General features: G+C 63.3%; 58 protein-coding genes (2 of these 58 only partly in view). 31 read left to right on the top strand and 27 right to left on the bottom strand.

Annotated features, from left to right (window positions below):
- From E0E41_RS17140 to E0E41_RS17080, 13 genes are all read right to left on the bottom strand, one after another.
- Positions 1-746, bottom strand: partial view of an ABC transporter ATP-binding protein gene (locus E0E41_RS17140; protein ID WP_130871107.1) — the 5' portion only. Its footprint begins 364 nt before the window's first position; only the first 746 of its 1,110 coding nucleotides appear in the window; the start codon lies at positions 744-746; its stop codon lies off the left edge, out of view.
- Between the two features lie 97 nt (positions 747-843).
- Positions 844-1,908 carry an extracellular solute-binding protein gene (locus E0E41_RS17135; protein ID WP_130871106.1) on the bottom strand — a complete coding sequence of 355 codons (1,065 nt, stop codon included), beginning with the start codon at positions 1,906-1,908 and terminating at the stop codon, positions 844-846.
- 242 nt (positions 1,909-2,150) lie between these two features.
- Entirely contained in the window at positions 2,151-3,440 is a 1,290-nt protein-coding gene (gene guaA / locus E0E41_RS17130; protein WP_130871105.1) for a glutamine-hydrolyzing GMP synthase, read from the bottom strand.
- A 67-nt stretch (positions 3,441-3,507) separates the two neighbouring features.
- Positions 3,508-3,735 carry a helix-turn-helix domain-containing protein gene (locus E0E41_RS17125; RefSeq protein ID WP_130871104.1) on the bottom strand — a complete coding sequence of 76 codons (228 nt, stop codon included), beginning with the start codon at positions 3,733-3,735 and terminating at the stop codon, positions 3,508-3,510.
- Positions 3,736-3,747: 12 nt separating this feature from the next.
- Positions 3,748-4,296, bottom strand: a complete 549-nt coding sequence (locus tag E0E41_RS17120) for a DUF2975 domain-containing protein (RefSeq protein ID WP_130871103.1) — start codon at positions 4,294-4,296, stop codon at positions 3,748-3,750.
- Positions 4,297-4,381: 85 nt separating this feature from the next.
- Complete coding sequence (locus E0E41_RS17115) at positions 4,382-5,107, bottom strand: NAD-dependent protein deacylase (protein WP_130871102.1); 726 nt, start codon at positions 5,105-5,107, stop codon at positions 4,382-4,384.
- A gap of 16 nt (positions 5,108-5,123) precedes the next feature.
- The gene (locus E0E41_RS17110) at positions 5,124-5,288 is read right to left on the bottom strand and encodes a FeoB-associated Cys-rich membrane protein (RefSeq protein WP_130871101.1); all 165 of its coding nucleotides are present in this window, start codon (positions 5,286-5,288) and stop codon (positions 5,124-5,126) included.
- 4 nt (positions 5,289-5,292) lie between these two features.
- Positions 5,293-7,743, bottom strand: coding sequence for a ferrous iron transport protein B (feoB, locus tag E0E41_RS17105; RefSeq protein ID WP_130871100.1), 2,451 nt, complete (start codon positions 7,741-7,743; stop codon positions 5,293-5,295).
- 168 nt (positions 7,744-7,911) lie between these two features.
- Positions 7,912-8,373: a CD1247 N-terminal domain-containing protein gene (locus tag E0E41_RS17100; protein WP_130871099.1), complete on the bottom strand. Its 462-nt coding sequence runs from the start codon at positions 8,371-8,373 to the stop codon at positions 7,912-7,914.
- 31 nt (positions 8,374-8,404) lie between these two features.
- On the bottom strand, positions 8,405-8,974 hold the full coding sequence (gene efp / locus E0E41_RS17095; RefSeq protein ID WP_130871098.1) for an elongation factor P: 570 nt from the start codon (positions 8,972-8,974) through the stop codon (positions 8,405-8,407).
- A 79-nt stretch (positions 8,975-9,053) separates the two neighbouring features.
- Positions 9,054-10,118 carry a M24 family metallopeptidase gene (locus E0E41_RS17090; protein WP_130871097.1) on the bottom strand — a complete coding sequence of 355 codons (1,065 nt, stop codon included), beginning with the start codon at positions 10,116-10,118 and terminating at the stop codon, positions 9,054-9,056.
- Positions 10,119-10,149: 31 nt separating this feature from the next.
- A complete protein-coding gene (locus E0E41_RS17085) occupies positions 10,150-10,995 on the bottom strand; it encodes a TIM barrel protein (RefSeq protein WP_130871096.1) in 846 nt (281 codons plus the stop codon).
- A complete protein-coding gene (locus E0E41_RS17080; RefSeq protein WP_130871095.1) occupies positions 10,992-11,501 on the bottom strand; it encodes a YqeG family HAD IIIA-type phosphatase in 510 nt (169 codons plus the stop codon). Before E0E41_RS17080 ends, E0E41_RS17085 begins: the two co-directional genes overlap by 4 nt.
- Before the next feature lie 82 nt (positions 11,502-11,583).
- Between E0E41_RS17080 and E0E41_RS17075 the strand changes: the two genes are divergently transcribed.
- On the top strand, positions 11,584-12,366 hold the full coding sequence (locus tag E0E41_RS17075; protein ID WP_130871094.1) for a hypothetical protein: 783 nt from the start codon (positions 11,584-11,586) through the stop codon (positions 12,364-12,366).
- A 29-nt stretch (positions 12,367-12,395) separates the two neighbouring features.
- Here E0E41_RS17075 and E0E41_RS17070 read toward each other — a convergent pair whose 3' ends face one another.
- The 4 genes from E0E41_RS17070 to E0E41_RS17055 form a co-directional block, all read right to left on the bottom strand.
- Positions 12,396-13,055, bottom strand: coding sequence for a TIGR03936 family radical SAM-associated protein (locus tag E0E41_RS17070; RefSeq protein ID WP_130871093.1), 660 nt, complete (start codon positions 13,053-13,055; stop codon positions 12,396-12,398).
- On the bottom strand, positions 13,048-14,883 hold the full coding sequence (locus E0E41_RS17065) for a TIGR03960 family B12-binding radical SAM protein (RefSeq protein ID WP_130871092.1): 1,836 nt from the start codon (positions 14,881-14,883) through the stop codon (positions 13,048-13,050). The genes E0E41_RS17070 and E0E41_RS17065 overlap by 8 nt, the downstream gene beginning before the upstream one ends.
- Before the next feature lie 97 nt (positions 14,884-14,980).
- Positions 14,981-16,105, bottom strand: a complete 1,125-nt coding sequence (locus E0E41_RS17060; protein ID WP_130871091.1) for an SLC13 family permease — start codon at positions 16,103-16,105, stop codon at positions 14,981-14,983.
- Positions 16,106-16,249: 144 nt separating this feature from the next.
- Positions 16,250-16,456, bottom strand: coding sequence for a DUF6514 family protein (locus tag E0E41_RS17055; protein ID WP_130871090.1), 207 nt, complete (start codon positions 16,454-16,456; stop codon positions 16,250-16,252).
- A 296-nt stretch (positions 16,457-16,752) separates the two neighbouring features.
- Here E0E41_RS17055 and E0E41_RS17050 point away from each other — a divergent pair, with 296 nt between their 5' ends.
- The 4 genes from E0E41_RS17050 (at position 16,753) to E0E41_RS17035 (ending at position 20,832) form a co-directional block, all read left to right on the top strand.
- Positions 16,753-17,508, top strand: coding sequence for a helix-turn-helix domain-containing protein (locus E0E41_RS17050; protein WP_130871089.1), 756 nt, complete (start codon positions 16,753-16,755; stop codon positions 17,506-17,508).
- 161 nt (positions 17,509-17,669) lie between these two features.
- The gene (locus tag E0E41_RS17045; protein ID WP_130871088.1) at positions 17,670-19,346 is read left to right on the top strand and encodes a formate--tetrahydrofolate ligase; all 1,677 of its coding nucleotides are present in this window, start codon (positions 17,670-17,672) and stop codon (positions 19,344-19,346) included.
- 17 nt (positions 19,347-19,363) lie between these two features.
- Positions 19,364-19,981, top strand: a complete 618-nt coding sequence (locus tag E0E41_RS17040) for a cyclodeaminase/cyclohydrolase family protein (RefSeq protein WP_130871087.1) — start codon at positions 19,364-19,366, stop codon at positions 19,979-19,981.
- Positions 19,981-20,832 carry a bifunctional 5,10-methylenetetrahydrofolate dehydrogenase/5,10-methenyltetrahydrofolate cyclohydrolase gene (locus E0E41_RS17035; protein WP_130871086.1) on the top strand — a complete coding sequence of 284 codons (852 nt, stop codon included), beginning with the start codon at positions 19,981-19,983 and terminating at the stop codon, positions 20,830-20,832. The genes E0E41_RS17040 and E0E41_RS17035 overlap by 1 nt, the downstream gene beginning before the upstream one ends.
- A 58-nt stretch (positions 20,833-20,890) precedes the next feature.
- Here the strand turns inward: E0E41_RS17035 and E0E41_RS17030 are convergent, their stop codons facing one another.
- The 4 genes from E0E41_RS17030 to E0E41_RS17015 form a co-directional block, all read right to left on the bottom strand.
- Positions 20,891-22,783 carry a M56 family metallopeptidase gene (locus E0E41_RS17030; protein ID WP_130871085.1) on the bottom strand — a complete coding sequence of 631 codons (1,893 nt, stop codon included), beginning with the start codon at positions 22,781-22,783 and terminating at the stop codon, positions 20,891-20,893.
- Position 22,784: 1 nt separating this feature from the next.
- Entirely contained in the window at positions 22,785-23,144 is a 360-nt protein-coding gene (locus E0E41_RS17025) for a BlaI/MecI/CopY family transcriptional regulator (RefSeq protein ID WP_130871084.1), read from the bottom strand.
- An 82-nt stretch (positions 23,145-23,226) separates the two neighbouring features.
- Positions 23,227-24,588: a DUF2812 domain-containing protein gene (locus E0E41_RS17020; protein WP_130871083.1), complete on the bottom strand. Its 1,362-nt coding sequence runs from the start codon at positions 24,586-24,588 to the stop codon at positions 23,227-23,229.
- Complete coding sequence (locus E0E41_RS17015) at positions 24,585-24,908, bottom strand: PadR family transcriptional regulator (RefSeq protein ID WP_130871082.1); 324 nt, start codon at positions 24,906-24,908, stop codon at positions 24,585-24,587. The genes E0E41_RS17020 and E0E41_RS17015 overlap by 4 nt, the downstream gene beginning before the upstream one ends.
- 154 nt (positions 24,909-25,062) lie before the next feature.
- On the opposite strand from E0E41_RS17015, the gene E0E41_RS17010 reads away from it, so the two are divergent.
- From E0E41_RS17010 to E0E41_RS16990, 5 genes are all read left to right on the top strand, one after another.
- Positions 25,063-26,427, top strand: coding sequence for an MATE family efflux transporter (locus tag E0E41_RS17010; protein ID WP_130871081.1), 1,365 nt, complete (start codon positions 25,063-25,065; stop codon positions 26,425-26,427).
- A gap of 20 nt (positions 26,428-26,447) precedes the next feature.
- Positions 26,448-27,308, top strand: a complete 861-nt coding sequence (gene metF / locus E0E41_RS17005; protein WP_130871080.1) for a methylenetetrahydrofolate reductase [NAD(P)H] — start codon at positions 26,448-26,450, stop codon at positions 27,306-27,308.
- Positions 27,305-27,964, top strand: a complete 660-nt coding sequence (locus E0E41_RS17000; protein WP_130871079.1) for a vitamin B12 dependent-methionine synthase activation domain-containing protein — start codon at positions 27,305-27,307, stop codon at positions 27,962-27,964. Before metF ends, E0E41_RS17000 begins: the two co-directional genes overlap by 4 nt.
- A complete protein-coding gene (locus E0E41_RS16995; RefSeq protein ID WP_130871078.1) occupies positions 27,961-30,354 on the top strand; it encodes a homocysteine S-methyltransferase family protein in 2,394 nt (797 codons plus the stop codon). Before E0E41_RS17000 ends, E0E41_RS16995 begins: the two co-directional genes overlap by 4 nt.
- A 115-nt stretch (positions 30,355-30,469) precedes the next feature.
- Positions 30,470-31,663: a coenzyme F420-0:L-glutamate ligase gene (locus tag E0E41_RS16990; RefSeq protein WP_130871077.1), complete on the top strand. Its 1,194-nt coding sequence runs from the start codon at positions 30,470-30,472 to the stop codon at positions 31,661-31,663.
- A gap of 41 nt (positions 31,664-31,704) precedes the next feature.
- Here E0E41_RS16990 and E0E41_RS16985 read toward each other — a convergent pair whose 3' ends face one another.
- Positions 31,705-33,201, bottom strand: a complete 1,497-nt coding sequence (locus E0E41_RS16985; protein ID WP_130871076.1) for an ArnT family glycosyltransferase — start codon at positions 33,199-33,201, stop codon at positions 31,705-31,707.
- 95 nt (positions 33,202-33,296) lie between these two features.
- Complete coding sequence (locus E0E41_RS16980; protein ID WP_130871075.1) at positions 33,297-34,667, bottom strand: radical SAM protein; 1,371 nt, start codon at positions 34,665-34,667, stop codon at positions 33,297-33,299.
- Positions 34,668-34,930: 263 nt separating this feature from the next.
- On the opposite strand from E0E41_RS16980, the gene E0E41_RS16975 reads away from it, so the two are divergent.
- The 4 genes from E0E41_RS16975 (at position 34,931) to E0E41_RS16960 (ending at position 39,681) form a co-directional block, all read left to right on the top strand.
- Complete coding sequence (locus E0E41_RS16975) at positions 34,931-36,277, top strand: sigma-54 interaction domain-containing protein (RefSeq protein WP_130871074.1); 1,347 nt, start codon at positions 34,931-34,933, stop codon at positions 36,275-36,277.
- Positions 36,278-36,563: 286 nt separating this feature from the next.
- Positions 36,564-37,958: a CitMHS family transporter gene (locus tag E0E41_RS16970; protein ID WP_130871073.1), complete on the top strand. Its 1,395-nt coding sequence runs from the start codon at positions 36,564-36,566 to the stop codon at positions 37,956-37,958.
- Positions 37,959-38,007: 49 nt separating this feature from the next.
- Positions 38,008-39,354, top strand: a complete 1,347-nt coding sequence (locus E0E41_RS16965; RefSeq protein WP_130871072.1) for an acyclic terpene utilization AtuA family protein — start codon at positions 38,008-38,010, stop codon at positions 39,352-39,354.
- Positions 39,355-39,381: 27 nt separating this feature from the next.
- The gene (locus E0E41_RS16960; protein WP_130871071.1) at positions 39,382-39,681 is read left to right on the top strand and encodes an AtuA-related protein; all 300 of its coding nucleotides are present in this window, start codon (positions 39,382-39,384) and stop codon (positions 39,679-39,681) included.
- Between the two features lie 73 nt (positions 39,682-39,754).
- Here E0E41_RS16960 and E0E41_RS16955 read toward each other — a convergent pair whose 3' ends face one another.
- A complete protein-coding gene (locus E0E41_RS16955) occupies positions 39,755-39,937 on the bottom strand; it encodes a hypothetical protein (protein WP_130871070.1) in 183 nt (60 codons plus the stop codon).
- Positions 39,938-40,065: 128 nt separating this feature from the next.
- Between E0E41_RS16955 and E0E41_RS16950 the strand changes: the two genes are divergently transcribed.
- The 17 genes from E0E41_RS16950 (at position 40,066) to E0E41_RS16870 (ending at position 53,403) form a co-directional block, all read left to right on the top strand.
- On the top strand, positions 40,066-40,731 hold the full coding sequence (locus tag E0E41_RS16950) for a Crp/Fnr family transcriptional regulator (RefSeq protein ID WP_130871069.1): 666 nt from the start codon (positions 40,066-40,068) through the stop codon (positions 40,729-40,731).
- Positions 40,732-40,801: 70 nt separating this feature from the next.
- Positions 40,802-42,286 (top strand): glycerol kinase GlpK, encoded by a 1,485-nt coding sequence (glpK, locus tag E0E41_RS16945; RefSeq protein WP_130871068.1) that lies wholly within the window; start codon positions 40,802-40,804, stop codon positions 42,284-42,286.
- A 104-nt stretch (positions 42,287-42,390) separates the two neighbouring features.
- Complete coding sequence (locus E0E41_RS16940; protein WP_130871067.1) at positions 42,391-42,828, top strand: hypothetical protein; 438 nt, start codon at positions 42,391-42,393, stop codon at positions 42,826-42,828.
- A gap of 167 nt (positions 42,829-42,995) precedes the next feature.
- Entirely contained in the window at positions 42,996-43,208 is a 213-nt protein-coding gene (locus tag E0E41_RS16935; protein WP_009259878.1) for a cold-shock protein, read from the top strand.
- A 135-nt stretch (positions 43,209-43,343) separates the two neighbouring features.
- Positions 43,344-43,586, top strand: a complete 243-nt coding sequence (locus tag E0E41_RS16930; RefSeq protein WP_130871066.1) for a hypothetical protein — start codon at positions 43,344-43,346, stop codon at positions 43,584-43,586.
- 253 nt (positions 43,587-43,839) lie between these two features.
- Positions 43,840-44,070, top strand: coding sequence for an acyl carrier protein (gene acpP / locus E0E41_RS16925; protein WP_130871065.1), 231 nt, complete (start codon positions 43,840-43,842; stop codon positions 44,068-44,070).
- Positions 44,071-44,138: 68 nt separating this feature from the next.
- Complete coding sequence (gene accB / locus E0E41_RS16920) at positions 44,139-44,561, top strand: acetyl-CoA carboxylase biotin carboxyl carrier protein (RefSeq protein ID WP_130871064.1); 423 nt, start codon at positions 44,139-44,141, stop codon at positions 44,559-44,561.
- 4 nt (positions 44,562-44,565) lie between these two features.
- A complete protein-coding gene (gene accC / locus E0E41_RS16915) occupies positions 44,566-45,951 on the top strand; it encodes an acetyl-CoA carboxylase biotin carboxylase subunit (RefSeq protein ID WP_130871063.1) in 1,386 nt (461 codons plus the stop codon).
- Positions 45,948-46,814 (top strand): acetyl-CoA carboxylase, carboxyltransferase subunit beta, encoded by an 867-nt coding sequence (accD, locus tag E0E41_RS16910; RefSeq protein WP_130871062.1) that lies wholly within the window; start codon positions 45,948-45,950, stop codon positions 46,812-46,814. Before accC ends, accD begins: the two co-directional genes overlap by 4 nt.
- Entirely contained in the window at positions 46,804-47,625 is an 822-nt protein-coding gene (locus E0E41_RS16905) for an acetyl-CoA carboxylase carboxyltransferase subunit alpha (RefSeq protein ID WP_130871061.1), read from the top strand. The genes accD and E0E41_RS16905 overlap by 11 nt, the downstream gene beginning before the upstream one ends.
- Complete coding sequence (locus E0E41_RS16900; RefSeq protein ID WP_130871060.1) at positions 47,622-48,572, top strand: beta-ketoacyl-ACP synthase III; 951 nt, start codon at positions 47,622-47,624, stop codon at positions 48,570-48,572. Before E0E41_RS16905 ends, E0E41_RS16900 begins: the two co-directional genes overlap by 4 nt.
- Before the next feature lie 20 nt (positions 48,573-48,592).
- Positions 48,593-49,519: a DUF561 domain-containing protein gene (locus tag E0E41_RS16895; RefSeq protein ID WP_130871059.1), complete on the top strand. Its 927-nt coding sequence runs from the start codon at positions 48,593-48,595 to the stop codon at positions 49,517-49,519.
- Complete coding sequence (gene fabD, locus E0E41_RS16890; RefSeq protein ID WP_130871058.1) at positions 49,516-50,442, top strand: ACP S-malonyltransferase; 927 nt, start codon at positions 49,516-49,518, stop codon at positions 50,440-50,442. The genes E0E41_RS16895 and fabD overlap by 4 nt, the downstream gene beginning before the upstream one ends.
- Positions 50,443-50,446: 4 nt before the next feature.
- The gene (gene fabG / locus E0E41_RS16885; RefSeq protein ID WP_130871057.1) at positions 50,447-51,190 is read left to right on the top strand and encodes a 3-oxoacyl-[acyl-carrier-protein] reductase; all 744 of its coding nucleotides are present in this window, start codon (positions 50,447-50,449) and stop codon (positions 51,188-51,190) included.
- Positions 51,191-51,202: 12 nt separating this feature from the next.
- Positions 51,203-52,444 (top strand): beta-ketoacyl-ACP synthase II, encoded by a 1,242-nt coding sequence (fabF, locus tag E0E41_RS16880; RefSeq protein ID WP_130871056.1) that lies wholly within the window; start codon positions 51,203-51,205, stop codon positions 52,442-52,444.
- 6 nt (positions 52,445-52,450) lie between these two features.
- Positions 52,451-52,885, top strand: coding sequence for a 3-hydroxyacyl-ACP dehydratase FabZ (fabZ, locus tag E0E41_RS16875; protein ID WP_165450612.1), 435 nt, complete (start codon positions 52,451-52,453; stop codon positions 52,883-52,885).
- A 62-nt stretch (positions 52,886-52,947) separates the two neighbouring features.
- Positions 52,948-53,403, top strand: coding sequence for a MarR family transcriptional regulator (locus tag E0E41_RS16870; protein ID WP_130871054.1), 456 nt, complete (start codon positions 52,948-52,950; stop codon positions 53,401-53,403).
- 46 nt (positions 53,404-53,449) lie between these two features.
- On the opposite strand, the gene E0E41_RS16865 is transcribed toward E0E41_RS16870, so the two are convergent.
- The 3 genes from E0E41_RS16865 to E0E41_RS16855 all read right to left on the bottom strand — a co-directional run.
- Positions 53,450-53,653: a PTS ascorbate transporter subunit IIC gene (locus E0E41_RS16865; protein ID WP_130871053.1), complete on the bottom strand. Its 204-nt coding sequence runs from the start codon at positions 53,651-53,653 to the stop codon at positions 53,450-53,452.
- Positions 53,653-54,666 carry an SPFH domain-containing protein gene (locus E0E41_RS16860; protein WP_130871052.1) on the bottom strand — a complete coding sequence of 338 codons (1,014 nt, stop codon included), beginning with the start codon at positions 54,664-54,666 and terminating at the stop codon, positions 53,653-53,655. Before E0E41_RS16860 ends, E0E41_RS16865 begins: the two co-directional genes overlap by 1 nt.
- Before the next feature lie 113 nt (positions 54,667-54,779).
- Positions 54,780-54,957, bottom strand: the final stretch of a protein-coding gene (locus E0E41_RS16855; protein ID WP_130871051.1) for an anti-sigma-I factor RsgI family protein. It continues 1,115 nt past the right edge of the window; only the last 178 of its 1,293 coding nucleotides appear in the window; the start codon falls outside the window, past its right edge — the gene reads right to left on this strand; it ends in the stop codon at positions 54,780-54,782.

The raw sequence follows: 54,957 nt of genomic DNA, 5'->3' as shown, positions 1-54,957 counted from the left end.
CCTTCCGCTTTGACCTTCGCCTTCAGGAAGTTGGACAGGCCGATAAAATTGGAGACAAACTGATTGACCGGGCGCTGATAGATCCGGGAGGGCACGTCGATCTGCTGGATCACACCGTTGTTCATGACGGCGATCCGGTCGGAGACCGCCAGGGCCTCCTCCTGATCGTGGGTGACGTAGACGGTGGTGATTCCGAACTGCTGCTGGATCCGCTTGATGGCGTTGCGCATCTCCACCCGCAGCTTGGCGTCCAGGTTGGAGAGGGGCTCATCCATCAGCAGCACCTCCGGCTCGATGACGATGGCCCGGGCCAGCGCCACCCGCTGCTGCTGTCCGCCTGACAGCTTGGCAGGCATCCGGTCCTTCAGATGGTCGATCTTGACCACCTTCAGGATCCGGTCCACCTTCTCCTGGATCTCATTCTTGGGGAGCTTGCGGTTTTTCAGGCCAAAGGCCACGTTGTCAAAAACCGACATGTGGGGGAACACCGCGTAGTTCTGAAAGACCATACCGATGTTCCGCTTGTTTGTGGGGATATCGTTGATCACCCGGTCATTGATCCGGAAAGTCCCGCCTTCAATGGAGTTGAAGCCGATAATCATACGCAGCAGCGTGGTCTTGCCGCATCCGGAGGGACCGAGCAGCGTGAAGAATTCTCCCGGCCTGACTTCCAGAGAAAGTCCGTTGATGATGGTATCATTTCCATACCGTTTGACGGCATTTTCAATCGTGATCGTGGCACCCATAGCGGGATCACCCTCCTCTTTCCCTCGGTTGTGAATAAGGGGGGCCTGCGATGTAAGACCGCAGGCCCGCTCGTTGCTTGTTGTTCGGCTGATCGGATCAGGTAGCGTTCTCCAGGCACTCGCTGTACCGCTCGGTGATGGTGCTCTTGTTCTCCGCCACCCAAACGCCGTCATAGCTCTCCAGCGGGGTGATGGAATCCCAGGGGATCAGGCTGTCGTTCAGGGTGGCGCCTTCCCGCAGGGGGCGCACCGTCAGGTTCTGACCCACATAGTTCTGACAGGCTTCGCTCAGCATGTAGTCCACAAACTTCTTGGCGTTGTCCATGTGGGGCGCGCCCTTGATGATGGAGACGCACTGGCCGGACATGAGGGCGCCCTCCTCAGGGAATACCACCTTCACCGCCACGCCGTCCCGCACATAGGCGGCGGCGGGATCCTCCCAGGTCAGGCCCACGACGTACTCCCCTTCGGCCACGCCCTTGTAGACCTGCGAAGAGCTGTTCAGGCTGACGCCGTCCAGGTTGTTCACCAGAGCCTGGGCCCACTCCCATGCCGCGTCGGACAGGGGATCGCCGTTGCCCATGTCATACAGGCCGGCGATCAGGCACTGGAACGCAGAGCTGGAGTTGACGGGGTCGCCGGCGGCGATCTTGCCCTTCAGCTCGGGATTCAGCAGGTCCTCAAAGCCGTTGATCTCGATATCGCCCGCCAGATCCGTATTTACGATAAAGACCGTGGGATCGCAGAAGGCCGGAGAGGAATAGCCGCTGGTGTTCTTGTAGCCCTCCATCATGTTGGCGTCCTCAGGGGAGACATAGGGCTCGAAGCAGTCGGCATAGTCCTTGAGCATGGCCTCGTCAGCCGCCCAGCAGATGTCGCCCTGGGGGTTGGCCGCCTCATTCTGCACCCGCTTGAGCACCTCGCCGGTGCCGCCGGTGACCACTTCCACGTGGATCCCGGTATCCGCCTCAAAGTTTCCGATGACCGCGTTGTTCAGACTTTCACTTCTGGCGGTATACACCACCAGGGTCTCCTCGCCGTCGGAGCCGGACGGCTGTCCGGAGTTGCCTGTGTCTGCGGTGCCGCCTCCGCCGCCTCCGCAGCCGGAACAGATGCCCAAGGTAAGCGCGATGACTGTGGCAAGAGCAAGCTTCTTTTTCATGGTAAAACCTCCTAAAATTCTAGTCCTAATCCCTGGTTTCATTATATACTTTTCACTTTTTAAGTAAATCCTAAAAAAAGAACGTTTAGTTGTAATATTTGAAACTGTCAGTTTTCTTTTTTCTCCCACCGGCATATGTACAGCCACCCCGGTACCCGGCGAATGCAGGCATAAAGTGCACATGGCAAATAAAAAAGCCGCAAAGTCTTGCATGGCAAGGCTTTGCGGCTTTTTTCAAAGATTTACTCCCATTCGATGGTGCCGGTGGGCTTGGGCGTCAGGTCATAGAGGACCCGGTTGACCCCCTTCACCTCGTGGGTGATGCGGTCTGTAATATGCTGGAGCAGCTCGAAGGGCACGTTCTCCACCGTGGCGGTCATGGCGTCCACGGTATTGACGGCACGGATGACGACCGGCCACTCGTCGGCCCGCTTGCCGTCCCGGACACCTACGCTCTTCACGTCGGGGATGATGGTAAAGTACTGCCACACCTTGCCCTCCAGGCCGTTCTTGGCAAACTCCTCCCGGAGGATGGCGTCGGATTCCCGCACCGCCTCCAGCCGGTCCCGGGTGATAGCCCCCAGGCAGCGCACCCCCAGGCCGGGGCCGGGGAAGGGCTGGCGGTACACCATGTTGTCGGGCAGGCCCAGGGCCTTGCCGCAGGCCCGCACCTCGTCCTTGAAGAGCATCTTCAGGGGCTCCACCAGCTCGAAGTCCAGGTCCTCCGGCAGGCCGCCCACGTTGTGGTGGCTCTTCACCGCCTTCACGGTCTTGGTGCCGCTCTCGATAATGTCAGGGTAGATGGTGCCCTGGCCCAGGAAGGAGATCCCCTCCAGCTTGCGGGCCTCCTCGTCAAAGACCCGGATGAACTCCTCGCCGATGATCTTCCGCTTGCGCTCCGGGTCGGATACCCCGGCCAGCTTGTCCAGGAACCGGTCCACCGCATCCACATAGATCAGGTTGGCGTCCATCTCGTGGCGGAACACCTGCACCACCTGCTCCGGCTCACCCTTGCGGAGCAGGCCGTGGTTGACGTGGACGCAGGTCAGCTGCTTGCCGATGGCCCGGATCAGAAGGGCGGCCACTACAGAGGAATCCACACCGCCGGACAGGGCCAGCAGCACCTTCTTGTCCCCCACCTGGCGGCGGATCAGCTCGATCTGGTCGGCGATGAAGTTGTCCATGTTCCAGTTGGCCTGGGCGCCGCACACGCCGAAAATGAAGTTGGACAGGGCCTGTTTGCGCGCCTCCGGGTCCTCCGGCCAGGGTGCATCCCCCTTGTGGTCGGCCAGCAGCACCGGCACCTCGCAGTTATAGATATCCTTGGAGACGTCGATCCCCACCCCATCCACCACACGGTTGGGGCCGCCGTTGAGAATGATACCCTTCACGTTGGGCAGAGCGTGGAGCTCCTCCAGGGTAATATCATGGGGATGGATCTCACTGTATACCCCCAGCGCCCGGATCTCTCGGGCCAGCTGCGCGTTCTGGGCGCTGCCCAGGTCCAAAATAAGGATCATATCCTGCTTCATCCCGGTTCCTCCCTGTCAAAAATTTGGGTAACTGGATTATACCATACCGGGCAGGCAGATGCATCCCCTAAGTTCCGGAATCCGACGATTCCTCCGGTACATACTCCAATAAATCCCCGGGCTGGCAGTCCAGGGCCTTGCAGATGGCCTCCAGGGTGGTGAAGCGCACCGCCTTGGCGTGGTTGTTCTTTAAAATGGACAGATTGGCCAGGGTGATGTCCACCTTGGCGGACAGCTCGTTGAGGCTCATCTTCCGCTTGGCCATCATCACATCCAGGTTGACAATGATCGGCATAGCTCCACCCCCCTAAATGGTGAGATCGTTCTCCGCCTTCAGCTCCGCCGCCTGGCGGAACAGGGCGGACATCACCAGGCAGAGCAGCCCCGCCATGAAGAACACGGGAATGAACAGGGCGTTGTAGGTCAGCAGGGGCCCGATGCCGCCGTAATAGGCCAGCCCCCAGATCAGCCGCACCAGGGCGGCAGCGGAAATGAGGAAGCTGCACACCGCCGAGCAGCGCAGGCTTTTGCTGTTGACCATCTGAAAGGGGTTGCCCGCTAAAACGGTGTCCAGTACCCGCCGGGACTGCCACAGCACCACCGCGGTGCACATCCCGCAGAACAGAAGGAACAGGGTCAAAACCGTCTCATAGGCCCCTGCCCGCCACACCCGGCCCCAGCTTGCTGCAAAGAAGCTCAGTGGATTCCCATGGAGCATCAGGGACAGCAGCCCCTCCGCGCCCTTCAGCAGGCTCATGCCCGGCACCAGCAGCAGGGCGATCAGGTTGCACACAAGTGTAATGGTCACCAGTACCTTCAGCGTCGCCGCCAGCTTCTGCACGCCGGTCCGCTCCATGGCGATCCCCTCCTTTTCCGGTATCATACCACAGTTTTTATCGTCTTTCAATAAGTGAAGGGCGTCCACAGAGGACGCCCTTCACTTATATCTGAATGGCACCCAGCACTTCCCCGATGGGCCGGTTGATGACCAAATCGGCCTCCATATCGTAGGGAGTGGGGCTTTTGTTGATGAGGGTCAGCTTGTTCCCCCGGTAGTAGCGGATGAGGCCCGCCGCCGGGTACACTGCCAGGGAGGTGCCGCCGATGATGAGCATATCCGCCCGGGAGATGGCCAGCACGGCGGCCTCGATGGTCTCCTGGTCCAGGGACTCCTCGTAGAGCACCACGTCGGGCTTGATGACCCCGCCGCACACCGGGCAATGGGGCACGCCCTGGCTTTTCATCATGAAGTCCAGGTCATAGAACTGATGGCACTTCATGCAGTAGTTCCGGTGGACCGAGCCGTGGAGCTCATACACGGTGACGCTGCCCGCCGCCTGATGGAGGCCGTCGATGTTCTGGGTCACCACCGCCTTCAGCTTCCCCGCCCGCTCCAGCTCCGCCAGCTTCAGATGGGCGGCGTTGGGTTTGGCGTCGGGAAAGAGCATCTTGTTGCGGTAGAAGCGATAGAATTCCTCCGGATTGCGTTCAAAGAAAGTATGGCTCAGGATGGTCTCCGGGGGGTACTTGTACTGCTGGTTGTACAGGCCGTCCACGCTGCGGAAGTCTGGGATGCCGCTCTCGGTGGACACCCCGGCCCCGCCGAAAAAGACGATGTTGGAGCTTTCGCTGATCCAGTCCTGGAGCTGTTTGCGTTGGTCGTCCATGAGAGAGTTCCTCCTTTTACTTCGTTTTCCGGTGGCGGCAGTAGGTGTGGGGGCAGCTGGAGCAGCCGCCGCAGTCACAGCCCCGCTTGCCCTTCAGGCTCTGATGGAACCGGTAGATGAGGTAGACCGCCGCCCAGATGATAAGGGCGGCCACCCCGATGTAGATCAAAATCTTGAGCATCGTATTACCTCAGAAACAGGGAGCCGATCTGGTACACCAGGAAGGAGCCGATCCAGGCGGCGCACAGCTGCCAGCCGATGGAGGCCAGGGTCCACTTCATGGAGTTCATCTCCTTGCGGATGGTGGACACCGCCGCCACACAGGGGACGTAGAGCAGCACGAACACCAGGAAGGAGTAGGCGGCCAGAGGGCTCTGGAAGGTGCCGCCCAGGGCGGCGGCGATGGTGGCGCCGCTGGCGGTCATGGAGAAGCCGTAGAACATGCTCATGGAGGACACCACCATCTCCTTGGCGATGAGGCCGGAGAGGAGGGCCACCGCGGCCTGCCAGGTGCCGAAGCCCATGGGGATAAAGGCGGGGGCCAGGAAGGAGCCGATATGGCCCAGGATGGAGTGCTGGGCGTTGGACACCATGCAGAAGGCGCCGTTCTCCACACCGAAGGTCTTGAGGAACCACAGCAGCACGCTCATGGCCAGGATCAGGGTGCCTGCCTTGATGAGGAAGCCCTTCACCTTCTCCCACACGTGGAGGGTGATGTTCTTCAGGGTGGGCAGGCGGTAGGGAGGCAGCTCCAGCACGAAGGCGGCAGGCTCTCCCTTGAACACCAGCTTCTTCAGCAGGATGCCGGAGATGATGGCGAAGATCAGGCCCAGCAGGTACAGGGAGAACACCACCAGTCCGCCATACCTGGGGAAGAAGGCGGCAGTGAGCAGGCCGTACACCGGCAGCCGGGCGGAGCAGGACATGAAGGGCACCAGCATGATGGTCATACGGCGGTCCCGCTCATTTTCCATGGTACGGGCGCCCATGACGGCGGGCACGGTGCAGCCGAAGCCCATCAGCATGGGGATAAATGCCTTGCCGGACAGGCCAAACCGGCGGAGCAGCCGGTCCATGATGAAGGCCGCCCGGGACATGTAGCCGGAGTCCTCCAGGAAGGACAGGAAGATAAACAGGATCGCGATCTGGGGCAGGAAAGTGAGTACGCCGCCCACGCCTGCGATGACGCCGTCCACCAGCAGGGCCTCCACCCAGGGTGCGGTACCGGCGGCGGCCAGAAGGCCCCGGACCCACTGGGCAAAGCAGTTGCTGATGAGGAAATCCACCCCGTCGGCCAGTACCTGGCCGGGGCCGAAGGTGAGGGCGAACATGGCCAGCATCATCAGCAGAAATACCGGGACGGCCAGGAATTTGTGGGTAACGATGGCGTCCACCCGGTCGGACAGGGTGGGGGTGCCCAGAGGCCGGCCCCGTTTGACGCAGACCCCCACCACCTTCTGGATGAACTGATACCGGGCGTCGGCGATGAGGGTCTCCCGGTCGCCCAGCTCATAGGCGCTCTCGTACTCCCGGCACACCGCCTCCAGCTTGGCCTTGGTGTCCTCATCCAGGCCCAGGGCCTTCTCCACCAGGGAATCCCCCTCAATGAGCTTGATGGAGGCCCAGTGGGCGGGGATGTTGGCGGCGTAGGCCTTGTCGTGGATCAGCTCGCCCACCTTGTGGTGGATCTGGTGGGTGAAGTCGTCGTACAGGTCGTCGGGCTCCACAGTGACGCCCACGTGCATCTGCTTGTGGGCCACCTCCAGCAGCTCGTGGATGTTCTGGCCCGACCGGGCGGTGATGGGGATGACAGGCACCCCCAGGGACCGGGACAGGCCCTCCACGTCGATCTTGTCTCCGTGCTTCTCCACCTCGTCCATGAAGTTCAGGGCGATGACCATGGGCCGCTCCAGCTCCAGCAGCTGGGCGGTGAGGTACAGGTTGCGCTCGATGTTGGTGGCGTCGATGATGTCGATGATGGCATCGGGCCGCTCCCCCACGATGAAGTCCCGGGCCACAATCTCCTCCATGGAGTAGGGGGACAGGGAGTAGATACCGGGCAGGTCCACCACCGTCACCGGCTTGCCGTCCACCTCGGCCTTGCCCTCCTTCTTCTCCACCGTCACGCCGGGCCAGTTGCCCACGTACTGGTTGGAGCCGGTGAGGGCGTTGAAGAGGGTGGTCTTGCCGCAGTTGGGGTTGCCCACCAGGGCCAGCTTCATCTCCCGGGTGTCGTGGCTGGCGTAGTCCGGCTCGCCGCCGTGCTCGGAGGCCTCATGGGCGTGGTCGGCGTCCATCCGGCGGAGGGTCTCCTCGTCGGGGATGTGCTGCACCATACCCATGCGCTGCTTGCGCACCTTGGCCCGGCGCTCCCCTTCCTCTCCGGTGGCAATGAGGATCTGAGCCGCGTCCGCCTTGCGCAGGGACAGCTCATACCCTCTCAGATTCAGCTCCAGCGGGTCGCCGAAGGGGGCCACCTTCCGCACGGTGACCACCGTGCCGGGGGTCAGGCCCATATCCACCAGCCGGCGCTTCACCGGTCCGCTCTCGTTGCCCACCTGAAGAATGGTACCGTGCTCTCCGGGCTGTAGCTCCTCCAGGGTCCGTTGGCTTGTTTTCGTTTTTTCCGTGTTCATGCTTCTCCCATCCGCTCTAAATCCGTAAGGTTAAACTTGTCTAATTCAGCCGCCTTATTATACTACGGCATACGGCAAACACGCAAGGGATGGGCTTTGCCATTTTTCACAAATATACGCAAAAAGGGGATGGCTCACGCCATCCCCTCTTTCTTACAGCTCGGAAACTTACTCCTCGTGATGATCCTCACAGCCGCAGCCGCAGTCACAGCCGTCATCCTCATCCTCGCAGCAGCAGTCATCGGACAGGTCCAGAGCGAACTTCTGCTTGCAGCCGGGGCACTGGATCACGCCCTCCTCCAGCACGGACTCGTCGATCATCAGGGTCTCCCCGCAGTTGGGGCACTCCACCTCGAAGAAATCGTCGTCGTCGCAGCAGCACTCGTCGTCGTCGTCCTCGTCCTCGTCGTCATACACGACCTTCTCCACGTCGGACAGATCGTCGGAAATGGCGTCGATCTCCTCGCCCAGAGCCTCGGTGTTCTCCTCCAGGTCCTCGATGGACATCCCGATCTCCTCCAGGATGCCGATCATCACGGAGATCAGCTTGCCCTCCTTGGACTTCTCGGTGTCGATGTTCAGGCCCTCAGCCAGGCCCTTCAGGTACGCGACCTTCTCAGAAATCGTCATGATAAGCTCTCCTTTTCGTCAGCAGGCGCTCTTATGCCTTACAACGCTCCAGATATTCACCAGTTCTCGTGTCGATCTTGATCTTGTCGCCGGGGTTGATGAACAGGGGCACCTTGATCTCGGCGCCGGTCTCCAGAGTGGCGGGCTTGGTCACGTTGGTGGCGGTGTCGCCCTTGAAGCCGGGATCGGTCTCGGTGACCTCCAGCTCCACGAAGGTGGGAGGCTCAACGGCGAAGATCTTGCCCTTGTAGGAGTTGATCTTGCACACCATGTTCTCCTTCACGAAGCGGAAGTTGTCGCCCAGCAGCTCGGCGCCGATGGGCACCAGGTCGTAGGTCTCGGGGTCCATGAAGTAGTACAGGTCGCCGTCGTTGTAGCTGTACTCCATGTCCTTGCGCTCCACATAGGCCTGCTCGAACTTGGCGGTGGGGTTGAAGGAGGTCTCGGTCACGCCGCCGGTGATGACGTTCTTCATCTTGGTGCGGACGAAGGCGGCACCCTTACCGGGCTTGACGTGCTGGAACTCCACCACCTGCATGACCTGACCGTCCATCTCGAAGGTCACACCGTTGCGGAAATCACTGGCAGTAATCGTAGGCATTACTATTCATCCTCCAAAAAGGTATTCAAAAATTCAGCTAAGCTATTTTACCCTATTATTCCTCTGTTTGCAAGGCTTTTTACAGAATAATCAGTTCTTTGGGCGATTTGGTGATATCCACATTGCCCTCGGCGGAATAAATGATCACATCTTCAATGCGCACGCCGAATTTGCCGGGCAGATAGATGCCGGGCTCGGCGGACACCACGGCGCCCACGGGCATGGGGGTCTCGTCCCGGCCGTTGGCGTTGGGGGCCTCGTGGATCTCGATGCCCACGCTGTGGCCGAAGCCGTGGCCGAAGTAGGGGCCGTAGCCCGCCTCCTCGATGACCTTGGCGGCGGTCTGGTGGACCTCCTTGCCGGGCACGCCCGCCTTTGCCTTGGCGATGCCAGCCAGCTGGGCCTTCAGCACGATGTCATACACCTTGCGCATCTCCTCGGTGGGCTCGCCCAGAGCGACGGTGCGGGTCATGTCGGAGCAGTAGCCCCCCACCTTGCAGCCGAAGTCCATGGTGATGAACTCGCCCTTCTGCACCTTCTTCTCGCTGGGGATGGCGTGGGGCTTGCTCCCGTTGGGGCCGGAGGCCACGATGGGGTCGAAGCTCATCTTCTCCGCCCCCCGGCACAGCATCTCGTACTGGAGCCGGGCGGCGATCTCCTGCTCGGTCATGCCGGGCTGGATGAACTTCAGGATGGCGTCGAAGGCCTGGTCGGTGATCTCCTGGGCCTTCTTCATCAGGGCGATCTCCTCCTCGTCCTTGGCGGCCCGGAGGGTGTTCAGCAGCTTCTGGGCGGGCACCAGCTCACAGGGCAGGGCGGCCTCATAGTCCCGGAAGGCGGCCACGGTGAGATAGCCGTCCTCGAAGCCCAGCTTCTTGATTCCCAGCTCCTCCACCGCCCGGATGATCAGGGGCTTCTGGGCGGCGGAGGCGGAGGTCATGGTGATCCTGGCGCCGGTGACCAGCTTCTCAGCCGCCTCGATGTAGCGGGAATCGGTGAAGTAGCGGCACTCCGCCTTGGTGACCACCACGGCGCCCTCGCCGTGGAAGCCGATGGCATAGTATTCCCCGGGATCGCTCATGATAAGCATTCCGTCCAGGCCGTACTCGTCCAGCTTGGCTGCGATTTGTTTCAGATGATTCATGACAAAGACTTCCTTTCTCATCAAAAGAGCCTTATAAGGCCCCTTGATATAACTGTTTCATGGTCACCGCATCCTCGGCCTGGGTGCCCGCGCTCTCGCAGATGAAGGTGGGGCTCCAGCCCCGGCGGGCCACCTCCGCCATCAGCGGCTCCGGGTCCGGCCCGAAGTCGGTCTGGTCAAAGGTCAGGTGCATCTTCTCGCCCCCGTTGGGGGTGAACTGGATCTTGGAAAAGTGGCTGTGGAAGCGGCTGGCCCGCTCCTCCCCCAGCACCGCTGCGATGCGGTCCAGCATCCGCACACAGGCCTCCCGGCCCTCCAGCTCCCCCAGGGAGCGGGCGTACAGGTGGCCGAAGTCCACGCAGGGGGTGAGGCGCTCATCCAGAGTACACAGCTCCAGCACCTCGTCCAGATCCCCCAGCTGATTGATCTTGCCCATGGTCTCCGGGCACAGGGTGATGTGGCCGAAGCCGGCGCCGTCGCAGGCGGCCACCACCTCTTTCAGGGATTTTAAGGCGATGTCCTGGGCCTCTCTCCTGGTGCGCTTCATCAGGGCCCCGGAGTGGATGACCACCCGGGTGGCTCCCATCCAGTCCGCCGCCTGGCAGGCTGCGGTGATGTAGCCGATGGTCTTTTTCAGGCTGTCCGGGTCGGGATTGGCAAGATTGATGAAGTAAGGCGCGTGGAGGGACAGGGAGATCCCGGCCTCCTTTGCCGCCGCCCCCACCTTCCGGGCGGTCTCCTCCCCCACGTTGACGCCCTTGCCGCACTGGTACTCGTAGCAGTCCAGGCCCAGCCCCGCCAGCCAGCGGGGGGCGTCCACGGAGGATTTATAGGGAAAGGACGCGGCGTTGCCCGCCGGTCCGAATTTGGCGCTCATAGTGGTCTCGTTCTCCTTTTCGTCAGGGCGCGGAAGGGCCACTCCACGGCGTACCGCAGATAGCGGCCGGGGTTGCCCGCCAGGCGGATGGGCTCCACCAGCAGGGTGAACACCCCGGCGTTCCGCCCGCCCAGGATATCGGTAAAGATCTGGTCCCCCACGATGGCGGTCTGCTCGGCCGTGCAGCCCATCCGCTCCATGGCTTTGTAAAAGGAGCCGGGCTTGGGCTTGCCGGCATGGCCGATGAAGGGGACTCCCAGGGCGTTGGAAAAGCGCTCCGGCCGCCCGGGATGCCGGTTATTGGACAGGACGAACAAGGTGACGCCATGCTCCGCCAGCGCCCGGTTCCACTCCCGCACCTGCCCGGTGGGCTCCGGCACCCCGTAGGGCACCAGGGTGTTGTCCAGGTCGGCCAGCAGCAGCCGGATTCCCCGCTTGGCCAGGGCCGCCGGGTCGATGTCATAGATGCTCCGCCCGGTCCAGTGGGCCGTCAGGGAAAAAGCCATGGTCTCACCTCGTCTATTTGGAAATTGGTCCGCATAGAATTATACACATTTCTCTCAGCATGGACAAGGGGGTACCTGGAATATGCAAGGAAAATACGAACTGATCCTCACCGCGCCGCCGTCGGACTGCCGGGCGGCCATGCGCTTCGGGCTGCCGGTGGCCCACGCCGCCTACCGGGTGGGAGGCGGCCCCCACCTGTTCCGGGCCAATCTGCCCCTGCCGGTGCGGGGCGGTCTGATGGCGGTGGACTGCACCGGCTTCGACGGCCGGGGAGAGAGCGGTCCCTTCTGTCAGGAGGTGCTGCGGGAGTGCGCCGCCCGGGGCTTCAACGGCGTGCTGTGCGACTTCGAGGGGCGGCCCTTCCCCCTGCTGATCCAGGTGGTCCGGGAGCTGGAGGGGCTGCTCCAGAAGCGGAACTGGCCCCTCTATGTGCCCGAGGCCTACGGCCCCCACACCTCCTCCGCCAGGGTGCTCATCTCCTCCGCCCTGTCCGGCGGTTCTCTGGCCCAGCGGCTCCAGGAGGCGGCGGAGCGGTACGGGGCAAACCGGATCGCGCTGGCGGTGGAGCGGGTGGCGGAGGACTTCTTTCTCCCCTCCCCCGACGGCCAGGGCCGGCCCCTGACCCGGGAACAGCTGGGTGCCATGCTGGAGGAACGCTCCCCCTCCGTGTTTTTCTCCACCGAGCTGTGCGCCCACTACTTTACCTACATGTCCCGGGAAAACGGCGCTCACTTCGTCCTCTTTGACGACGCCGGGTCCATCCGCAAAAAGCTGCGGCTGGCTCAATACGCAGGCATCCGGCAGGCGGTGCTTTCCTATCCCCAGATGGACGATCTGCTGGAAGATATCCTGCGGGACCCATAAAAAATGGCCGCCTTCGGCGGCCATTTTGCTTATTCCCAGGGTTGCAGTCCTTCGTCCAGTACTGCCCGGCGGTGGAAGCTCACATAGTCCGGAGAGGCGTCGGGGCAGTGCTGCCGGATGGCCGCCACCACCAGCTCCGGGTTCAGGCCGGGGTTCTGGGCCTTCAGGATCAGGTCCAGGGCGATGGTATCCCGCCGCTCCTCCACTGTGGCCTGGCGGATCAGGGGGATCAGGTCCACCTCCACCTTGCCGCTCTTGGCCTTCTTGCTCCGCTTCTCCATCACCAGGGAATCCCGGGCCAGCAGGTCCCGGATGGCGGATTCCGCCCCGAAGGGGGCTCCCGTCTCATATTCCATGGTGACGATGTAGTTGACATAGCTCAGCTCCTTCACCGGCCGCGCCGCCTCATAGCAGCGGTGGACGGTGATGCCGGCAGGGAGAGCGGCGTTCATTCTGGCCGGCACCTCATCCAGCGGGGTGTTCAGCACCTGGCACTCCAGCACCTCGCAGGAGCTGGAAAAGCCCACCGACAGGGGCAGGGGGATGGACACGAAGGCGTGGGGATTGAAGCCCTCGGTGTGCTTGATGACGATGCCCGCCCGGAGGAAGGACCGCTGGAAGGTGCGCATCAGGTCCAGGTGGGAAATAAATTTGGCGGTGTCCGCCTTGGAAAAGGCCAGTCTATGCATCGCATTTCCCTCCCGGGCAGAAGTGATTGGCGCCGCAGCCGGAGCATTTGGCCCGGCAGTCGGGGGTGATGACCGCCTCATAGGCCCGCTCCCGCTCCCGCCACAGGAACTGGCGGGACACACCCACGGAGGTCACGTCCCAGGGGAACAGCTCGTCCTTGTCCCGGGTGCGGTTGGCGTAGAAGGCGGGGTCCACGCCGCAGGCCCGGAACGCCTCCAGCCAGCGGTCAAAATCGAAGCCCTCGCTCCAGGCGTCGAACTTGGCGCCGTGGCGCCAGGCGTACTCGATGACCTCGGCCACCTTCCGGTCGCCCCGGGCAAAGACCGCCTCCAGAAAGCTGGTCTGGGAGTCGTGCCAGTTGTATTTGATGGACCGGCCCCGCATGTGCTCCCGCAGCAGCTTCACCCGCCGCTGGTACTCCTCCATGGAGATCTGGGGCTCCCACTGGAAGGCGGTGTGGGGCTTGGGTACGAACCAGGCGGTGGACACGGTGATGGTCACGCCCCGCTTGGGGTTGGGGGTGGTCTCCTTCCAGGCCTGGTACACCTTCTCCGCCAGATCGGCAATGCCCAGCACGTCCTCGTCGGTCTCGGTGGGCAGGCCCAGCATGAAGTACAGCTTCACGCTGCTCCAGCCGCCGGAGAAGGCGGTGCGGCAGGAGCGGAGCAGGTCCTCCTCCGTGACGTTCTTGTTGATGGCGTCCCGCAGGCGCTGGGTGCCCGCCTCGGGGGCAAAGGTGAGGCCCGACTTGCGGACATGCTGCACCCGCTCCATCAGGCCCAGGGAGAAGTTGTCCGCCCGCAGGGAGGGCAGGGACAGGGACACCTTGTTGGGCTCACACCACTCCAGCAGGCCGTCGCACAGCTGCTCCAGGGGGCGGTAGTCGCTGGTGGATAGGGAGGACAGGGTCATCTCCTGATAGCCGGAATCCTTGCAGCCCTCGATGCCCTGCTGAATGAGGATCTCCGGGTCACGGGCCCGGACCGGCCGGTAGGCGTACCCCGCCTGGCAGAACCGGCAGCCCCGGATGCAGCCCCGGAACAGCTCCAGCATCACCCGGTCGTGGACGATCTCGGTGGAGGGCACGATGGTCTTGACCGGAAAATAGCTGTGATTAAAGTCCTGCACGATCCGCTTGGTCACTACCGCCGGGGCCCCTTCGGTGGGGGTCACCGATTCCAGGGTGCCGTCGCTCCTGTAGGACACCTGATACAGAGAGGGCACGTAGACGCCGGGGATCTGGGCGGCGGCGGTCAGGAACTCCTCCTTGCTCCAGTACTCGTCCCGGGCCTTGCGGTACAGGTGGATGATGTCCTGGCTGACCTCCTCCCCTTCGCCCAGCACGAACAGGTCCACGAAGGGGGCCAGGGGCTCCGGGTTGTAGGCGCAGGTGCCGCCCGCCACCACGATGGGAGACAGGCCGTACCGCTCCTCGCTGCGCAGGGGCAGCCCGGCCAGGTCCAGCATGTTGAGCACATTGCTGTAGGCCATCTCATAGCCCAGGGAGAAGCCGATCAGGTCAAAATCGGCGATGGAATCCCCGCTCTCCAGGCCGTACAGGGGGATGCCCTCCCGGCGCATCTCCTCCTCCATATCCAGCCAGGGGGCGAACACCCGCTCGCACCACACGCCGTCCATCTCGTTCATCACGCCGTAGAGGATGCGCATGCCCAGATTGGACATGCCGATCTCATACGTATCGGGGAAGCACAGTGCGTAGCGCACATCCACGCTGCGGCGGTCCTTGACCACCGCGTTATATTCTCCCCCGGTATAGCGGGCGGGCTTCTGCACCCGCGGGAGGATATGTTCCAGTGTACGATTCATGCCGAACCCTCTCTATGATCCTTCAATAATTGCCCAAAATGGGGCATATCATTATACTATACATCATTTCCCGACGCAAGAACAATTTCTTCCGTCCTCAGCCCGGGAGCAGGAACGCCGTCAGGCAGAGCACCGCCAGGCCCACCGCGTTGGCCGCCGTGAACACCAGAAGATACCGGCCGGTCCGGGCATTGGGGGACTTCATATAACTTTTCAGGGAAATGAGGCTGGCCAGGGAGGCGATGGGGGTGCCCAGGCCGCCCACATTGGTACCGATGAGCAGGCCCCGCCAGTCCGCCGTGAAGCCGGACAGGAGCACCGCCGCCGGCACGTTGCTGATGACCTGGCTGGTGATCCCGGCGGTGAGGGCGGTGTGGCCCTCCATCACCGCGGAGATAGCGTCGTGGATGGGCTGGCAGGCCCCCACGTTGCCGGCAAACAGGAAGAAACAGAAAAAAGTGGCCAGCAGACCGTAGTCCACCTTGCGGAACAGCGGCCGGTCGAAGATCACCATGGCGCTGAGCACCACCGCCAGCAGGGCGAGATAGGGCAGCACCCGGAACACCGACAGCAGGCACAGCACGAACAGGCCGGCCATCAGCCCCAGCCTGGCCGGCGCCTGAATCCTGGCCTGCTCGGCAAAGGCCACCCGGATCCCCTCCGGCTTGACGCACAGGGCTGCGATGGTCAGTCCCACCAGGCTCACCAGGGACAGGGGGACCATCACCGCGAAAAACTGCCCGGCGGTCAGCTCATAGTTGGCGTATAAGTACAGGTTCTGAGGGTTGCCCACCGGGGTGGCCATGCTGCCCAGGTTGGCGGCAATGGTCTGGAGCACCACCACATAGATCAGCCGCTCCGTCCGCCCGATGAGGCCCAGCACCAGCACCGCGAAGGGCACAAAGGTGATGAGCGCCACGTCATTGGTCACCAGCATGGACACAAAGAAGGGCAGCAGCACCAGCACCAGGGTGACAAACCGCATCCGCCGCTCCCCCGCCAGCAGCCGCTGGGCCAGCACCGCGAACACACCGCACTCCTGCAGGCCGGCCACCACCGACATGAGGCAGAACAGCAGGCTGATCACCCGCCAGTCGATATAGTTCAGATAGGCCGCCGAAGGCGGGTTGAGCGCTATGGAGGCCAGGGCGCACACCGCCGCGATGCAGAGCACCGGCTCCTTTCTCCAAAACCGCAGCACACCATTGCCCCTATCTTTCATCTGGATCCCCTCTTCCGGACACGACGAAAAAGCCACCCTGGCGGGTGGCTTTCTCATCTTCTCATTCAGCCGATTGCCTTATTCCAAATTTTACTTGATTCCCGGGCCGCGGTCAAGAGGTGACCGGAGCTTTTTTCGCCCCCCTCAGGAGCGCCGGAAATCCTCCACCACGTCGGCCAGATGTACCGGCGAGAGGCCTGCGCTGTTGCAGCACTCCACCAGACGATTCACTTCCTGGAAATCGGTCGAGATCCGGCTCACACACACGCCGCCCCGGCTCCGGATGCCGTACATCTGGGGCCGGGTGCTCTCATCCAGAAAGACCCGATACATCACGCGGTTGTTTTTCATGTTCTCCTCTCTCCTTATTTCCTTGTTTCATGGTATTTCTTCTTTCGCGGGTCATCGACCCCATTCGACCGGATTCGGGAGAAGGCCATGCTATAATACCGCAAACGGCCCTGCCCTTCTCCTGTCTGCGCACGGTTTGTGTCCTCTCCCCTCTCCCTTCTACATATGGTACTTTCCCTCTCCGCGTAATCTATATAGTGTATCGCGCGCAGATTGTCAACGGCTGGCGCCCATTTGCATCGCTTCCCCGGAATTTTTACCACATCCGGTTTTCGCCGGAGGACAGGAGGAGTACTATGTCCCTGATGGTAGAAAAGCTGGCCTATCTGAAAAAGCTGTGCCGATTGACCACGGAGCAGACCGCGCAGCTCTCCCACATCCCGGTGGGCACGCTGAACAAGATCTTTTCCGGGCAGACCAAGCACCCGGCGGCGGAGCACATCGACCGGATTTCCCAGGTGTTCCGGGTGCCCGTCCACTACCTGATGGACGACGCCCTGCCCACCGAGTGCTGCTTCAGCGCCGAGACGGAAAACGGCCTTTTTTCCCTCTCGGCGGAGGAGGTGCGCATGGTGACCCAATACCGCCGGCTGGACGCCGGCGCCAAGCAGATCCTGTCCGCCATGGCCGCCCTGCTGCGGCTCCCCACCGGCCTGCTGGCGGGTACCGTTCCCGTCAAGCGCACCTTCTGCTATGCCGCGCCCACGCCGGAGGGGTTCTCAGACCACCCCATGCGGCCCATCCTGCTGCCTGAGACCGACCCCGCCGTCCGGCAGGCCGACTTCACCGTGCTGCTGGAGGACCGGTCCATGGAGCCCATCTACCCCCAGGGCTCCGTCATTCTCTGCCGCCGGGGACCGGTGGGCCGGGAGGACTACGGCCTGTATCAGCTCAACCAGGAGCTGCTGCTGCGCCGCCTGGTTCGCCGCCGGGGAGTAACCCGGCTGGTGGCCCCCAATCTGAGCTGCAAAGATGTCGTGGTGGACGAAGCCGACTTTCTGGACTGTCTGGGGGGCATCATCGGCCTGGTGCGGGGCTACCGCTGGGGCTAAGTCCGGTTGACAAGAAAATCAAAGGATGATACCATAGAATTGGAAATATCGCGGGCGGCCGCCTGCGGTCATAACGGGAAACTTTGCAGAAACGGAGGGGAGATGACGGTACGTACCGGCATCTCCCCTGTCTTTTCCGTTCTATGGGGAGGAGTGTCAAAATGGAAGTCAAGTCCGACATTGAAATCGCACAGGCCTGTCAGATGAAGCACATCAGAGACATTGCGGCGGTAGCCGGGGTGGACGAGGACTATCTGGAGTATTATGGCAAATACAAGGCCAAGATCGACCTGAAGCTGCTGGCCGACCGGGCGGACAAGCCCGACGGCAAGCTGATCCTGGTCACCGCCATCAACCCCACCCCCGCCGGTGAGGGTAAGACCACCACCACGGTGGGTCTGGCCGACGGCATGCGGCGGCTGGGCAAGAACACGGTGGTGGCCCTGCGGGAGCCCTCCCTGGGTCCCGTGTTCGGCATCAAGGGGGGCGCCGCCGGCGGCGGCTACGCCCAGGTAGTGCCCATGGAGGACATCAACCTCCACTTCACCGGCGACTTCCACGCCATCGGGGCCGCCAACAACCTGCTGGCCGCCATGCTGGACAACCACATCCAGCAGGGCAATGAGCTGGATATCGACGTCAAGCACATCACCTGGAAGCGCTGCGTGGACATGAACGACCGGCAGCTGCGCAACATCGTGTGCGGCCTGGGCGGCCGGATGCAGGGCGTGCCCCGGGAGGACGGCTTCGACATCACCGTGGCCTCCGAGATCATGGCGGTGCTCTGCCTGGCCACCGGCCTGTCCGATCTGAAGGCCCGGCTGGGCCGGATGGTGGTGGCCTACACCCGCGGCGGCGCCCCCATCACCGCCCACGACCTGAAGGCCGAGGGAGCCATGGCCGCCCTGCTGAAGGACGCCATCAAGCCCAACCTGGTCCAGACCCTGGAGGGCACCCCCGCCTTCATCCACGGCGGCCCCTTCGCCAATATCGCCCACGGCTGCAACTCTGTCATGGCCACCCGGGTGGCCCTCAAGATGGGTGACTACGCCATCACCGAGGCAGGCTTCGGCGCCGACCTGGGCGCGGAGAAGTTTTTGGACATCAAGTGCCGCCTGGCGGACCTCCACCCGTCGGCGGTGGTGCTGGTGGCCACCGTCCGGGCCCTGAAGCACCACGGCGGCGTGGCCAAGGCCGAGCTGAACCAGGAGAACCTGGAGGCTCTGGAGAAGGGCCTGCCCAACCTGCTGCGCCACGTGGAGAATATCACCCAGGTGTACGGCCTGCCCTGCGTGGTGGCCATCAACCGCTTCCCCACCGATACCGAGGCCGAGCTGAAGCTGGTGGAGGACAAGTGCAGGGAGCTGGGGGTCAACGTGGCACTCAGCGAGGTGTGGGCCAAGGGCGGCGAGGGCGGCATGGCCCTGGCGGAAGAGGTCATCCGCCTGTGCGAGCAGCCCAACCAGTTCCGGTTCGCCTATGATCTGGACCAGAGCATTGAGGCCAAGCTGAACGACATCGTGAAGAAGATCTACCACGGAGACGGGGTAGTCCTCACCAACGCCGCCAAAAAGCAGGCGGCGGAGCTCACCGCCCTGGGCTTCGGCGGCCTGCCCATCTGCATGGCCAAGACCCAGTACTCCTTCTCCGACGACCAGACCCTGCTGGGCGCCCCCGACGGCTTCACCGTCACGGTGCGCAACCTGAAGGTATCTGCCGGCGCCGGGTTCCTGGTGGCCCTCACCGGCGACATCATGACCATGCCCGGCCTGCCCAAGGTGCCTGCCGCCGAGAAGGTGGACGTGGACGAGAACGGCAGGATCTCCGGACTGTTTTAAAAGGGAGGTACCCGCTGATGAATACCGCTGAGCAGACCTGCCAGGGCTTCCTGGACGCTCTGGCCTCCAAGGCTCCCGTCCCCGGCGGCGGCGGGGCCTCCGCCCTGGTGGGCGCACTGGGCGCCGCCCTGTGCACCATGGTGGGCAACTACACTGTGGGCAAGAAGAAGTACGCCGACGTGGAGGAGGATGTGAAGGCCCTCATGGCCAGGGCCGAGGACATCCGCGCCCGGCTGCTGGCCCTGGTGGACGCCGACGCGGAGGCCTTTGAGCCCCTGTCGAAAGCCTACGCCATTCCCAAGGACGACCCCAGCCGGGAAGCGGTGATGGAAAAGTGCCTCCAGGACGCCGCCGCCACCCCCATGGCCATTCTGCGGCTGAGCTGCGAGGCCATTGACCTCCACCGGGAGATGCTGGACAAGGGCAGCGTCATCATGCTGTCCGACGTAGGCACCGGGGTGGTCTTCTGTCAGAGCGCCCTGTACGGCGCCGCTCTCAACGTGCGGGTGAACACCAGGAGCATGGCCGACCGGGCCTTTGCCCAGGCCATGGACGAGGAAGTGGACGCCCTGGTGGAGAAATACGGCGTCATCGCCCGGCAGGTGTATGACGCAGTCATGGGGAGGTTTGTGTGATGGCGGCGCTTTGGAAAGGGGCCCCTGTGGCCGCCGCCCTTACCGAGCGGCTCATTCCCCGGGCCCAGGCCCTTATGGAAAAGGGCGTGACCCCCACCCTGGCCATCGTCCGGGTGGGCGAGCGGCCGGAGGACCTGTCCTACGAGCGGGGGGCCCTGAAGCGGTGCGAAAAGGCGGGCATTGCCGTGCGGCAGTTCCTGCTCACCGCCGCCTCCAGCCAGGCCGATCTGATGGAGGTCATTGAGGAGGTCAACCGGGACGACTCCATTCACGGCTGCCTGCTGTTCCGACCTCTGCCCAAGCACATGGACGAGGCCGCGGCCTGCGCCGCCCTCTCCCCCGCCAAGGATGTGGACGGCATCACCGCCGGATCCCTGGCCGGGGTGTTCTCCGGCAGCGGGGAGGGCTACCCCCCCTGCACCGCCCAGGCCTGCCTGGAGATCCTGGACCACTACGGCTATGAGCTGAAGGGCAAGCGGGCGGTAGTGGTGGGCCGCAGCCTGGTCATCGGCAAGCCGGTGTCCATGCTGCTGCTGGGCCGCCACGCCACCGTCACCATCTGCCACACCCGCACCGTTGATCTGGCCGCTGAGTGCCGCCGGGCGGAGGTGCTGGTAGCCGCGGCGGGCAAGGCGGGGGCGGTATCCGCCCAGTGTCTGGCTCCCGGCCAGGTGGTGCTGGATGTGGGCATCAACGTGGATGAGGACGGCAGCCTGGTGGGCGACGTGGACTTCGCCGCGGCGGAGGCCACGGTGGACGCCATCACCCCCGTCCCCGGCGGCGTGGGAGCGGTGACCACCTCGGTGCTGGCCAGCCACGTCATCGAAGCGGCGGAAAAGGCCATCCAATAACCGAACAGAAAACAGGCCGTCGGGGCAAAAACCCCGATGGCCTGTTTGTTTTCTGCTTCTATTCCTCTACCAGCAGGAAGGAGCCGTCCTTCCCGCTCATGTCGAATTGGAACGTCCGCTGTCTGCCGTCTGTGTCGGTAAAGGAAAGCCCCACGGTGGGCAGGATACCGGGGAAGCTGACCGACACCACCAGGGGCCGGTCCGGTGTAAATTCCGCCGTGTGATACAGCGCTTCACCGGGCGCCGTCACCCGCGTCTGGGTCTCCTCGTCCCAGGTCAGACGGAACAGGGTGAGATCCTTCACCGTCTGATCCGTCGTCAGCAAAAGCCGGTTGCCGTATTCATCGATAGAGGCGTCGATCTCATCGTAAGCCGGATACCGGGCCAGCAGTTCTTCCGTGGCCGGCGCAACGGTGAGCTGTGCCGGTGCGGCCTGCTGGCCGAACACCCCGTGGATCTCCGCCCGGGCGGCATCCCCGGCGGGCAGGACCACCAGCTTGATCCCGCCCACCATGCCGCCCTGGGTGATCAGATAGTAGCAGGCCCCGTCGCCGGTTCGGATCCCCCTGTCGCTGCACCAGCCCTCCAGTACCGGGATGGAGCTGATGTCGGCAAAGTCTGTAAACAGCTCTGTATCCGCCGGCATCTCCCCCTGTTCAACCGCGCCGCTGTCCAGGTCGATCCGGTACGCCGCAAAGTCCCCGGCTTCCGTCCCTTGGCTGGAGAGGTAAGCATAGTTTCCCTCCCTGTCGACCTGCACCGACAGCACTGTGTCCCCCTGCCCGTGATGGGCCAGGTCCAGCTTGCTCAGGTCGATCCTCTGGGTGAGCTCATAGCTTTTCAGGTCCAGGACAAAAAAGCCGTTGGAATAGTGGAACACCAGCTTTTCCCCGTCGGCATAGTCCAGATCCGCCATAACGGCGCCGATGGGATTGCCGGTATACGCCGCAAAGTCCTCGTCAGTCATGGCATATGTCTCGTCCGGTGCCTGACTGGCATCCGGTTTGGGACCGGAGGACAGGCACGCAGTCAGGGAGACGCACAAAAGGGCCGCCAGCACAACCGCCAGCCAGGTAGGCCGCTTATATTTCATGATGTTCTCAATCCTTTCCCTGGTGTCTCCCTCCCCGAAGGCAAGGGGCGCGCGGATAAACCTTCTTTTCCCGGCGGCAAATTGCAGCAGGGATGCGGAATAGTCTGCCCGGATGTCGTCCCGTGTGCCACGGAGCACCGCCTCGTCGCAGGACATCTCCATATCTCTGGCGGACAGCCTGAACGCCAGCCAGACCAGGGGATTGAACCAGTGCAGGCACAGCGCCCCAAAGGCCAGCAGCCTGGTGATGTGGTCGCCCCTGCGGATGTGGTGGGTTTCGTGCCGGAGGATGTAGGGCCGCTCCCTCTCGGACACCGTGGAGGGCAGATAGATCCTGGGCCGGAACAGCCCCAGGACAAAGGGCGTGGGGATATGGTCGGCCAGATAGACGTTCCCCTCCACCGGGACTGCACCGGTGAGCCTACGCCGCAGCCGCAGGAGCTGGGCCAGGTGAAATACCAGCATGGCCCCAACGCCGCACAGCCAGAGGATACCGGCAATTGACATCAGCCGTTGGGCAGCACTTACCGCCGGCGTCTCCTGCTCCAAAGCCGGGCTTCCGGTCTGTTCCGGCTGCTGGCCCACATGGATCGTGGCTGTCTGATGTTCCCCATCAGGCAGGTCCACACGCTCCACGGTCCCGGTCTCAGGGACAGGGTCCGGAAAAAGGTCCATCGGAGAAAATCCGAAGGGCAGCGCCGCCGGGCAGAGCAGGCGGAACAGCACCACCGCCCAGAGGGCATAGGAAAAGATCTTGGGCACCCGCTTCAGAAGCTGCCTTGCCAGCAGCACCACCAGAATGGCCCCGCTGGCGGCAGCAGACATACGGAGCACGGCGGAAAACAGCAGATGCGGCATATCATCCCCTCATTTCGTCGATCAGCTTCTGCAGTTCGTCGATCTCCCGGTCGGACAGCTTCTCTCCCATGGAAAAAGCGGTGAGAAATCTGGGCAGGGAGCCCGCAAAGGTCTCCTCCACAAACTGCCGGCTCTGCCGTCCCTGGAATTCCTCTTTGGACAGCAACGCCGTGACCACGCCGTTGCTGTTTTGGAAAATGCCCCGCTCACACAGCCGCCGGAGCATGGTGTAGGTGGTGGACTTCTTCCAGCTCAGCTCCTGCTGGCAGAGCTTGACCAGCTCGCCGGAGCTGATAGGCGCATGGGCCCAGATCAGCTCGGCAAAGCGGGTCTCCACCACGCCCAGTCTCATATCTGCCATTGAACGATCCCTCCATGCAAAAATGGTCTACTGGGTGTAAACCTCTCTGTGGTCAGTTTACACCCAGTAGACCATCCTGTCATTATGGCGCCAGTTTTTCCGACGCCAGGGTCATCTGCTCCTCCGTCAGGTGAAAGTCGGGGTCCAGCTCCACGATGCGCCCCGGCCAGCACACCAGATAGGTGGTGGAGGCCCGCTCGCCCCCCGCCCACAGCTGCCAGGCCCGCTCCGCGCCCCAGGGGGCGGGATCAATGGCTTGATACTGATAGTAGGGCTGGCCGTCGTCCGTCTCTCCGGACCAGTCGTCCCGGTCGTGGAGCAGCTCCTCCACGCACCAGTCGTACAGGAAGGGTACGTGGACGTCCACAATGGTATAGTCCAGAAAGGCCACACGATCCCCCTGCCCGATCTGATCATACGGAATGTCCTGATAGAAATTCCGCTCCGTAATGAAAAAGGTGGAATCCGCCTGCCGCCGGGTGATATAGCGGTCATCTTTCACTCCGGTCAGTTCTTCCACCGACAGGGGCGGGTCGATCAGCTCCTCCATGGAGGAGATCCGTCCGGTAGTGATGCCCCAGAGCAGCCCGCCCATGATGCCCCCCATCAGGACGAAGGCCAGCACCACATCCACCGTGAGGGTAACGCCCCGGTTGAGGGCCCGGGAGGCTTTCCGCTCCTTGAGGAAGTTTTTCACCCCGTTGACCGCCAGGAACATCAGGGCATAGGCCGCCAGCATGAGGATCAGCACCAGCCGGAAGCCGGGCTTGCGGTCGGCAATGAGAAGATAGGCAAGGGACAGCACCGTCACCACCAGCATGGCCAGCAGCAGCTTGTGGCACCCCTTTGTGGGCACGAACTCCCCCAGATGAGCTGCCTTTTTGGCCCTGTGCCGCCAGGTAAAGTAGCGGAACAGGTCGGCGGCACACCACAGAAAGAGCATCAGCCAGATGGCCCCGGTAGCCAGGTTGTAGGCGCTGGACAGCAGGTCGATGGGCCGGTGGGTCAGGGACCACAGCCAGGAACCCCCCATGCAGAACCCGATGACCAGCAGGATGAACTGGAAGGGCAGAACCCGCTTCATCATCTTCCCGATCCGTTCCAGCTCTAAAGAGGGCTCGGTGTCGATGGGTACCGGATCGTCCTCCTCATTGTAAAAGGCCTGCATCTGCCCGGAGGAAGCCGCCAGCTTCCAGCCGGACTGGAGGCAGAAGTCATGGAACTCCTGCTGTTCCTCGGTGGGCTCCGGGTCGAACTGAGACGCCCGCAGGTAGTAGGTGACGGTAAAATGGAGCTTCCGGGGCTCGATCCGCTTATAGTACCAGCCCAGGTTGCTCATCCGCTCCAACAGCCAGCCCTGGGCCGCCCGCTCTTCCAGATGGCGCTCCATGCCGGTGCGGTCATAGTAGGAAAAGGGGATAAAATCCCACTTCCGGTCCTTCATCGCGGCTCCTCCTCTCCGAATGCGGCCCGGTAGTCCCAGGCCTGGGCGCAGATGCGGCGGTACTCCCCCGACAGGGCCTCTTTCCCCTTGTCGGTGAGCACATAGCTCCGGCGGCGGCCCTCCGCTCTGGTCTCCCGGATCATGCCGGCCTCCGCGAACTGCTCCAGCAGGTTGTACAGGGTGCCGGACCCCACCCGCACCCTGCCCCCCGTCATGGCCGGGATGCGCTCCATGATGTCCATGCCGCAGCACTCCTTGCTGAGGCAGAGCAGGATGTAGTACATCTGCTCCGTGAGGGTCTGAAATTTGGGCCTGGGCATGTGTCTCACCCCTATTCTCGAATATCGACATTCTCTGTCTGCATTATATTCTCGAATATCGACATTGTCAAGAAATTCATTGACCCTTGCGCCTGTCTTCCGAGGATGGTATGATAGAGGGTACGCACAAAAATTGTCAAAGGTGGGTGAAGCAATGGCGGATCTGGACCAAAATTTGCTGACGGTGGGCAGCGTGCCCAGAAAAATGCTCACCTTTGCCCTGCCCATTTTTCTTAGCAACCTGTTCCAACAGCTGTACAACGCGGTTGACTCCCTGATCGTGGGCAAGTTTATCGGCGAGCAGGCCCTGGCGGCAGTCAGTTCCTCCGGCAGCCTCATCATGCTGCTCACCGGATTCATCAACGGCCTGTCTCTGGGCGCCGGGGTGCTCATCGCCCGGTTTTACGGCGCCCAGGATGACGACCATGTGGAGCGGGCGGTCCATACCACGGTGGCCCTGGGTATTGCCGCCGGGTGTATCCTGACGGTGCTGGGCGTGGTGCTCAGCCCTCAAATCCTGCGGTGGATCGGCACCCCGTCCGACGTGATCCAGAATTCCATTCTCTATTTCCGCATCTACTTCCTGGGCTGCAGCGCGGTGGTGCTGTACAATATGGCGGCCAGTATCCTTCAGTCGGTGGGAGACAGCCGCAGCCCCATGAAATACCTGATCCTGGCCTCCATCACCAACGTGGTGCTGGACCTTTTGTTCGTGGCAGTCCTCCACCTGGGCGTGGGCAGCGCCGCTCTGGCCACCATCATCAGCCAGATCCTCAGCGCCAGCCTGGCTCTGGGCCGGCTCACCCGCACGCAGCGGAGCTACCGCATCCGCTGGCGGCGGGTACGGTTTGAAGGGCCTATGCTCAAACAGGTGATCACTCTGGGCGTCCCCTCAGGGGTGCAGAGCTCGGTGGTCTCCCTGGCCAACGTCATCGTCCAGGCCAACATCAACGCCTTCGGCTCCTCCGCTATGGCGGGCTGCGGGGCCTACAGCAAGATCGAGGGCTTTGCCTTCCTCCCAGTCACCTGCTTTGCCCTGGCCCTGTCCACCTTCGTCAGCCAGAACATCGGCGCCCAGCGGTATGACCGGGTGCGGGCCGGCATGAAGTTCGGCCTGATGTGCAGCCCCATTCTGGCCGAGTGCATCGGGGTGGGCATCTTCTTCCTGTCCCCGGTGCTGGTATCCGCCTTCAACGATCAGCCTGATGTGGTGGCTTTCGGCGTCAACTACGCCCACACCGTGTCCCTGTTCTATTGCCTTCTGTCCTTCTCTCACTGCTGCGCCGGCATCATGCGGGGCCTGGGCCGGCCCATCGTGCCCATGACCATCATGCTCTCGGTGTGGTGCGCCCTGCGCATCACCTACATCACCCTGACAGTCCGGGCCATCCCCTCCATCCAGGTGGTCTACTGGGCCTATCCCCTGACCTGGGCCATCAGCTCGGCGCTGTTCGTTCTCTGCCTGTCCAGGCTCCGCTTCCCGCCCATGCCGTCCGCTGAGTCGGAAGCCGCCACCTAACATACAAGGAGTGTTTCCCCATGAAGATCATTGACAAGCTCAACCGGGACAAGGTCACCCTGTCCTTTGAGGTATTCCCCCCCAAGACCAGCGACACCTACGAATCTGTGGCAAAGGCCACCCAGGAGATCGCCGCCCTGCGGCCTGATTTCATGAGCGTCACCTACGGCGCGGGGGGCGGCACCAGCGACTACACCGTGGGCATCGCCGCCGGAATCCAGGATAAATACGGCGTGGACGTGCTGGCCCACCTGACCTGCGCCTCCTCCACCAGGGAGCACGTGGCAAAGGTGCTGGAGCACCTGAAAGCCAGGGGCATCCAGAACGTGCTGGCCCTCCGGGGGGACATCCCCGAGGGCGGCGCTCCCGCCCACGACTACCACTATGCCGCCGAGCTGGTACGGGACATCAAGGCTCACGGGGATTTCTGCGTGGGTGGCGCCTGCTATCCGGAGGGTCATCCGGAATCTCCCACCAAGAACGCCGACATCGACCATCTGAAGGCCAAGGTGGAGGCTGGCTGTCAGTTCCTCACCACTCAGATGTTCTTTGACAACAATATCCTCTATAACTTCCTCTACCGCATCCGGGAAAAGGGCATCACGGTACCGGTGGTGGCGGGCATCATGCCGGTGACCAACGGCAAGCAGATCGCCCGCATCTGCAAGCTGTCCGGCACCTACCTGCCCGAGCGGTTCAAGGCCATTGTGGACAAGTTCGGGGACAATCCCCCCGCCATGCGTCAGGCGGGGGTGGCCTACGCCACCGACCAGATCATCGACCTGATCGCCAACGGGGTGAACCACATCCACATCTATTCCATGAACAAGCCGGAGATCGCCGCCGGCATCCAGGCCAGCCTGTCGGAGATTCTGAAATGAACGTGACTGCCCCCTACGAGGAGGTCTGCCGCTACCTGGGCTACAGAAAGGGCGTCAGGCCGGAGCCGGAGGTGGAGGCCCTCATCCGCACCTGCACCGCCCGGGTGGAGCAGGCGGCGGAGCCCAGGACAATGAGTACCGTCCTCCCCCTTACCTTCTGTGAGGGGAACACCATGGAGCTGGGCCCCATCCGGGTGAAGAGCGCCGCCCTCCACCGGAACCTGCTGGGCTGTGAGGAGGTCATCCTCTTTGCCGCCACCCTGGGGCTGGAGGTGGACCGGCTCATCGCCCGGGCGGGGGCTGGCCGGGTCAGCGAAGGGGCCGTGTACCAGGCGGCGGGGGCCGCCCTCATCGAAGAGGTGTGCGACCAGGCCAACGACGCCCTCCGGCAGGAGAGCCTGGCGGAGGGCTGGTACCTGCGGCCCCGGTTCAGCCCGGGCTACGGGGACTTCCCCATTGCCTGCCAGCCAGAGATCGCCCGGCTGCTCCGCACCCCGGAGCGCATCGGCCTGACGGTGACCGACAGTATGCTGCTCCTTCCCATCAAATCGGTAACGGCTGTCATCGGCCGCTCCCGCCAGGCCATTGCCTGCCACCGGCAGGGCTGCGAGGCCTGCGGCAAAACAGACTGCGCATTCAGGAGAGATCAAGCATGAATTTGAGAGAAAAATTGGGGCGGGAACGCCTGTTTTTTGACGGAGGCACCGGCACCCTGCTCCAGGCCCAGGGTCTGAAGGGCGGCGAGCTGCCCGAGACCTGGAACCTGCTCTACCCGGAGCGGATCGCCGCCCTCCACCGGGCCTATCTGGAGGCGGGCAGCGACATCCTGTGCACCAACACCTTCGGGGCCAACGCATTGAAGTTCCCGGCGGGCGGTCCGTTCGACCTGGAGGCCATCGTGAAGGCCGGAGTGGACATCGCCCGCTCCGCCCGGGCGGAAGCGGGCCGGGAGAACGACGCCTGGATCGCCCTGGACATGGGTCCCACGGGTAAGCTGCTCAAGCCCATGGGGGAGCTGGACTTTGAGGACGCGGTGTCCCTCTACGCCCAGGTGGTGCGCATCGGCGCGGAGGCCGGGGCCGACCTGGTGCTGATCGAGACCATGAGCGACGGCTATGAGGCCAAGGCCGCCGTGCTGGCCGCCAAGGAGAACTGCGACCTGCCGGTGATCGTCACCACCGTGTACGGGGAAAACGGCAAGCTGCTCACCGGCGGCACTGTGGCCTCCACCGTGGCCCTGCTGGAGGGCCTGGGGGTGGACGCCCTGGGTGTCAACTGCGGCATGGGTCCTGCCCAGATGGAGCCCATCGTGAAGGAGCTGGCCGCCTGCGCCTCCCTGCCCATCGTGGTCAACCCCAACGCCGGGCTGCCCCGCACCGAGGGGGGCAGGACCGTGTTCGACGTGGGGCCGGAGGAGTTCGCCGCCGTGATGGAGACCCTGTCCGCCTACGGCATCCACCTGATGGGGGGCTGCTGCGGCACCACCCCCGATCACATCCGCGCCCTCACCGCCCGCTGCCGGAATCTGCCCTTTGTGCCCCCCACGGACAAGGGGCGCACGGTGGTGTCCTCCTACTCCCGGGCGGTGGAGATCGGCAAAGCCCCGGTGCTCATCGGGGAGCGGATCAACCCCACCGGCAAGAAGCGGTTCAAGCAGGCCCTGCGGGAGCACGACATCGAGTACCTGCTGAACGAGGGCTTTGCCCAGGAGGAGGCGGGCGCCCACATTCTGGACGTGAACGTGGGCCTGCCGGAGATCGACGAGCCCGCCCTGCTCACCGAGGCGGTGTGCGCCATCCAGGCGGTCATCCCCCTGCCCCTCCAGCTGGACACCTCCGACCCCGCGGCCATGGAGCGGGCCATGCGCCGCTACAACGGCAAGCCCATGCTCAACTCGGTGAGCGGCAAGGCTGAGAGCATGGAGGCGGTCTTCCCCCTGGTGAAAAAGTACGGCGGCGTGGTGGTGGGCCTCACCCTGGACGAGGGGGGTATCCCCGACACCGCCGACGGCCGGGTGGCCATCGCCAGGAAGATCCGGGATACCGCCGCCCAGTACGGTATCCCCGCCCACGACATCGTCATCGACCCCCTGACCCTCACCGTATCTTCGGAGCCCGACGCCGCTCTGGTCACCCTGGAGGCCCTGGGCCGGATCGGGCCGGAGGTGGGCTGCCCCACCATCCTGGGAGTGTCCAACGTGTCCTTCGGCCTGCCCCAGCGGGAGCTGGTGAACCGCACCTTCTTCACCATGGCCCTCCAGAAGGGACTGAGCTGCGCCATCCTCAACCCCCTGTCTGACGGGATGATGGCGGCTTACCGGGCCTACTGCGCCCTTACCGGGCTGGACAGCCAGTGCGCCGGCTACATCGCCGCCTACGGCGGGCCGGCCGCCGCACCCGCCGCACCGGTATCCGCCGGGCCTGCCGCTCCCCTGGACGAGTGCGTGATCCGCGGCCTGAAGGAAGGGGCGGCGGAGGCCGCCAAGGCCGCTCTGGAGGGCGGCGCGGCGCCGCTGGACCTGGTGGACAAGCTGCTGATCCCCGCCCTGGATCAGGTGGGCCAGGGGTTTGAAAAGGGCACCCTCTACCTGCCCCAGCTGCTGATGAGCGCCGAGGCCGCCAAGGCCGCCTTCGAGGTGGTGAAGACCGCCATGGCCGGTCAGCCCCAGGAGAACCGGGGCACCGTGGTGCTGGCCACGGTGAAGGGGGACATCCACGACATCGGCAAGAACATCGTGAAGGTACTGCTGGAGAACTACGGCTTCCAGGTGGACGACCTGGGCCGGGACGTGGCGCCCGAGGCCATCGCCCGGGCCGCCGCCCAGCCGGGGGTGCGCCTGGTAGGGCTCAGCGCCCTGATGACCACCACCGTGGTGAACATGGAGGCAACCATCGCCCTGCTGCGGCAGCAGGCCCCTCAGGTCCAGGTGGCGGTGGGCGGCGCAGTGCTGACGGCGGAGTACGCCAAGCGGATCGGCGCCGACTGCTACGCCAGGGACGCTATGGCCACCGTCCACTTTGCCCAGCAAGTCTATCCTCAAAGTTAAGAATATTCAGCTTTTTGCAATTTTTATTTTACAAACCGTCAATTTTACGGTATAATTATTTTGTTGCGGCAAAATGCCGCAGACAATTGAAAAAGATATTAGGAGTGTTGTACTTATGAGCCGGATGGTCGGTACCGTATCAATGGGGATCCGGGCCCCCATTATCCGCAGCGGCGATGACCTGGTGGAGATCGTCACCGGGTCCGTGCTGGAAGCCGTGAAGGACGGCGCGATCACTGTCCGTGACCGGGACGTGGTGGCCATGACCGAGGCCATTGTGGCCCGGGCCCAGGGCAACTATGCCACCGTGGACGACATCGCCGCCGATGTGAAAGCCAAACTGGGAGGAGAGACCATCGGCGTCATCTTCCCCATCCTCAGCCGCAACCGCTTCGCCATCTGCCTGCGGGGCATCGCCAAGGGCGCCAGGAAGATCGTCCTCATGCTGTCCTACCCCTCCGACGAGGTGGGCAACCATCTCATCGACGAGGATGTGATGGATGAGAAGGGCGTGGACCCCTACAAGGATGTGCTCTCTCTGGAGCGCTACCGGGAGCTGTTCGGCTACACCACCCACCCCTTTACCGGCGTGGACTATGTGGACTACTACGCCAACCTGATCCGGGAGTGCGGCGCCGAGGTGGAGGTCATCTTCGCCAACGATCCCCGGGCCATCCTGTCCTACACCAAGAACGTGCTGGCCTGCGACATCCACACCCGCGCCCGCACCAAGCGCCGCCTGCTGGCCGCCGGTGCCGAGAAGGTGTTCTGCCTGGACGAGATCATGACTGCTCCCATCAATGGCAGCGGCTGCAATGAGAAGTACGGCCTGCTGGGCTCCAACAAGTCCACCGAGGACAAGGTGAAGCTGTTCCCCCGGGACTGCCAGGACCTGGTGGAGGCCATTCAGGCCAGGCTGCTGAAGGAAACCGGCAAGCACGTGGAGGTCATGGTGTACGGTGACGGCGCCTTCAAGGACCCGGTGGGCAAGATCTGGGAGCTGGCCGATCCGGTGGTCTCCCCCGCCTACACCGCCGGTCTGGAGGGCACCCCCAACGAGCTGAAGCTGAAGTACCTGGCGGACAACGATTTTGCCGCCCTGTCCGGCGAGGCGCTGCGGGACGCCATCAAGAACGAGATCAAGAAGAAGGACGGCTCCCTGGTGGGCAAGATGGCCTCCCAGGGCACCACCCCCCGCCGGCTCACCGATCTGATCGGGTCCCTGTGCGACCTGACCTCCGGCTCCGGCGACAAGGGCACCCCCATTGTGTACATTCAGGGCTACTTTGACAACTACACCACCGAATAAGTCCACAAAAAATATCCCCATCCTTTTGGATGGGGATATTTTTATAATTTTGCTTTCCGGCGGCCCACCAGCTCATGCAGCCAGTCAAAGCCGGCGGCGGCCAGGACGATCAGCAGTACGGTCATGGTGCTGCGGTAACGGACCTGGATCTCAATGAACAGGTGGGCACAGAAGTAGGCCAGGGCGGTCAGCATCAGCAGGCGCTGGGTCTCCGGCATGGGTTTCCGCCGGCGCAGGGCGGACAGGGCGCCGCCCGCATTCACCAGGCCCATGGCGATGTAGCACCCGGAGCCCAGCCGCTGGAGCTTGTCCACGATATAGACGGCCAGTTCCTTCAGTCCCTGCTGCTCCAATTCATCCAGGTAGCGGGGCGTGAGGATCCAGGAGGCGTCCTCAAAGCCGCCCCACATGATGCGGATCTTCTGTATCATCAGCTTCAGCAGATCGGGCAGGGAGATGGACATCCGCTCCTTTGCCAGCTGCTCCAGGGCCTGGCGCTGATCCACGCCCTGGCCGAACACCGCCGCCGCGTCGGCGTCGCTGTACCGGCCCAGGGATTCCTGATTGAGCCCCAGGATAAATTTCCACTCCGGCGCCTGGTTGGACAGGCCGTAATGGTTCAGTCCCGTCCAGATCACCAGGCCGGAGAGCACCTTCCCGCACAGGAAATAGGCCGCCAGGAAGCACAGTCCGGGCAGCAGACGGGCGCCCAGGGACAGGCTTCTGTCCCCCAGCCACTCCAGCAGCTGGAGCACCAGGCAGGCGCACATGGCCATGGCCGCCACCACCCCCATGGGGCGCACCGCATTGCTGAGGGCAAGCAGTATGCCGCCGGCTCCGCCCAGCCACAGCCGCCGGACCCTGCTCCGCGCCGGAGTGGTGCAGACCCAGAAGGCCGCCAGCAGCAGGCACTCAGACAGGTGCTGGTTGGTGAGCAGAGGGATCAGGAAATAGGTACCCGGGTAGAGCAGGAACAGCAGCGCCGCCGTTCGGGACGCCCGCTCGGAGGCAAATCGCCTGGCCAGTCCGTAGACCAGCAGATTGGTCAGGGCGGAGAAAACCACGTTCATCAGGCGGAAGGTCACCGGTGTGGCGCCGAACAACTTGATGGCTCCCGCCAGCAGGGCCACAAAAAAGCTCTGATAGGACCACAGTTGAAAATAGGACGTGTCGTTCAGGATGTTGTTCCCCTGGGCCAGCTGCTCCGCCGCATAGTGGAGCAGGTAGAAGTCGCTCTCCAGCTGGGGGGTCACCGTCAGGGCCACCACGCCCTTGAGGACCAGAGCGGCCGCAAACAGCAGCGCCGTAAATACCCGGGGACCGGGATTCTGTTCCGGCAAGAACACCGCAGCACCCAGCATACATAAGGCGGGCACACAGGTATAGACCAGGAAAAAGGCCCTGGGGTGGGTATTGGCCAGCAGCATATACGCTGAGGCCGCCGCAATCAGCAGCCCCATGACCGCAAATGCAAACAGGATCAGTCCCTTTGCCGCGGCAGGCAGCAGACGCCTGCCCTGTGGTACCGCTGTCCTCATCTGTATCCTCCCTTCCAAAAAAAGACGGATCAGACCACTATGCAAAAAACAGGGCCGCTGGTTGGCGGCCCTGTTTTTATGTCATGTCGTGTGTCTTACTTGCCTGCGCAGGCGGTGCAGCCGGCACAGCTGGGGTGAGACTCGCTCCACAGCTTCTCAGCAGTGGGAGTCCAGTTGTCGGCGTAGGGGTGGGTCTTGGAGGTCAGGTGCTCCACGGTCTCGGGGGACTGAGGATCGGTAGAGTGGGCGCCGGTCTCATGTACCATCTTTTCAATGAACTCAGGATTCTCCAGCATGGGGCAGGGCCGCAGCATGTTCTTGTTGAAGGGCTGGTTGTCGTGGTAAGCCATGAACATGGGAGACTGCAGGCACTCCAGCAGGGTCTTCTCGTGGATGTTGGAGTCGGAGTAGTGGATGAACACGCAGGGATCCACATCGCCGTTGGCGTTGATGTGGAGGTAGCGGCGGCCGCCGGCAATGCAGCCGCCCACGTACTCGGCGTCGTTCTGGAAGTCCATGGCGAAGATGCCCTTGGTCTGCCGGAAGTTGCGGATGCGGTGGTAGATCTCCTCACGCTGCTCGGGAGTGGGCATCAGCTCGGGGGCGGCGTCGTTACCCACGGGCATGTAGTGGAAGAACCAGATGAAGTAGGCACCCAGGTCGATGATCTTGTCGTAGAACTCCTCGCTGGTGATGTCCTTGTAGTTGACGCTGGTGTAGCAGGTGGAGATACCGAAGGGCAGCTTGTGGCTCTTCAGCAGGGCCATGGCGTCGGTGACCTTCTTGTAGATGCCCTGGCCGCGGCGGGAGTCGTTGGCCTCCTCGAAGCCCTCCAGGCTGATGGCGGGGATGAAGTTGCCCACCCGCAGCAGGTCCTGGCAGAACTCCTCATCGATCAGAGTGGAGTTGGTGAAGGACAGGAAGGCCACATCGTTGTGCTTCTCGCACAGGGCGATCAGGTCCTTCTTGCGCACCAGAGGCTCGCCGCCGGTGTAGATGTACATGTAGATGCCCAGTTCCTTGCCCTGGGTGATGATGGAGTCGATATCATCAAAGGTCAGGTTCAGCTTGTTGCCGTACTCAGCGGCCCAGCAGCCGGTGCAGTGCAGGTTGCAGGCGGAGGTAGGATCCAGCAGAATGGCCCAGGGAATGTTGCAGCCGTACTTCTTCCGGGCGGCTTCCTGCTTGGGCCAGCCCACCAGGTTGGCGTTCACAAAGAAGTTATTGAACACGGTCTTGAGCACGTTGGGATCGGTCTGGGTCCACACCTTTTCGATCAGCTGGTGCCAGCAGGAATCCTTATCGTTGATAACCTTATCGAACATGGCGCGCTGGGGAGCCAGCGTATCACCAGCAAACTTGTTAACCAGGTCCATGACCTTGCTCATGTTGGTCATGGGATCTTTATCCAGATAATCAAACACCTTGGCCAGGCCATAGCGCTTCAAACTGTCAGGAATCTTCATAGTCTCTTACCCCTTTCACCTTATGGTATTACCATTGATTTGCCAACATGATACCGCCCTTTTTCGGAAAGGAAAATAGACAAATCCCCCTTCCTGTCCAAACTCTAGACAAAAACGGCAGTTTGCTTAAATTCTACGGAACCAGTCGGAAAAGTTTTTGTTATTTTAACAACTTCTAATCGCAGTATTGAAAATCATATTCCGCTTTTTTCTTGCCTTCCCTTTCCAGTCAGGCTAAAATGACCCTAAAAGGGGGACGCATCATGGAGCTTAGTGCAGACGCCCGGGCGGCATTTGACGCCATGCGGGAGGGTGTCACCATCATCGACACCAACGGAATTATCGTCTTCGGCAACCAGGCCTACCGGGAATTCCTAAATAAGGAGGCAGGGGGCGATATCGGCCCCATCGAGGGATATCGCCTCCGGGACCTGCGGCCGGGCGCCCGGCTGCCCGACGTGCTGGAGGTGGGCAAGCCCATCCTCCACCTGACCCGGCAGGAGATCAAAGATTTCTACTTTGTAAATATGTATCCCATCTACCAGGACGGAATACTCATCGGCGGAATATCAGTGGTCACCTTTCTGGAAGACGCCTATCAGGCCAAGGAGGAACTGGAGGCCGTGGAGGCCCGCAGCCGTCAGGTGCTCCACAGCATCAACAAGGCCAATGGCGCCCGCTACACCTTCGACGACATCACCACCGTCAGCCCTGCCACCGTTCAGGTGAAGGAACTGGCCCAAAAGATAGCGGAGACCGACGCCACCGTGCTGCTGGAGAGCGAGAGCGGCACCGGCAAGGAGCTCTACGCCCAGGCCATCCACAACGCCAGCGCCCGGCGGGACGGGGTCTTTGTGGCCATCAACTGCGCCAGCTTCAACGCCAACATGCTGGAATCGGAGCTTTTCGGCTATGTGGAGGGCGCCTTCACCGGCGCCAAGCGGGGCGGCAAGATCGGCCTGTTCGAGGCGGCCGCCGGCGGCACGCTGTTCCTGGACGAGATCTCCGAGATGGATCTGGGCCTCCAGGCCAAGCTGCTCCGGGCTCTCCAGGAGCACTCCATCCGCCCGGTAGGCGGCATCAAGGAGGTGCCGGTGGATGTGCGGGTCATCGCCGCCTGCAACGCCAACCTGCCCGACTACGTGGCCGACGGGAAATTCCGCAAGGATCTCTATTACCGTCTGAGTACCTTCCCGATCCACATTCCGCCCCTGCGGGAACGGCCCGGCGATATTCCCGCCCTGGCCGACTCCATTTTAAAGGACTTCTCCCACAAGCTCCGTCGTTCCTTTACCCTGACGGAGGACGCCATCACCTGTCTCCAGGCCCACAGCTGGCCGGGCAATGTGCGGGAGCTGCGCAATGTGCTGGAGTTCTCCGCCTACCTGACCCCTTCCGGCGTCATCACCAGCAGATCCTTCCCCGAGGATCTGCGCCGGGTCGCCGCCACCCAGTCCACCCAGACCCTGGCCCAGCGCACCCGGGCCTTTGAAAAGCGGACCATTCAGGCCCTGCTGGAGCGCAACGGCTCCTCCCTGGAGGGCAAGAAAAAAACCGCCGCGCAGCTGGGCATCTCTCTGGCCAGCCTGTACAACAAACTGGGCAATTGAAAGTTCTAAAATCTTAGAAATTGCTTCTAGGATTTTAGAATATATTGTGCCTAAACGCTTTGCCAACCGGTCAAAAAAGTGACTCTTTCGTTCAGTTCCAACATTTTAGAACTCCTGCCTTTTCCTTTTTGCAGGCCGGCGGGACGGAAAAGCGGCACACCCCTTGTCCCCCAAGGGTTTGAAAAATATTTTCCCTCTTTTTTCAGACTTGGCACGCGGATTGTTATATTACTGGGTGACAGGCGGTAAGGAGAGGCCGCCTGACAGAAAAAGAGGAGGTTTTGCAATGTCACCCTTAGCAATACTTGGATTTCTGACCGTCATTGTCATGCTGGTTCTCATCATGACGAAGAAGGCATCCCCCCTGGTGGCCCTGATCGTGGTTCCCGTGGTCACCGGCATCATCGCGTGTTTCTTTATCGCCGCGGTTCCCGAGGGAGCGCCTGAAGGCACCGCCGCCGTGGTGGATTTCGTAGCCAACTTCAAGTCCCTGGGCGGTATGATCACCGGCGCCAAGGGCATCGGCTCCGTAGCCGCCACCGGCGTTATGTTCATTTTCTCCATCCTGTTCTTCGGCATCCTCACCGATGCCGGCACCTTCCGCCCCATCATCAAGGGCATCCTGAACATGGTTGGTACCGACCCTGTCAAGATCGGCATCGGCACCGCCATCCTGGCCGCCATCGTCCATCTGGACGGCTCCGGCGCCGTTACCTTCCTGATCTGCGTACCCGCCCTGCTGCCTCTGTATGATGCACTGGGCATGCGCCGCACCACTCTGGCCACCATCGTGGCTCTCTCCGCCGGCACCATGAACATCCTGCCCTGGGGCGGCCCCACCATCCGGGCTCACACCGCTCTGGTGGCTATGGAGGGCACCGAGCCCACCGTTACCGAATTCTTCATGCCCGTCCTCCCCGCCGTGCTGGTTGGCCTGGCCTGCGTGCTGGTCATCGCCGCCTTCCTGGGCGCCGGTGAGAAGAAGCGCATCGGCGCCGTGGCCCTCCAGGCTGTGGGTCACACCGAGCAGGAGCTGACCGACGAGCAGAAGGCTCTGCTGCGGCCCCACCTGTTCATCGTGAACATCATCCTGATCATCGCCGCCATCGTCTCCCTGCTGTTCTCCGGCTTTGCTCCCGCCGTGGTCTTCATGGTGTTCTATGTGCTGGCCACCGTCATCAACTACCCCAAGGTGAAGGACTCCAAGGCCCGTGTGGACGCCCACGCCAAGGAAGCCCTGATGATGTGCTCCGTGCTCTTCGCCGCTGGCTGCTTTACCGGCATCATGCAGGGCACCGGCATGATCTCCGAGATGTCCAACGCCCTGGTGGCTATCATCCCCAACTCTCTGGGCAAGTTCTTCCCCGTCATCGTGGGTATCATCGGTATGCCCGCCTCCCTGCTGTTTGACCCCGACTCCTTCTACTATGGCGTACTGCCCGTGCTGGCCGAGACCGCTCAGGGCTTCGGCGTGGTAGGCGCCGACGTGGGCCGCGCCGCTATCCTGGGTCAGATGACCATCGGCTTCCCTGTCTCCCCCCTGACCGCCTCCACCTTCCTGCTGGTGGGCCTGGCCGGCGTGGACTTTGGCGAGCACCAGAAGAAGACCATTCCTCTGGCCTGGCTGGTCTCCCTGATCATGGTCGTCGTGGCCGTCATCACCGGCGGTATCTCTCTTTGATTTCTCTCCCTGATCCATTTACCCGTATGTGCAGAAAGGAAGTCATCTTATGAAAACCATCCGTATCGGCAGCGGCGCGGGCTATGCCGGCGACCGCCTGGAGCCTTCTCTGGAGCTCATTGAGAAGGGCAATCTGGACTATATCAGCTACGAGTGCCTGGCGGAACGCACCATTGCCATCGGCCAGCAGGCCAAGCTGAAGGACCCCACCAAGGGCTATAACGGCCTGCTGGAGCACCGCATGGAGAAGGCCCTCCCCCTGTGCTGGGAGCACAAGGTGAAGCTCATCACCAACATGGGTTCCGCCAACCCCCAGGCCGCTGCCCAGAAGTGCGTGGAGATCGCCCGCAAGCACGGCCTGAAGGGCATGAAGATCGCCTGCGTCACCGGCGACGACCTGCTGCCCGTCATTGACAAGTATATGGATACCGAGGTGTGGGAGAACCACAAGCCTCTGAAGGAGCTGCCCGGCGAGATCGTCTCCGCCAACGCCTACATGGGCGTGGAGGGCATCCTGAAGGCTCTGGACATGGGCGCCGACGTGGTCATCACCGGCCGTGTGGCCGATCCCGCCATCTTCATGGCCCCCGCCATCCACGAGTTCGGCTGGTCCCTGGAGGACTGGGACAAGCTGGGCAAGGGCACCATGATGGGCCACCTGCTGGAGTGCGGCGGCCAGGTCACCGGCGGCTACTTTGCCGAGCCCGGCAAGAAGGACGTACCCGGCGTGGGCCACCTGGGCTTCCCCATCGTGGAGATCTCCGAGGACGGCTCCTTCTTTGTCACCAAAGTGCCCGAGGCCGGCGGCAAGGTCACTGTGGAGACCTGCTCCGAGCAGATCTGCTACGAGATCCACGATCCCGAGAATTACCTGACCCCCGACGTGGTGGCCGACTTCAAGCAGGTCAAGTTCACCGAGCTGGAGAAGGACAAGGTGAAGGTGGAGGGCGCCACCGGCAAGCCCAAGACCGAGACCTTCAAGTGCTCCATCGGCTATAAGGACTGCTTCATCGGCGACGGCGAGATCAGCTACGGCGGCCCCGGCTGTGTGGCCCGCGCCAAGCTGGCTCTGGACATTCTGAAGGAGCGGCTGGAGCTGGTGGCTCCCAACGTGTTTGACGAGCTGAAGTTCGATATGATCGGCTGCAACAGCCTGTACTGGAATCCCGACTACAAGTACAACGAGGAGCCCAGCGAGGTGCGGGTCCGGGTGGCCGGCCGCGCCAAGACCAAGGCCGAGGCCGACATCATCGGCAACGAGGTGGAGGCCCTGTACACCAACGGCCCCGCCGGCGGCTGCGGCGCTGTGAAGCGCACCCGTGACATCGTGTCTGTGGCTTCCATCCTGGTGAGCCGCTACGACGTCAAGCCCGAAGCCGAGATCTTTGAAGTCTGATTCTGGGACAGAAAGGAAGCATTTGCTATGAAACTCTGGGATATCGCGCACTCCCGTACCGGCGACAAGGGCAACATCTCCAACATCTCCCTCATCGCCTACGATCCGAAGGACTATGAGATGCTCAAGGAGAAGGTCACCGCTGAGAAGGTGAAGGAGCACTTCAAGGGCATGGTCAAGGGCGAAGTGGTCCGCTATGAGCTGCCCAACATCCACGCCCTCAACTTCGTGATGTACGCCGCTCTGGGCGGCGGCGTCACCCGCTCCCTGTCCGTGGATATGCACGGCAAGGGCCTGTCCTCCTACCTGCTGGACATGGAGATCTGATCCGTTCCCTTTCCCAATTTTCCATAAAAAGGCCGCCGGCCTCCCGCATATGGGAGGCCGGCGGCCTTTTGCGTCACAGCACAATTTCCTTGACGATTATGGCGATCCCGACGATGAGCAGCACCGTGCCGCCCACCTTTGTGGTCACGGGAGAGCGCATCCTCCGGAACACTTTGTGTATCTGCTCATAGGGCACCAGGATGAACACTACTCCCAGCACCGCCAGCAGGACCCCCACGGACGAATATCCCGACATGTCCTCACCGCCGTTTCTTTTGTATGTCTTCCCATTGTAGCAGTTCTGCCTTCCTATTGCAAGCCCCGGGGACGCTGTGTTACAATGGGCACACTTGTTGTAGCTGCAACACGATGGAGGACTGCCTTATGACGGAATATCTGGAGATCCTGCGCCGCTCTCCCCTGTTCCGGGGGATCGGGCCGGAGGAGCTGTCCGCCCTGCTGGACTGCATGGGGGGCCGGCCCCGCCGGATGAAGAAGGGAGACACCATCCTGTCCGCCGGAGAGCCCGCCACCCACCTGGGCATCGTGCTGGCCGGGCGGGTGCAGGTCAGCCGTCTGAAGGCGGACGGCCAGCGGATCGTCATGGGTGAGATCCGGCCGGGCCATCTGTTTGCCGAGTCCTTCGCCTGCGCCCGGGCGGAGGCGCTGCCGGTCACTGTCACCGCCGGAGCGGACGGTGCGGTTCTACTGCTGGACAGCAGGCGGCTGTCTTCCCCCTGCTCCGCCGCCTGCTCCTTCCACAGCAGGCTGATCTCCAACCTCTTGTCGGTACTGGCCCACAAAAACCTGTCCCTGGCGGACAAGGTGGAGTACCTGTCCGGCCGCAATATCCGGGAACGGCTGCTGGCCTATCTGGAGGACCTGTGCCTGAAGGCCGGGAAAAACACCGTTACCGTACCCTTTGACCGGCAGGCCCTGGCAGACTATCTGTGCGTGGACCGCAGCGCCCTGTCCCGGGCCATCGGCCAGCTGCGGCAGGAGGGCATTCTGGAAGCGGATCGGGGGAAATTCACCCTGAAACAGCTCTGACCCCTTTTGCTCCCGGCGCTTCCGTGATACACTAAAACAAACTACAAACCTGCACAAAGGAGGTCCCGCAATGGGCAGCTATCTCCTGGCCCTGGATCAGGGCACCACCAGCTCCCGGGCCATTCTCTTCGACCGGGAACAAAATATCGTGTCCGTCTCCCAGAAAGAGTTCACCCAGTTTTACCCCAAGGAGGGCTGGGTGGAGCACGACCCCATGGAGATCTGGTCCTCCCAGTACGGAGTGATGATGGAGGTCATCGCCCAGTCCGGCGTGGCCGCCGGCGACATTGCCGCCATCGGCATCACCAACCAGCGGGAGACCACCATTTTGTGGGACAGGGAGACCGGCAGGCCCATTTACAACGCCATCGTGTGGCAGTGCCGCCGGACGGCGGATAGGGTGGACAAGCTCCGCTCTGACGGGCTGGAGGACCACATCCGCCAGACCACCGGCCTCATCCCAGACGCCTACTTCTCCGCCACCAAGATCGCCTGGATCCTGGACCACGTGGCGGGGGCCAGGGAGAAGGCCCGCCGGGGAGAGATCCTCTTCGGCACCGTGGACAGCTGGCTGCTGTGGAAGCTCACCGGCGGGGCGGTCCACGCTACCGACGTGACCAACGCCTCCCGCACCATGCTCTACGACATCAGAAAGCTGGACTGGGACGACACCCTGCTGAAGGCACTGGACATCCCCCGGGCCATGCTGCCAAAGGTGTGTTCCTCCAGTGAGATCTACGGCTATACCGATATCCAGGGGGTCCAGATCCCCATTGCCGGCATCGCCGGAGACCAGCAGGCCGCCCTGTTCGGGCAGACCTGCTTTGACCCCGGAGACGCCAAGAACACCTACGGCACCGGCTGCTTCCTGCTGATGAACACCGGGGAGACCCCCTGCTTCAGCTCCAACGGTCTGCTGACCACCATCGCGGTGGGGCTGAACGGCAAGGTGCAGTATGCCCTGGAGGGCTCGGTGTTCGTGGGGGGCGCGGTGATCCAGTGGCTGCGGGACGAGCTGCGCTTCTTTACCGAAAGCCGGGACGCGGAGTACTACGCCCAAAAAGTGCCGGACAACGGCGGGGTATACCTGGTGCCCGCCTTTACCGGCCTGGGTGCCCCCTACTGGGACATGTACGCCCGGGGGGTCCTGGTGGGCCTGACCCGGGGCACCCGTCGGGAACATATCACCCGGGCGGCCCAGGAATCCATCGCCTACCAGGTGGCCGACCTGGTCCACGCCATGGAGGGTGACACCGGTTTGCCCCTCCGGGCCCTGCGGGCCGACGGCGGTGCCAGCCGGGACGGCTTTCTGATGCAGTTCCAGGCGGACATTCTGGACCGGCAGGTCCTCCGCCCCGCCATCCGGGAGACCACCGCCCTGGGGGCCGCCTGCCTGGCCGGCCTGGCCGTGGGCGTGTGGCGGGACAGCGGGGAGCTGAAGGCACTCCGCAGGCCGGACACCGGCTTCTCCCCCGCTATGGAGAAGCCCCGCCGGGCAGAGCTGCTCCGGCAGTGGCACCGGGCTGTGGAGCGCTGCCGGGGCTGGGCAGAATGATTTGACCGGTTCGACAAAGCCTCCTGTCTTTCCCTTTCATTCTCTCTTGCAGGATGGGAGTAAATGGAGTAAAATAGGCCCCAGAAGACAGGAGGCCCTAAACCATGCAGAATATCGATTCTTTTTCCTATCAGTGCGGCGTGATCGACTGCTTTAACGAGATGGTGTACGCGGGTGTGAAGACCCTGGCCCTCAGCCGTCCCATGGACAGTGCGGAGGAGCGGGACGCTTTCCTTCCCTTTGCCAAAGAGAGCTGCCAGCGCTATGGGACCAAGTTCTACATAGAGGACGAGCCCCTGCTCACCGACCTGTTCCCCATCTCCATGAACCTGGGTAAGCACAACCTGCTGTTTTACCGGGCCGACCACATTCTGGACCAGTATCTCCGGCTGAAGCGCTGGAAGGAGGACCTGGTGCGGGAGAAGGTCTATTTCGGCGGCAACCGCACCCAGATCGCCTGGGATTACGGCCGTTTGCTCTCCTATCCGGAGGAGGCCATCCGCCGTCTGATCGCCGACAACCAGGAGAAAGAACAGCTGTGATTTTTCTTGACTGACAGCCGGTTCAGTGGTATATTATCAAGGTAGTCTAAATGCACGGCCTGAACTCACATTTTTGTAGTCATCGTCGCCTCTTCAGACGATGCGCAATCATGTGAGTTTTTTCTTTGACATTTAGCTCCAAATTCTTTTCAGGAGGTACCATAATTATGTATCACGGTACTGTTAAGTGGTTCAACGAGACCAAGGGCTTCGGCTTCATCTCCAACGACGAGGGCGGCGACGACGTGTTCGTGCACTTCTCCGCTATCGTGTGCGACGGCTTCAAGACCCTCCAGGAGGGCCAGAAGGTCACCTATGATGTGGAGCCCGATCCCAAGAACGCCGACAAGCTGCGCGCTGTCAACGTGGTGGCTGCCTAATCTGTTTCGACACACTTGCGCCGGTCCCTCCGGGGACCGGCGCTTTTTGCTGCCCGCACCAGCCGGCCCCCAGGCGCGTATACTGTCTTGCGGAGGGCAAAGACCCGCCGCTATTTTGAATGGGGGTACTTTACCATGTGCTGTTGCAATCGTCAGAATCGCTGCTGCTGCCGTTGCTGCCGCTGCGGCTGCTGCTGCTCCGGCTCCGGGAACAACGGCGGGGCCGTCACCCTGCCCGCTCTCGACCAGCTGTCCCTGCGCTCCAGCGGCGGCAGCTCCGCCGCCCGCTGGCCGGTCTACGTCTCCGTCCCCGCCTTCCTGTGGGAGGACGAGGAGGAGAACTCCGGCTCCTGCGGCTGCGGCTGCTGCCGGGGCTGATCCCCGCGCCGCCCCTCAGGGGGCGGTTACTTACCCCCATTCCCACCCCCGCGGCCCCTGCCGCGGGGGATTTTTTTGTCCCTGTTTCCCTTGCGCCCCTAGGTGTTGCGTCTCCAATTCCTTTTTTCGGCAAAAAAAGCTCTTGACAAATGGCCGCCGCCTGATAAAATATGCTTAAATTATTTTATTTAAAAATTTTTAAGTAAAATGATTTAACTAAAAATTTTGAACTGGTTTGTGAGGAGCATTTATTATGGATTTCGAGAAAGTTAAGGATATCATTGTGGAGACTCTGAGCTGCGATGCCGACAAGGTCACCCCCGAGGCCCGGCTGGCCGAGGATCTGGAGGCCGATTCTCTGGCCGCCGTGGAGCTGTCCATGGCTCTGGAGGAGGCCTTCGGCGTGACCATCGCCGACGAAGACCTGCCCAACATGAAGACTGTGGGCGATCTGATGAAGTACATCGAGGAGCACGCTGCCTGATCGCAGTCCTCCGCACCATTGCCTGAGGCGCCGGTATTACCGGCGCCTTTGTGCCGAAAGGAGCAGCTATGACCAATCAAGAGATTTTTGAGCTGATGGCCCGGTTCGATGCCAGCACCATCACCTCCTTCAAGCTGACCACCAAGGACACCACTCTGGAGCTGGGCAAGGGAGTTGCCGCCCCCGCCGCCGCCCCGGTTCTGTCCGCCGCGCCTGCGCCGTCTCCCGCGGCGGCACCCGCCCAGCCGGAGGGGCTGTGCATCACCGCCCCTCTGGTTGGCACCTTCTACGCCGCCTCCGCCCCCGACGCCGAGCCCTTTGTGAAGGCGGGCGACCATGTGAAGAAGGGACAGACCGTGTGCCTCATGGAGGCTATGAAGATGATGAACGAGGTGCAGGCCCCCTGCGACTGCGTCATCGAGGCCGTCCTTCAGGAGGACGGGGCCCTGGTGTCCTTCGGAGACCCCCTCATCCGCTACCGGGAAGGGTGAGCCCATGTTCAAGCGTATTCTGATCGCCAATCGGGGCGAGATCGCCGTCCGGATCTTCCGGGCCTGCCGGGAGCTGGAGATCGAGCCGGTGGTGGTGTACTCCCAGGCCGACGCGGAGGCCCTCCACGTCCAGCTGGCGGAGCGGGCCTACTGTATCGGCCCCGCCCGGTCCGCCGACAGCTATCTGAACGTGGACGCCATCCTCACTGTGGCCCGGGCCACCGGCTGCGACGCCATCCACCCGGGCTACGGCTTCCTGTCGGAAAACGCCGACTTTGCCGACGCCTGCGCTCAGGCGGGCATTGCCTTCATCGGTCCCTCCGGGGACGTGATCCGGGCCATGGGCAACAAGGCCGCCGCCCGCAAGCTGATGGTGGCCGCCGGTGTGCCGGTGGTGCCCGGCTCCGACGGCGCGGTGGAGACGGCGGAGGAGGCCAAGGCCCTGGCAGACTCCATCGGCTACCCTGTCCTCATCAAGGCCTCCGCCGGCGGCGGCGGACGGGGCATGCGCCGGGTGTTCGAGCCCGACCAGCTGATCCCCCTGTTTGAGGAGGCCCGCAGCGAATCGGTGGCCTGCTTCGGCAGCGGGGAGATGTACCTGGAGAAGCTGATCCTCAATCCCCGGCACATCGAATTCCAGATCCTGGCCGACAAAGAGGGCCACGTGATCCAGCTGGGGGACCGGGACTGCTCCATCCAGCGGCGCAACCAGAAGCTCATCGAGGAATCCCCCTCCAGGGCCCTGACCCCCGAGCTGCGGGAGAAGATGGGTGCCGCCGCGGTGGCCGCCGCCAGAGCCGCCCACTATGAGAACGCGGGCACCATCGAGTTCGTGCTGGACCAGGAGGGCAACTTCTACTTCATCGAGATGAACACCCGGGTCCAGGTGGAGCACCCGGTCACCGAGCTGGTCACCGGGGTGGACCTGGTGCGGGAGCAGATCCGCATTGCCGCCGGTCTGCCCCTGTCCCACACCCAGGAGGACATCGTGCTCCGGGGCCACGCCATCGAGTGCCGCATCAACGCCGAGGACCCGGCCCACAACTTCCAGCCCCGGCCGGGAAAGATCGACTTCGTCCATCTGCCCGGCGGCTGCGGAGTGCGGGTAGACACCGGCCTGTACACCGGCTACACCCTGCCCCCCTACTACGATTCCCTGATGGCAAAGCTCATCGTCCACGCCCCCACCCGTCTGGAGGCCATCCGCCGGATGCGTAGGGCTCTGGAGGAGCTCATCATCCAGGGTCCCCCCAACAACGTGGACCTGCTCCACCAGATCCTGCACCACCCCGACTTCGTCCGGGGCAACTATACCACCGGCTTCCTGGAGGCCAACATGGATACCCTGCTGGCCTGGAGCCGGAGCGGAGAGGAGACTGAGGAGAAATGAGCAACGTCTTTGCCCAGCGGCGGCAGAAGCTGCTCTCCCTGAAGGCCCTCCGGGGCACCTCTCCCGCCCCCGCCCACACCGAGGAGACCTGCCCCTCCTGCGGCGGCACCGTCAAGCGGCGGGAGCTGGTGGCCGGGCACTACGTATGTCCCCTGTGCGGCCACCACTACCCCATCGGGGCCTACTACCGGCTGAGCCTGGTGCTGGACAAGGGCACCTTCCGGGAGCTGGACGGCGCCCTCTCCTCCAACGACCCCCTGTCCTTCCCCGGCTACGCCGCCAAGCTGGACGCCGCCCGCCGGCGCACCGGCATGAATGAGGGCGTGGTCACCGCCACCGGCCGCATCGCGGGCCAGAAGGTGGCGGTGGGCGCCCTGGACAGCCGGTTCTTCATGGGCAGCATGAGCGCCGCCCTGGGCGAGAAGGTCACCCGGCTGGTGGAGTACGCAGAAAAGAACAAGCTGCCCCTCATCCTCTTCTCCGCCAGCGGCGGAGCCAGGATGCAGGAGGGCATCCTGTCCCTGATGCAGATGGCCAAGACCTCCGCCGCCCTGGACCGGTTCTCTCAGAAGGGCGGGCTGTACATCTCGGTGCTCACCCACCCCACCACCGGCGGGGTCACCGCCAGCTTTGCCAGCCTGGGGGACATCATGCTGGCCGAGCCCGGCGCCCTCATCGGCTTTGCCGGGCCCCGGGTCATTGAACAGACGATTGGGGAAAAGCTGCCGGAGGGCTTCCAGAGCGCCGAATATCTGCTGGAACACGGGTTCCTGGACGCCATCGTGCCCCGGGCCCGGATGCGGGACACCCTGATCCGGCTGCTGAAGCTCCACGGGAAAGGAGGGAGCGACCGTGCCAAATGATCTCACTCCCGCCCAGCGGGTGGCGCTGGCCCGCCACGCCGACCGGCCGGGCACGGCGGAGTTTATCGACGCCCTGTTCACCGACTTCTTTGAGCAGCGGGGCGACCGGCACTGCGCCGACGACGGCAGCATTCTGGGCGGCATCGCCCTGTTCCACGGCCACCCGGTCACCGTCATCGGCCACCGGAAGGGCCGCACCCTGGAGGAGCACATGGCCAACCACTTCGGCATGCCCTCCCCCGAGGGCTACCGGAAGGCCCAGCGGCTGATGCTCCAGGCCGAGAAGTTCGGCCGGCCCATCATCACCTTTATCGACACCCCCGGCGCCTACCCGGGCCTGGAGGCCGAGGCCCACGGCCAGGGAGAGGCCATCGCCCGCACCCTGGCCCTGCTGTCCGGCCTCACCGTCCCCGTGGTGTCGGTGGTCACTGGCGAGGGGGGCAGCGGCGGAGCCCTGGCCCTTGGGGTAGGCAATAAGGTGCTTATGCTGGAGAACGCCGTCTACTCCGTCCTCTCCCCTGAGGGCTTCGCCGCCATCCTGTGGAAGGACGCCTCCCGCAGCAGCGAGGCCTGCGACGTGATGAAGCTCACCGCCGCCGACCTGCTGGAGCTGGGGGTCATCGACGGCATCATCCCCGAGCCCGCCGCCGGGGCCCACGCCGCCCCCCAGCCCGTCTTTCGGGCCCTGGACGCCGCTCTGGTGCGGGAGCTGACCGCCCTGAGCAAGCTGAGCCCCTCCGCTCTGGCCGCGGCCAGATACAAAAAATTCCGCTTGATGGGCAGTAAGGCCCTGCGAAAGGAGCGCCTATGAACGGAATCAAATTGATCTCCACCGGTTCCGCCCTGCCGGAGCGGGTGGTCACCAACGACGACATGGCCAAACTGGTGGACACCAATGACCAGTGGATCGTCTCCCGCACCGGCATTTCCAGCCGCCGCCACTGCTCCGGGAATGAGAGCCACACCTCCCTGTGCCTGGCCGCCGCCAGACAGGCCCTGGACCGGGCGGGGATCTCCCCGGAACAGATCGGGGTATGCCTGGTGGCCACCTTGTCTCCGGACTTTCTCACCCCCGCCGCCGCCTGCATCCTCCAGCGGGAGCTGGGCTTTTTGGAGGATACGGTGTGCTTCGACCTGAACGCCGCCTGCTCCGGCTTTGTCTACGGTCTGCACACAGCCCAGTGCCTGCTGGCCGCCGCCCCCCGGAAATACGGTCTGGTGGTGGGCTGCGAGGTACTCAGCCGCCTTACCGATTTCACCGACCGGTCCACCTGTGTCCTCTTCGGAGACGGGGCGGGAGCCGCCCTGGTGGAGTGGCGGGAAGACTACCCCTCCCTGCACGCAGTGCTGGGCTGCCGGGGCAATCAGGAGGCTCTGACGGTCCCCGGCGTCCATACCGACGCCCCCTCTTACATCCATATGGACGGCCAGACCGTGTTCCGCTTTGCGGTGGAGGCCCTCCCCCGCTGCGCCAAGGAGGTGGCGGACAAGGCGGGCGTCCCCCTGGATCAGATAGACCGCTTCGCGTTCCATCAGGCCAATCAGCGGATCATTGATTTCGCTGTAAAAAAGCTGAAGGTGGACCCCGCCAAATGCACCGGCAACATCGCCCGCACCGGCAACACCTCCGCCGCCAGCGTACCCATCCTGCTGGACGAGCTGGTGACCTCCGGCGCCCTTACCTCCGGCCAGAAGGCCCTGTGCGTGGGCTTCGGCGGAGGACTGACCTGGGCCGGCGGACTGCTGGAACTGGCGTAAGGCTATAAGGAGTTTTGACAATGAAACTGAACGAACTGCTGGGGACGGAATTCCCCATTATCCAGGGCGGCATGGCCAACATCGCCACCGGCGCCTTCGCCGCCGCCGTGTCCAACGCGGGAGCCCTGGGCCTGGTGGGCTCCGGCGGCATGGACGCCGAGGCTCTCCGCGCTGAGATCCGCACCGCCAAGGCCAATACCGACAAGCCCTTCGGCGTCAACCTGATGCTGATGAACCCCCACATTGAAGACCTGGCCAAGGTCGTTGTGGAGGAGGGCGTCCAGGTGGTGACCACCGGCGCCGGCAACCCGGGCAAGTACGTCCCCGCCTGGAAGGAAGCTGGCATCAAGGTGTTCCCCGTGGTGGCCGCCCCCATCCTGGCCAAGCGGCTGGAGCGGTACGGCATCGACGGCGTCATCGCCGAGGGCACCGAGAGCGGCGGCCACGTGGGCGAGATGACCACCATGGCCCTGGTGCCCCAGGTGGTGGACGCGGTGAGCGTGCCCGTCATCGCCGCCGGCGGCATTGCCGACGGCCGCCAGATGGCCGCCGCCTTCGCCCTGGGAGCCTGCGGCGTGCAGGTGGGCACCTGCCTGCTGGCCAGTGAGGAGTGCCCCATCCACGACAACTACAAGCAGGCCGTCATCAAGGCCGGGGCCAACGACACCACCGTCACCGGCCGCTCCGGTGGGGCCCCTGTCCGGGTGCTGAAGAACAAGATGGCCCGGGAGTACCTGCGGATGGAGAAGCAGAATTTGCCCCTGGCTGAGATGGAGAAGCTGACCCTGGGCTCTCTCCGCCGGGCGGTGTTTGACGGCGACCTGGACACCGGCAGCTTTATGGCCGGTCAGGTGGCCGGCATGGTCCACGAAATCCGTCCCCTGCGGGCCATTTTTGAAGATCTGATGCGCGGCTGTGCCGCCGTGGTGAAAGGACTGAACGTATGAGCCTCGCCTTTTTGTACGCCGGACAGGGCAGCCAGCACCCCGGCATGGGGGCCGACCTGTACGAGGCCTACCCGGAATTCAAGGCCGTCCTGGACGGCGCGGATGTGGATTTTGACCTGAAAACCGTCTCCTTTTCCGATCCCGACGGGGTACTGAACCAGACCCAGTACACCCAGCCCTGCATGGTGGCCTTCGCCGTGGGCATGACCGCCATCCTGGCCGGGCTGGGTATTACCCCCGACTACGCCGCCGGACTGAGCCTGGGCGAGTACTCTGCCCTCCAGGCCGCCGGGGTATTCACGCCCCAGCAGGCCATCTCCCTGGCCGCCTTCCGGGGCAAGGCCATGGCAGACGCCGCCGCCGGCATGTCCTGCGGCATGACCGCCGTGCTGGGCCTGGACCGGGAGAAGCTGCAGCAGGCCTGCGATCAGGCCGCTGATGCCGGTGTGGTGGAGATCGCCAATTACAACTGCCCCGGCCAGCTGGTCATCGGCGGGCAGAAGGAGGCGGTGGACAAGGCCGCCGCATTGGCCAAGGAGCTGGGCGCCAAGCGGTGCCTCCCCCTGAAGGTCAGCGGCCCCTTCCACACCTCCCTGCTGGCTCCCGCCGGGAACGCCCTGCGGGAGAAGTTCCAGGAGATCACCTTCGGCACCCCCAGGTTCCCGGTGCTCTTCAACTGCCTGGGCCGGGAGATGGGCCCCGAGGACACCATCCCCGCCCTGCTGGAGAAGCAGGTCCAGTCCTCCGTGTACATGGAGGACACCATCCGCCGGCTGGAGGAGCTGGGGGTGGACACCATCGTGGAGATCGGACCGGGCAAGGCCCTCAGCGGCTTTGTGAAAAAGACCGCCCCCTCCATCAAGACCTACGCCGTGGAGACCTGCGCCGACATCGACGCGCTGGCCGCGGCTCTGAAAGGATAACGCTATGAGTATGACTGGAAAGACCGCCGTTGTCACCGGCGGCAGTCGGGGCATCGGCCGGGCCATCTGCCTGGAGCTGGCCCGCCGGGGGGCCAACGTGGTGTTCTCCTACGCCGGCAACACCGCCGCCGCGGAGGAGACTTTGGCTGCCCTGAAGGAGCTGGGGGTGGAGGCCCGGGCCGTCCAGGGGGACGTGGCCGACGCCGCCGCCGTAAAAAAGCTCATGGACACCGCCGTGAAGGAGCTGGGCGGGCTCCACATTCTGGTGAACAACGCCGGCATCACCCGGGACAACCTGGCCATGATGCTGAAGGAAGAGGATTTTGACGCCGTCATCGCCACCAACCTGAAGGGAGCCTTTCTGTGCATGAAGGCCGCCGCCCGGCCCATGATGAAGGCCAGATACGGCCGCATCGTGAGCCTCTCCTCGGTGGTGGCCCTCCGGGGCAACCCGGGCCAGATCAACTACTGCGCCAGCAAGGCCGGCGTCATCGGCATGACCAAGTCTTTGGCCCGCGAGCTGGGCGGTCGGGGCATCACCGTCAACGCGGTGGCCCCCGGCTACATCGACACCGACATGACCGCCGCCCTGCCCGACGCCGCCCGGGAGGCCATGCTGGCCTCCATCCCCGTGGGCCGGGCGGGCAAGCCGGAGGACGTGGCCGCTGCCGTGGCCTTCCTGGCCTCCGATGAGGCCGCCTACATCACCGGCCAGGTCCTCTCCGTCGATGGCGGAATGGGCATGTAAGGAGGAACGAACATGGAAAAACGCAGAGTAGTCATCACCGGCATGGGGAGCGTCAACCCCCTGGGCCACAATGTGGCCGAGACCTGGCAGGCCGTGAAGGCCGGGGTGTGCGGCATCGCCCCCATCACCCAGTATGATGCTTCCAAGCAGAAGGTCCACCTGGCCGCCGAGGTGAAGGACTGGGACCCCACCTCCGTGCTGGACAAGAAGGATGTGCGCCACATGGCCCGGTACTCCCAGCTGGCCATGGCCTCCGCCAAGGAGGCGGTGGCCGACAGCGGCCTGGATCTGGAGGCCGTTGACCGCACCCGCTGCGGCGTTATCGTCTCCAGCGGCGTGGGCGGCGTCGCCATCACCGAGACCGAGCAGATGCGCTGCTCGGAGAAGGGCTTTGACCGGGCCTCCCCCTTCTACATCCCCTCCACCATCGCCAACATGGGGGCCGGCCTCATCGCCATCGCCTTCGGCTTCCAGGGCATGTGCACCTGCCCGGTGACCGCCTGCGCCGGCGGCTCCAACGCGGTGGGCGACGCCTTCCGCCACATCCGGGACGGCTACGCCGAGGTGATGCTGTGCGGCGGCGCCGAGGCCGCCGTCACCCCCCTGTCCATCGGCGGGTTCACTTCCATGCGGGCCCTCCACGTGGGGGATGACCCCAAGCGGGCCTCCATTCCTTTTGACGCAGAGCGCTCCGGCTTTGTCATGGGCGAGGGCGCCGGCATCCTGATGCTGGAGGAGTACGAGCACGCCAAGGCCCGGGGAGCCAGGATCTACGCCGAGGTGGTGGGCTACGGCGCCACCTGCGACGCCTACCACATGACCGCCCCCGCCCCCAACGGGGAGGGCGGCGCCCGGGCCATGGCCCAGGCCCTGGCCGACGGCGGCGTGGCCCCGGAGCAGGTGGGCTACATCAACGCCCACGGCACCTCCACCCCTCTGAACGACTCCGGCGAGACCGCCGCTATCAAGACCGTCTTCGGCGACCACGCCTACCAGCTGGCGGTCAGCTCCACCAAGTCCATGACCGGCCACATGCTGGGGGCCGCCGGCGCGGTGGAGGCCATCTTCTCCGCCCTCACCCTGAAGGACGGCTTCCTGCCCGCCACCATCAACTACCAGGTGCCCGACCCGGCCTGCGACCTGGACTACGTGCCCAACCAGGGCCGGGAGGCTCAGGTGGAATGCGTGCTGTCCAACTCCCTGGGCTTCGGCGGCCACAACGCCTGCGTCCTGTTCAAGAGATGGGAGGGCTGAGGGATGATGCAGTATAATTCCAATCAGATCGCCGAGATCCTCCCCCACCGCTATCCCTTCGCCCTGGTGGACCGGATCGTGGACGGCGAGGAGGGCAAGTGGGCCAAGGGCATCAAGTGCGTCAGCGTCAACGAGCCCTTCTTCCAGGGCCACTTTCCCCAGTACCACGTAATGCCCGGCGTGCTCATCCTGGAGGCTCTGGCCCAGGTGGGCGCGGTGGCCCTGCTGTCCATGCCGGAGAACCGGGGCAAGATCGCCTTCTTCGGCGGCATCAGGAACGCCCGGTTCCGCCGCCAGGTCACCCCCGGCGACGTGCTGGAGCTGGAGTGCACCCTCATCAAGCAGAAGGGTCCGGTGGGGATCGGATCGGCCAAAGCCACGGTCAATGGCCAGGTGGCGGCCACGGCGGAACTCACCTTTGCCCTGGGCAAGGATTCCTGATTGCCCTTTCCTCCGCCGTTTGATATAATGAATAAAATGATTGAGAATGCGGAGGCTGCGGCATGCTGGAACAGAGATTTGAAACCGTGTATACGAAATTCAAGCTGCATTTCTATCAGGAGATCTTTGAGCGCTTCCAAAACCGGGAGGCCAGCCTGACCACGGTGGAGACCTTTGCCATGGAGACCATCCAGGCCCTGGGCTCCCCTACGGTCAATGAATTCGCCTCCTTCATGCGCATCTCGCCCCCCAACGCGGCCTACAAGATCAACAGCCTCATCCGCAAGGGGTATGTGCAAAAAATCCAGTCCGCCCAGGACAAGCGGGAGTACCACCTGCAGGTGACCCAGAAGTACAGGGACTATTACAACATCAGCAACGACTACGTCCACGTGGTCACCGAGCGGATGCGGCAGCGGTTCACACCCGAGGAGTGCGTCAAGCTGGAGGAGATGCTCTCCATCATCAGCAAGGAGCTGATGCCCGAGGTCAGTCTGGGCGCGGCGGAAGAAGCCTGAACACAACACAGCGAGCCCGGCCGGAACATCCGGCCGGGCTCGCTTTTTACTTGATATCCAGCTCCGGCGGCACGTCGATCTCATCGGAGACGTACTTGCCGTTCTTCTTCCGCTGCCGGACGCACTCGGTGAGCAGATACTCGATCTGGCCGTTCACCGAGCGGAAATCGTCCTCCGCCCAGGCGGCGATGGCGGCGTACAGCTTGGGGGACAGGCGCAGGGGTACCTGCTTCTTGCCGTCGGCGGCCATCAGTAGAGGCTCCCGGAGTTGACCACCGGCTGGGCGTCCCGGTTGCCGCAGAGCACCACCAGCAGGTTGGACACCATGGCGGCCTTCCGCTCCTCGTCCAGCTCCACCACCTGCTTCTCGCTCAGCCGCTCCAGGGCCATCTCCACCATGCCAACGGCCCCGTCCACGATCATCTTCCGGGCGTCAATGATGGCGGAGGCCTGCTGCCGCTGGAGCATCACCGCGGCGATCTCAGGCGCATAGGCCAGGTAGGTGATGCGGGCCTCGATGATCTCCAGCCCCGCCTGGGTCACCTTGCTCTGGATCTCGTCCTTGATGCGGGCGGCCACCACCTCGCTGGAGCCCCGCAGGCTGCCCTCGTCGGCAATGCCGTCCCCGGTGGTGTCCACGTTGGGGGCCACGTCGTAGGGATAGATACGCACGATGTTCCGCAGGGCGCTGTCACACTGGAGGGACAGGTACTCCTTGTAGTTGTCCACATCGAACACCGCCTTGGCGGTATCCACCACCCGCCACATCACCGCAATGCCGATCTCCACCGGGTTGCCCAGGCAGTCGTTGATCTTCTGCCGGTTGTTGTTCAGGGTCATGATTTTCAGAGAGATCCGCTTGCCCGCAGTCTCCGCGTCCACCTTCAGGGTCACGCCCTTACCGCCGCCGTCCACGTCCCCGCTCTGGTTCAGCCGGGTCTTGGCGGCGGGGTTCACGCCGGAGCAGAAGGGGTTGACATAGTAGAAGCCCTCCCCCTTCAGGGTGCCCACATACTTGCCGAACAGGGTGAGCACCAGGGCCTCCTGGGGCTTGAGCACCTTCAGCCCGCACAGGAAAATCCAGCCCAGGCTCAGCCAGACAATGCACACCGCCAGCAGGGCCGGCCAGCCGGCCCCTCCCCGGCCGGCGTCCACCGCCGCCGCCCCCAGGATGACGCCCACCACCGCCGCGGCGTACAGCACCACAAGGAGCAGCAGCACCGCCAGGCCGTGTTTGTGCCCCTGAATCAGTTTCTCTTTCATGGGAATGCCCCCTTCTTTTTGATATCAAAATCATATCACCATCATATCCAGCTGTCAAGGGGCAAAAAAAGACCTTCCGCCGGGACGGAAGGTCTTTCCACTTTTCAGGGGATTCAATCCACGGCGCCCCGCTCCAGCTTCAGCACGTCGCCGGTGCGGGCGTCTATCTCATACTCAAATTTCCAGCCCTGGTGCTTGAATTCCACCTTGTACTCCGGGGGATTCTCGTCCAGCTCCTCCTCTACGTCAATATCGTAGATTTGGGAGCGGTCAACCCCCGAGTGGGCCACC

This window comes from Intestinimonas massiliensis (ex Afouda et al. 2020) (assembly GCF_900626285.1).
In the GTDB taxonomy this organism is placed as follows: domain Bacteria; phylum Bacillota; class Clostridia; order Oscillospirales; family Oscillospiraceae; genus Flavonifractor; species Flavonifractor massiliensis_A.
This window is presented reverse-complemented; position numbering and strand designations above follow the sequence as displayed.

What these genes read in the sequence shown, in the direction of transcription:
- E0E41_RS16930 (WP_130871066.1), top strand. Translation starts at nt 43,344, where the DNA reads ATGTGCTGTTGCAATCGTCAGAATCGCTGCTGCTGCCGTTGCTGCCGC.
- E0E41_RS17060 (WP_130871091.1), bottom strand. Translation starts at nt 16,105, where the DNA reads ATGAAAGATAGGGGCAATGGTGTGCTGCGGTTTTGGAGAAAGGAGCCG.
- E0E41_RS17055 (WP_130871090.1), bottom strand. Translation starts at nt 16,456, where the DNA reads ATGAAAAACAACCGCGTGATGTATCGGGTCTTTCTGGATGAGAGCACC.
- E0E41_RS16965 (WP_130871072.1), top strand. Translation starts at nt 38,008, where the DNA reads ATGAAAACCATCCGTATCGGCAGCGGCGCGGGCTATGCCGGCGACCGC.
- E0E41_RS17015 (WP_130871082.1), bottom strand. Translation starts at nt 24,908, where the DNA reads ATGCCCAGGCCCAAATTTCAGACCCTCACGGAGCAGATGTACTACATC.
- E0E41_RS17125 (WP_130871104.1), bottom strand. Translation starts at nt 3,735, where the DNA reads ATGCCGATCATTGTCAACCTGGATGTGATGATGGCCAAGCGGAAGATG.
- E0E41_RS17045 (WP_130871088.1), top strand. Translation starts at nt 17,670, where the DNA reads ATGGAAGTCAAGTCCGACATTGAAATCGCACAGGCCTGTCAGATGAAG.
- E0E41_RS17120 (WP_130871103.1), bottom strand. Translation starts at nt 4,296, where the DNA reads ATGGAGCGGACCGGCGTGCAGAAGCTGGCGGCGACGCTGAAGGTACTG.
- E0E41_RS17085 (WP_130871096.1), bottom strand. Translation starts at nt 10,995, where the DNA reads ATGAGCGCCAAATTCGGACCGGCGGGCAACGCCGCGTCCTTTCCCTAT.
- E0E41_RS17020 (WP_130871083.1), bottom strand. Translation starts at nt 24,588, where the DNA reads ATGAAGGACCGGAAGTGGGATTTTATCCCCTTTTCCTACTATGACCGC.
- E0E41_RS16900 (WP_130871060.1), top strand. Translation starts at nt 47,622, where the DNA reads ATGAACGGAATCAAATTGATCTCCACCGGTTCCGCCCTGCCGGAGCGG.
- fabF (WP_130871056.1), top strand. Translation starts at nt 51,203, where the DNA reads ATGGAAAAACGCAGAGTAGTCATCACCGGCATGGGGAGCGTCAACCCC.
- E0E41_RS16950 (WP_130871069.1), top strand. Translation starts at nt 40,066, where the DNA reads ATGACGGAATATCTGGAGATCCTGCGCCGCTCTCCCCTGTTCCGGGGG.
- fabG (WP_130871057.1), top strand. Translation starts at nt 50,447, where the DNA reads ATGAGTATGACTGGAAAGACCGCCGTTGTCACCGGCGGCAGTCGGGGC.
- efp (WP_130871098.1), bottom strand. Translation starts at nt 8,974, where the DNA reads ATGCCTACGATTACTGCCAGTGATTTCCGCAACGGTGTGACCTTCGAG.
- E0E41_RS16960 (WP_130871071.1), top strand. Translation starts at nt 39,382, where the DNA reads ATGAAACTCTGGGATATCGCGCACTCCCGTACCGGCGACAAGGGCAAC.
- E0E41_RS16895 (WP_130871059.1), top strand. Translation starts at nt 48,593, where the DNA reads ATGAAACTGAACGAACTGCTGGGGACGGAATTCCCCATTATCCAGGGC.
- E0E41_RS16865 (WP_130871053.1), bottom strand. Translation starts at nt 53,653, where the DNA reads ATGGCCGCCGACGGCAAGAAGCAGGTACCCCTGCGCCTGTCCCCCAAG.
- fabZ (WP_165450612.1), top strand. Translation starts at nt 52,451, where the DNA reads ATGCAGTATAATTCCAATCAGATCGCCGAGATCCTCCCCCACCGCTAT.
- E0E41_RS16860 (WP_130871052.1), bottom strand. Translation starts at nt 54,666, where the DNA reads ATGAAAGAGAAACTGATTCAGGGGCACAAACACGGCCTGGCGGTGCTG.
- guaA (WP_130871105.1), bottom strand. Translation starts at nt 3,440, where the DNA reads ATGAAGCAGGATATGATCCTTATTTTGGACCTGGGCAGCGCCCAGAAC.
- E0E41_RS17115 (WP_130871102.1), bottom strand. Translation starts at nt 5,107, where the DNA reads ATGGACGACCAACGCAAACAGCTCCAGGACTGGATCAGCGAAAGCTCC.
- E0E41_RS17000 (WP_130871079.1), top strand. Translation starts at nt 27,305, where the DNA reads ATGAACGTGACTGCCCCCTACGAGGAGGTCTGCCGCTACCTGGGCTAC.
- E0E41_RS16940 (WP_130871067.1), top strand. Translation starts at nt 42,391, where the DNA reads ATGCAGAATATCGATTCTTTTTCCTATCAGTGCGGCGTGATCGACTGC.
- fabD (WP_130871058.1), top strand. Translation starts at nt 49,516, where the DNA reads ATGAGCCTCGCCTTTTTGTACGCCGGACAGGGCAGCCAGCACCCCGGC.
- E0E41_RS17030 (WP_130871085.1), bottom strand. Translation starts at nt 22,783, where the DNA reads ATGCCGCATCTGCTGTTTTCCGCCGTGCTCCGTATGTCTGCTGCCGCC.
- E0E41_RS17135 (WP_130871106.1), bottom strand. Translation starts at nt 1,908, where the DNA reads ATGAAAAAGAAGCTTGCTCTTGCCACAGTCATCGCGCTTACCTTGGGC.
- E0E41_RS16975 (WP_130871074.1), top strand. Translation starts at nt 34,931, where the DNA reads ATGGAGCTTAGTGCAGACGCCCGGGCGGCATTTGACGCCATGCGGGAG.
- E0E41_RS16980 (WP_130871075.1), bottom strand. Translation starts at nt 34,667, where the DNA reads ATGAAGATTCCTGACAGTTTGAAGCGCTATGGCCTGGCCAAGGTGTTT.
- E0E41_RS17035 (WP_130871086.1), top strand. Translation starts at nt 19,981, where the DNA reads ATGGCGGCGCTTTGGAAAGGGGCCCCTGTGGCCGCCGCCCTTACCGAG.
- E0E41_RS17050 (WP_130871089.1), top strand. Translation starts at nt 16,753, where the DNA reads ATGTCCCTGATGGTAGAAAAGCTGGCCTATCTGAAAAAGCTGTGCCGA.
- E0E41_RS17070 (WP_130871093.1), bottom strand. Translation starts at nt 13,055, where the DNA reads ATGCATAGACTGGCCTTTTCCAAGGCGGACACCGCCAAATTTATTTCC.
- acpP (WP_130871065.1), top strand. Translation starts at nt 43,840, where the DNA reads ATGGATTTCGAGAAAGTTAAGGATATCATTGTGGAGACTCTGAGCTGC.
- E0E41_RS17090 (WP_130871097.1), bottom strand. Translation starts at nt 10,118, where the DNA reads ATGAATCATCTGAAACAAATCGCAGCCAAGCTGGACGAGTACGGCCTG.
- E0E41_RS17010 (WP_130871081.1), top strand. Translation starts at nt 25,063, where the DNA reads ATGGCGGATCTGGACCAAAATTTGCTGACGGTGGGCAGCGTGCCCAGA.
- E0E41_RS16870 (WP_130871054.1), top strand. Translation starts at nt 52,948, where the DNA reads ATGCTGGAACAGAGATTTGAAACCGTGTATACGAAATTCAAGCTGCAT.
- glpK (WP_130871068.1), top strand. Translation starts at nt 40,802, where the DNA reads ATGGGCAGCTATCTCCTGGCCCTGGATCAGGGCACCACCAGCTCCCGG.
- metF (WP_130871080.1), top strand. Translation starts at nt 26,448, where the DNA reads ATGAAGATCATTGACAAGCTCAACCGGGACAAGGTCACCCTGTCCTTT.
- E0E41_RS17040 (WP_130871087.1), top strand. Translation starts at nt 19,364, where the DNA reads ATGAATACCGCTGAGCAGACCTGCCAGGGCTTCCTGGACGCTCTGGCC.
- E0E41_RS16985 (WP_130871076.1), bottom strand. Translation starts at nt 33,201, where the DNA reads ATGAGGACAGCGGTACCACAGGGCAGGCGTCTGCTGCCTGCCGCGGCA.
- E0E41_RS17100 (WP_130871099.1), bottom strand. Translation starts at nt 8,373, where the DNA reads ATGACGATTTCTGAGAAGGTCGCGTACCTGAAGGGCCTGGCTGAGGGC.
- E0E41_RS16935 (WP_009259878.1), top strand. Translation starts at nt 42,996, where the DNA reads ATGTATCACGGTACTGTTAAGTGGTTCAACGAGACCAAGGGCTTCGGC.
- E0E41_RS17110 (WP_130871101.1), bottom strand. Translation starts at nt 5,288, where the DNA reads ATGCTCAAGATTTTGATCTACATCGGGGTGGCCGCCCTTATCATCTGG.
- accB (WP_130871064.1), top strand. Translation starts at nt 44,139, where the DNA reads ATGACCAATCAAGAGATTTTTGAGCTGATGGCCCGGTTCGATGCCAGC.
- accD (WP_130871062.1), top strand. Translation starts at nt 45,948, where the DNA reads ATGAGCAACGTCTTTGCCCAGCGGCGGCAGAAGCTGCTCTCCCTGAAG.
- E0E41_RS17025 (WP_130871084.1), bottom strand. Translation starts at nt 23,144, where the DNA reads ATGGCAGATATGAGACTGGGCGTGGTGGAGACCCGCTTTGCCGAGCTG.
- E0E41_RS17065 (WP_130871092.1), bottom strand. Translation starts at nt 14,883, where the DNA reads ATGAATCGTACACTGGAACATATCCTCCCGCGGGTGCAGAAGCCCGCC.
- E0E41_RS16995 (WP_130871078.1), top strand. Translation starts at nt 27,961, where the DNA reads ATGAATTTGAGAGAAAAATTGGGGCGGGAACGCCTGTTTTTTGACGGA.
- accC (WP_130871063.1), top strand. Translation starts at nt 44,566, where the DNA reads ATGTTCAAGCGTATTCTGATCGCCAATCGGGGCGAGATCGCCGTCCGG.
- E0E41_RS17075 (WP_130871094.1), top strand. Translation starts at nt 11,584, where the DNA reads ATGCAAGGAAAATACGAACTGATCCTCACCGCGCCGCCGTCGGACTGC.
- E0E41_RS17080 (WP_130871095.1), bottom strand. Translation starts at nt 11,501, where the DNA reads ATGGCTTTTTCCCTGACGGCCCACTGGACCGGGCGGAGCATCTATGAC.
- E0E41_RS16990 (WP_130871077.1), top strand. Translation starts at nt 30,470, where the DNA reads ATGAGCCGGATGGTCGGTACCGTATCAATGGGGATCCGGGCCCCCATT.
- feoB (WP_130871100.1), bottom strand. Translation starts at nt 7,743, where the DNA reads ATGAACACGGAAAAAACGAAAACAAGCCAACGGACCCTGGAGGAGCTA.
- E0E41_RS16970 (WP_130871073.1), top strand. Translation starts at nt 36,564, where the DNA reads ATGTCACCCTTAGCAATACTTGGATTTCTGACCGTCATTGTCATGCTG.
- E0E41_RS16955 (WP_130871070.1), bottom strand. Translation starts at nt 39,937, where the DNA reads ATGTCGGGATATTCGTCCGTGGGGGTCCTGCTGGCGGTGCTGGGAGTA.